We start from the raw sequence: 57,671 nt of genomic DNA, 5'->3' as shown, positions 1-57,671 counted from the left end.
ACCTGGATAACCATTCGCTGCCCCTCAAAAGGCAAATGGCCGTGGAACGAATTATCCGCGCGCTTAAAGGCAGCAAGGGTGCCGTAGACAGGAGAGACTTCAGGCGCAACAGTATCTTCGAAGTCATCTATGCGCTTAAGGAAACGTAGGCAGCCGTTGCCATCCACTGTCCACTCAGGGTTGAGGTAGAGCAGGGCGGTAGCGATTTTGGATTTACCGTCGGTATGAATCCTGCCGTGTCGCTTTTTCAAGGTGCGGCTGATGGAGACATAAGTTGGGTATTGGGAGAGCTGTTCAATGCCCAGGTTGTCACCGATGGCATTGGCAAATTCCGGATCGGTAAACTGGGTGATCAAGGTATTAATGGAAGTCCCGCATTCCTCCTTTTCATGGGGGAGGTAGCCAGCGCCTTTAAGGCGCGGAAAGTCTTCAATAAATGAAGACATCATGTTTTCGTTCAAAACTTTCTGGGCTACAAAGAATGGGAAGGGCTGGCGGTTAATCAGGATATCTTCGCCGGTCAAGTCACTGGCATTGAGCCAGCGGCTGGCTTCAGCAGCAGGGCTAGTCATTATTGTGCATCCTTACAAACTGGTCCGGTGTAGCCACCGGGTCACATCGAAGTTTTTGTTGATGTCGACCACAGAGTTTCAGCCCTGGTTCACCTGGGCATACGGCACTTGGCGCCGCCTCACGACAGTGCGAAAAGTATCAGAGCCAGGCTCTCGGGCCAATACCAGCGTACAAATACTGCCCCGATTTCTGGCTTTGCCTTGCTTGAAATCAAGGGCATGTGAGATAGGTTGCGTTGAATACCATGCATTTGGCGCAAGTGCCGGTATAATGCCGTTCAGATTTTCGTCAGAGCGGTTTTATCCAAGCAATGTCTGTGACTTCCAAGTCCCCAGTTGTATTGCAAGTACGCGACCTCGCCTGTGAAAGGGATGGTCGTCGCTTGTTTGAGGGCCTTGATTTCTCACTCCCAAGCGGGGCTGCGATCCAGGTTAAAGGTGCCAATGGGGCGGGTAAAACCACACTGTTGCGCACCTTAATTGGCAGTTCCAGTGATTTTAGCGGAGAGATCCTCTGGCGCGGCAATCCTTTCCCTGAGGCTTTGCGGGGAATGCGTGAGTCCCTACTATATATCGGCCATCGGGGTGGGGTACGGGCTGGATTAACTCCCTTGGAAAACCTCACCTGGTATGGGGCAGATAATGAGTCTGCTCTGCAGGCTCTTGATAGGGTGGATTTGTTCGGTTTTGAGCACAGTTTGTGCCATAGCCTGTCTGCCGGGCAAAACCGCCGAGTAGCCCTGGCCCGGATGTTCTTGCCGCAGGCGCCACGTTTGTGGGTCCTTGATGAGCCCTTGACTGCCCTGGATGTTGCCGGGGTGGCTGCGCTGGAAAAGCAGATGTCTGCGCATATGGATAAGGGTGGTTCCATACTCCTGACCTCTCATCAACCACTGGCCTTACCTGGGCTCGATTTTATCGATCTGTCTGACTTTGTAGTCGATGAGTCTTTTACAGATATCGGGGGAGAGCATGTCTTCAGTTGATGTCCAACCCCCGGTGAGTGAAGCCCGTACAAGCCCCGGTTTTGTTGCACTCTTCCGGATTGAAATGCTACTGGCCCTGCGTAAGCGGGCAGATATTGCTAACCCCTTGCTGTTTTTTGTCACAGTGCTCGCGCTTCTACCCCTTGGAGTAGGACCGGGGCCCGATCTATTGGCAAAAATGGCCCCCGGAATGATCTGGGTGATGGCTCTACTCGCCACCATGCTCTCCCAGGAGAGCCTGTTCCGCGGAGACTTTGAGGACGGAACCCTGGAGCAGTTAACCCTGTTGCCGCAACCTCTATATTTTGCCGTATTGGCAAAGTCATTGGTGCACTGGGTTGCTACCGGGTTGCCACTAGCGCTTTTATCGCCGTTGTTGGCATTGATGCTGAATCTCCCCGTCGAGGGATATCTCTGCTTATTTATTTCGCTGTTCCTAGGGACGGCAAGCCTCAGTTTGATAGGCGCAATAGGCGCGGCGCTCACAGTAGCTCTGCGTCGCCCCGGTCTGCTGCTGGCGCTAATTGTTATGCCCTTGTATGTGCCCGTGCTAATCTTCGGCACCGGCGCGGTGCAGGCGGCTATTGATGGCTATGCCTACAGCGCACAGCTGGCGATTTTGGCCGCTCTGCTGGCCGCCGCTGCAGCCCTTGCTCCGCTCGCTGCTGCCGGGGCGATACGTATCAGCCTGGATAATTGATTCGGAGGTCTTCTTGGCTTGGCAATGGTTTCACCGTTTAGGTTCGCCGCGTTGGTTTTATCAGAAGACCAATGTGTGGCTTCCCTGGCTGGCACTGGCAAGTGTAGTATTGTTGTCAGTGGGTACTGTTTGGGGACTTGGTTTTGCGCCGGAAGATGCCAAGCAGGGCAATAGCTATCGCATTATTTTTATTCATGTGCCAGCTGCTTTCCTGGCCCTGGCCGGCTACTACATTATGGCGATCAGTGGGGCTATCGGCCTTATCTGGAAGATGAAGCTTTCCTTTGCGGTGATGCGGGCCGCAGCGCCTATCGGTGCGGTGCTAACTTTTATTTCCCTTTTCACCGGTGCTGTTTGGGGCAAGCCTACCTGGGGCACTTACTGGGTATGGGATGCTCGTATAACCTCCATGTTGATTCTGTTATTCCTGTATATCGGTGTGATGGCCTTGTCGCAAGCTGTCGGCCGTGAGCAAGTGGCCGATAAAGCCAGCGCACTCCTTGCCCTGGTAGGCACGGTGAATATTCCGATTATCTACAAATCGGTAGACTGGTGGTTTACTCTGCATCAGCCTGCCACCATCCGCCTTACAGAATCCAGCAGCATCGATCCGAGTATGTTCTACCCATTGCTGACCATGATCATCGGCTTTTACTGTATGTACGCCTGGACCCTGCTGACCCATACTCGCGCTCTGTTATTGCGCCGGGAGGTTCGCACCCAGTGGGCACAACAGGAATTAGCGGGAGGAAAATAACGTGGAGTTCCAATTTTCCAGTTTTGCAGATTTCCTGGCGATGGACGGTCACGGTATCTTCGTGTGGATCTCTTACGCCGTTACTTTTGCAGCACTGGCTGCCATGGCTCTTTATCCCCGACTTGCCCGCCGCCGTCTGCAGCGGGAACTGCAACATCAGCAACGGATTAGCCAGCGGCGCCAAAAGGTGAAAGCAGCGAGGCAAGCTGTAAAGGAGCCCGCATAGGCTGTGCCGGCTCACAGGTTTAGATTTAGATGTTTGCCCGGTTGTGACCGCTGCCCAGCTAACAAGATCAAAACTTAAATATATGGAGTTTAACTAAGACAATGCATCCTGTACGCAAGCAACGTCTGATCCTGGTACTTGTCCTGGTCACCTTGTCTAGTGTCGCCGTGGGTTTTGTGACCTATGCGATGCGTGAAAATATGGATTATTTCTACGCGCCCAGTGCTTTTGCGGCTGGAGAGGTCCCTTTTGAAAAGCGTATTCGCGCAGGCGGTTGCGTAGTGCCAGGCAGTGTGCAACGCGCTGAAGATAGCCTGGATGTGCGGTTTGTTATCACTGACGGTGAAGCCGAACTGGCCGTGGTATTCGACAAGATACTGCCGGATTTGTTTGCTGAGGGTGAAGCTGCAGTAATTTCCGGGCGCCTGATGCAGGACGGCACCATGCGTGCAGACCAGGTCCTGGCCAAGCACGATGAAACCTATACGCCACCAGAGGTGGCTGAGTCTATGGTTTCTCACGAAAGCTGTGCTGATGGAGCAAAAATATGATCCCTGAGTTGGGCCATTTTGCACTGGTAGCGGGATTGCTGCTTGCTATTGCCTTATCTGTCCTGCCTATTGCCGGCAGCTATACCGCTCGGCCCTTATGGATGGAGGCCGGTAAACCCCTCGCCATGGGCGTATTCGTCTTTGTATTGATCTCTTTTGCTTGCTTGACGATTGCCTTTGTACAGAGTGATTTCACAGTTAATTACGTCGCAAAGAACTCCAATAGCATTCTGCCTGTTTACTACAAAGTGACGGCAGTTTGGGGAGGGCATGAGGGGTCCATACTTCTGTGGCTTTTGATTCAGGCTGGTTGGGCAGCTGCGGTTGCCATGTTCGGCCGGCAGTTGCCACCGGAGCTGTCGGCACGGGTGCTGTCTGTAATGGGCATGGTGCTGATCGGTTTCTTCCTCTTTATCCTTTTAACTTCGAATCCATTCGATAGAACCCTGCCTTTCCCGCCGATGGAAGGTTCAGATCTGAATCCACTGTTGCAAGACCCGGGAATGATTTTCCATCCGCCTCTACTGTATATGGGGTATGTGGGGTTCTCTGTGGCTTTTGCATTCGCTATTGCAGCCCTGCTCGGTGGCCAACTGGATGCAGTGTGGGCGCGCTGGGCCAGGCCCTGGACGGTCGTGGCCTGGGCTTTCCTCACCCTGGGTATCGCCCTGGGTAGTTGGTGGGCTTATTATGAACTCGGCTGGGGTGGCTGGTGGTTCTGGGACCCGGTGGAAAATGCTTCCTTGATGCCATGGCTTGTTGGCACTGCACTGATGCACTCACTGGCGGTAACAGAGAAACGTGGTCTGTTTAAGAGCTGGACTATTTTGTTGGCGATATTCGCCTTCAGCCTGAGCTTACTAGGTACCTTCCTGGTACGTTCCGGAGTGATTACCTCAGTACATGCTTTTGCTACCGATCCCCTGCGGGGCAGTTTTATCCTTGGCTTCCTGGCGCTGGTTGTCGGGTTTTCCCTGTTGCTGTTTGCTTTGCGCGCGCCTTCAGTCAGTGCTCGCAGTGTATTCTCCTTCCGCTCCCTGGAGACTTTCCTGCTCGGCAATAATATTTTGCTGATCCTCATTATGGCGGTGGTGCTGACTGGTACTTTGTATCCATTGGTTGCAGATGCCTTGAACCTCGGCAAGATCAGTGTGGGACCGCCGTTCTTCAATCTGTTCTTTGTGCCGATAATGGTTGTGTTGTGCCTGCTGCTGGGTATGGGAGTGCACGCCAACTGGAAAGACAGCCGTTGGGACAAGTTATTGAATATTTGGCGTTTGCCGTTTTTGGCAGCATTGGTTATCGCTCTGGTTTGGCCGTTGGCTTTCGACCATTACCATTGGGGGGCAGTGCTGGGTATCTTTATCGGTGCCTGGGTATTCTGTGCGAGCCTTGCCGATATCGTAACCAAGACCCGCAACGCCAAGTCTTTCTTTGCTGGATTAAAGCGCCAGCGTGCCAGCTATTATGGTATGCATCTCGCGCATATTGGCCTGGCTGTTGCAGTACTCGGGGTTGTATTAACTACGGTATACAGCGTGGAAGATGACCTGCGCATGGGGGCTGGGGACAGCCATCAAGTGGCTGGCTACGATTTCAAATTTGATGGGGTGCGCCTCGCTCAGGGTCCAAACTACCGTGCCTTTGAAGGGGTGTTGCACGTTAGTAAAAATGGTGAGCCTGTAGCAGAGCTGCTTCCGCAGAAGCGGAATTATTTCTCTGGCGGAAATACCATGACCGAGGCGGCGATCGACACTGGTCTGTTCCGCGATATATACGTAGCCCTGGGCGAACCCTTGGACCGCAGCAATCCCAGCGGCGATTGGGCGGTAAGGCTGCAATATAAGGCATTTGTAGTATGGATCTGGCTCGGTGCTTTATTAATGGCGATTGGCGGTGGTATTGCGGTTGCGGATAAACGTTATCGTAAAGCCAAAGTGGCACGTCAGGTGCCGATTGCTGGCAATGTAGCTACTGCGTAGATTTGGGGAAGATAGTATGTCCAGATTAAAACTTTTCTTGCCTCTGATTATTTTTATTGGATTGGCCGCACTTTTTGGCGCGGCCTATCCCTGAATCCGCAAGAAATGCCCTCCGCATTGCTTAACAAGCCGGTGCCGGAATTCTCCCTGGAGAATGTTGCCGATAGTAATCAACTGTTGCAGAAGAGTGACTTGCCAAAAGGGCCGCACTTGCTCAATGTGTGGGCGACCTGGTGTGTTGCTTGCCGGGTGGAACACCCCTACCTGAATGCCTTGGCGGAGCAGGGTGTCCCTATTGTTGGGGTCAACATGAAGGATGAGGACGAAGCTGCAATCAAGTGGCTGGAGAAATTCCACAACCCTTACATTTACAGCCTTGCAGACAGGGAAGGGCGCCTGGCCCTCGACTTGGGGGTTTTTGGAGCCCCGGAAACTTTCCTGGTGGATGCCGAGGGTACCATTCGCTGTAAGCATGTAGGCGTAGTGGATAACAAGGTGTGGCAAACCAAGCTACAGCCCCTTTACGAAAAGCTGAAAACCCAGCATTGGGACGAGTTTGCCGGTGACCTATCAGATTCCCTCGTCTCCCGTTGTCAGTGAGACCGAAGAAAAGAAAAGCCGCTTTATCTGTTGGTTGGGCCCGGTCGAAGATAAGGTGGAATTTCAGCAGCAACTTGACCTGGTTCGTGCAACATATCCGGATGCCAGTCACCACTGTACAGCATTGGTGATTGGCAACCCTTCCAATCCTGAAGTGATGCAAGCGGATGATGATGGTGAGCCTGGCGGCAGCGCCGGTCGTCCTATGCTGGAATTGCTGCTCAAACAGGGTATCGGTAATGTCGGAGCTATAGTTACCCGTTATTTTGGTGGTACCAAGCTGGGGGTTGGGGGTCTGATGCGGGCCTATAGAGGCTCAGTTGGCAGCGCCCTGCAAGAGGTCAGGCTCGACACTTTTGTACCTCTGGAAAGTATTGTCGTTGGCTGTAATTTTGCCCAGGAATCCCGCTTGCGTTTCCTGGTAGGGCGTCATCAGGGAAGCTGTGGGCCGGCAGAATATGCGAGCAAGGTTGTTATTCCCATCTCCCTGCCAAGTAGTGAATGGCCGTCTTTACGATTACAGCTTCTGGCTGAAAATTTTGAAGTACAGGATTAACTAAATAATCCCATTGTTCTTCAACTGCTTAATTTCTGTTTCTGAATATCCCAATTGGGAGAGAATGTCGAAGTTGTCCTGCCCCATTGTTGGGGCTTGCTTGAACTCTGGCATTTCTTTGTCACAGCGAATCGGCGGTGCGAGAATTTTAATTTGCTTTCCATTGTCATCATACATTGATTGTATTTTGCCATTCTCTGTGACAAATGGGTTGGTCAATGCTTGCTCCACGTCATAAATAGGAGCTGCAGGAACGCGACTCGAAAATAGTTTAAGCCACTGGTTAGTCGTCTTCTTACTGAGAATCATATCCAGTATTTCTGTGAGTTGATCTCGATTTTTTAGGCGTGTTTTGAAATCCAAAAATCTGGAGTCAGTGGTTAACTCAGGGTGCTCTATAGCCTTACATAGTTCTGTCCAGAATTTTTCCTTATTACACATTAGGTAAATCCAGTCGTCTTTGGTCCTATACAGTTGGCAAGGGGTAAGGGAAAAATGAGCCGAGCGGGGCTGTCGATGCTGGTTGTGCCCGGCATTCAACTGCCACATAGCTACATAGTTTAAATTATATAGTGCGTTATCAAATAAGCTGATATCGATATCTCTTCCCTTATCCGTTTCCCTGGCACTGAAAATACCTGATACCAATCCAAGTGCCATAGCTACCCCGGTAGATAGGTCCACTAGTGAGAGGCCGCAACGTGTGGGTGGTCCGTCGGGTTCTCCTGTCAACTTGAAGTAACCGGCCTCCGCTTGCATGGGATAATCGTAGCCTGGCCAAGATGCTCTTTCTCCACTCCTGCCAAAAGCGGTTAGGTGGGCGCAGACAATTTTAGGGTTGACCTTTTTAAGGGCATCAAAAGTGATTCCCAATTTTTCAGGTACGTCACCACGTAGATTACCGGTTACCCCATCAGCAGTTGCAACGAGCCTATGGAGTATTTCCTGCCCTTCTCTCGATGTGAGGTTAAGGGACAAGCTCCGTTTATTGTGGTTGAGTCCCTGGAAAAACAAGCTGCTGTTATCTGATTTTTCACCTTTTATAAAATAGGGTCCAACGGTGCGGGCCACATCCCCACCATGGGAAATATCCTCAATTTTTATGATTTCAGCGCCTAAATTGGCGAGAAATAATGTGCCAAAGGGGCCTGCGCCATATTGTTCTACGGCGATTACCCGCAAGCCGGAAAGAGGGAGCATTGAGAAGTTCACCAATCTTTGTTTATCGTCCAATTACGATTTTAGGACAGATAAATCTGGGAGTGCTTCCCAGCAGTGTTGATTAAGGAATGGGAGGCTGGCGCAAAAAAGAGTTTCAGCCCGATAAGCCATTTTAATTGACAGCGCTTAATGAGCTCATGATTTTTAGGGCTGCTAATATGCTGGGATAGATCTAAGTATGAAGATGTCATTAAGAGTTAAATTTTAAAGATTTGGGCGAAGAAACCTGGTAAGGCGAAAGTGCAAATGATGGACCGTGAGACAGTTTGTTTTTTTCGCAGTATTTTGTTTGTTCCCGCTACACGTCCCGACAGATATATAAAAGCGTTAATGAGCGAAGCCGATGTGGCATGTGTTGATCTGGAAGACGCTGTTGCACCAGGTGAGAAAGAAGCTGCCAGAGAGAAAGTCGTCGATTTCTTTAAAGCCGAAACCTCAAATTCTATTCAACGGGCATTGCGAATTAATCACCTGGCAAGTGAGCAGGGATTGAGAGACATGTTGTTGATATTGAAGATGGAGCCGTTGCCAGACATCGTTATGATACCGAAGGTGGAATCCTCCGAGGAGATCGCTTGGTTTAACGAAGTCATGACCTCTCTTGAACACCCTGTCAGATTAATACCCTTGGTTGAAACGACAAAAGGATTGGAAAATGCCATCAAAATTGCAATGGCGCCAAATGTAGTGGCTATCGGTTTTGGTTCAGCAGATTACTCATCCGAAGTAAGGGGAGATATGAGCTGGGATTCCCTGCTGTATGCTAGAGGGCGTATCGCGCAGGCAGCTGGACATGCCAATATAGCGGCAATTGATGGGCCCTGGTTGGATCTAGGCGATGACCGCGGCCTGCTTGAGGACACACAAAAAATAACGGCATTGGGTTTTACTGGAAAAATTGCACTACATCCGGGTCAATTGCGGGGAATACATCGGGGAGTCTCACCGTCGGAAGAAAGTCTACGTCAAGCGCAAAAAATTGTAGATGCTTACAGGGCAAACAGGGAGGGGTCTTGGTGGTCGATGGCCGGATGGTGGATATACCTGTGGTTGAGCGGGCGCAGCGGCTGATCAACCTGGCTAATAGGAAATAGCCATTCAGTTACGGCCAGGTAATTTGCTTTTCAGGACTTTATTTATATGGAACATCTTTGTTATCCCGGATATATAAGGGTAGGCGATAACCGATATAGGGAGAGATACGGTTTGGATTTTGAAGATTTTCAGGTGGGTCAGGTTTTTAAACACCGCCCCGGAGTCACTATAAGCCAGCAGGATAATGTCGAAGAATGTATTACTACATTTAACCAGGCAATGATACATTTTGATTCAAATTATGCAGCACAGACAGAGTTCAAGCAGCCACTAATTGTGACCACCTTGATTGTATCGCGCCTGATGGGAATGACCTGGAAAACGTTCAATCGGCGAAAAAGCATACTGGAGTGGAAAAGTATTGACATGCTCGCACCAGTATTTGGTGGGGATACTCTCTATGCCGAAAGTGAAATCTTATTTGTTGGTGCAACTTCTAAAGGCTCAGACTCAGACGCAGGCCTGATAGAAGTCGCTGTTCACGGCATTAACCAGGATAAAGTAAAGACGAATGAAATGCGTTGTAGTATGTTGATTTTCAAGCGGGATCATCTGCCGTTTTCCGCAAATAATTACTAATGATTAAATCAATAGATTCCGTTGGAGAGCCATTGTGAAGGATTCATTCAGTTTTCTCCGTGAGGTTGAGCCCAATGTATTTATTGAAACTTATGGGGTAGATTTTGAGGATTTTGAAGTAGGCCAGGTTTTTGAGCACCGGCCGGGCCACACCTTCTCAGAAGCCAGCTCACTGAGCTATGCACGCAATGTATTTGATCTCAGCCCCGGTTACGCTGATCAACGCTATGCCCGAAGGGTCTATGGTGACCGGATAAAGGTATCTGAGACTTTTGTTTTAAGTGCGATGGCTCTTACAACCAAAACATTTGGTAAAGTCGTGGCAAACTTGAGTGTGACGGATTGTAAGGTTGAACCAGTATATGTTGGTGATACTTTATATTTTGAATCAGCAATTCTCGGAAAACGCAAATCCAAATCACGCCCCGATCAGGGACTGCTACATGTTAGTTCACGTGCGCATAATCAAGATGGCGCTTACGTATTAAGTTTCGAACGGAAACTGCTAGTTTACAGACGCAATGTTGGTCCTTATACAGATGCCGGCTACTAACTAATAGGATCAAAGTGTTCTGGGAGCCGATTATATAATGTGGTTCTTTTACCAAAAGCTCATTAATTCTAATATTATCAAGGGTATCAATATTCAATAAGTGTGAGAATACCACCTTGATGGAAGCAGTATTTTCCATCATATACTTGACCCGACCTCACCTCAGGGGTTAGATTCCTTAGTAGTTTCAAAGATATTGTTTGCTGTACATGGTCAATGCTGAAAACTTCAGCGTCAAGGAAATCAAAATATTGTTTTACTTTTGGGTAGAGGGTTTTGAACAGGCTTTCCTTGATAGAAAATGTCAAAGTTAACCAATTGGCGTAAGGTAAGCCGGAATTGGAGAGTAATAGCTTTTCCTTTTCACTCACTATCAGATTACCAATTTCTTTGGCGGTCTTATCTGTCATGGGTAATTCATAATCAATACCAACCCCAACAGATTGTCTGCTGATTGCACAAACAGCTCTATTACCCGCATGTGTAATAGATCCAATCACACCTTTTGGCCATTGCGGGGACCGGTCCTGCCCAATCGGAATATCAATATTTTGATAACCATAATGATTTAAAGCTTGTTGGGCACAATATCTCCCTGCAAGAAACTCAGATTTACGTTTGTCTCGAGCTAAACGAACATCTTCAGATAAAGTAACATCCAGGGCCTTAAATAAAAGGTCGCTATACTCCTTGGGATTGAATTCACACTCGAATAGCTGACCCTGTAAAGGAAGCTTGGTAATTGGCCTTACTTCCGAAATAAATTCTTTAGTTCCCTGATTTTGAGGTGGAGTGCTTGTATGTATCATGGTGACATGAAGGTTGGTGTCTATATTCTTTGCTTCAATCTCGCTTCCCCCTTGTTATCCGAGGATAGAAGTAAGGATGTAAAATAGGATTTGCGAAGGTAGTAATTTCGGTATCATTGTCACAGATAGCTGGAGAACTGCAAGAGAAAAATAGGGATCTTTGAAAAAATACTATCTCTATTTACCCCTTCGCTATAATTCCCTAAATACCAAAGTTATCGCTGGTTAATTTCTGTGCGGCCCAGCGATTGATTGTAGTTGTTAGTATGGTTCTATGAGGTATCTCAGAGTAAATCAAGCCCCTTAAAAGCTACTTCTACTACAGGTTAGGGCACTAACGTGGAAAGTTAATTTGCATACTTATCCCAGGGAATTGAGAATATCCATAGCAGTTGTGTTTCGAGAATCGGTAGAGAAGCAGTACAAATCTATTTTTTTAGGATAGTTTCTCAGTTACTTTGAGTAGCTCAGCAATTTTTTTGCTAATTGATGACAAGATATTTGACGTCAAGAAATCCGACGTGATGATCAAATCTCACCAGGTCGGTATTCCTTTTAATCTCTCCCTAAAATAATCACTCAACTTAACGATGCTCTGCTCTAAACAAACTGATTTGCTCGATAATTAACCAGCGGGCTCCGGAAGTGTATGTGCATAAATTTGTGCCGTGACGAAAAGTGACGAGGCCTGGACTGTAAGTTCAATTACCGTGACTGCTATTTCTGAATAGTAACTTGATTAGCTTAAAATAAAATCATAGGGTTGTGTACTGATGGATATTTCGGGATAGTTGTCATGATCACTTTATAAATGTTAAGTTATCTATGAATTGGATAAGCGGCGTTTCAGTGGCGAAGTTATCCAAATGATCAATTAAAATGGGTAAATTTGAAGTAATTGAATATAGTGGCAATATTTCAGTAAAAGCTTCTGATATTGTTTCAAATTGATTCGAAATCTTTCAGAGCTTGATAGAAAGTTACCGTAGCTTAGCATACGTTGTGGTGGGAGCCTTATTCGTACTACCGTTTTAACTATTCCAGTAGCATTGGTTTAAGACTATCGAGGAAACTGGAACCAAGACCTGTGAGCTACTAGGAGAACCAGCCTGATGGTATGGCAATGTATATGATCCGCAAAATAATTCATTTAATTAGTGGATGTAGCTGGCTTCACGATGCATAGCCCTGAGGCCGAATAATTTTCATTGCACGAACTATTTATGACTCTACCTTAGTGTTATGGCTACCAAGATGACTAATCTATCACTTTTCAGTGAATTATAACCCCCTCAGAATTTACCAGATACTTAAGGAGGTGTGAATGAACATCGAAGTAACATCAACCCCACAAAAAGAAGATTTAAAATTTATTAGCGAGGGGATAAAAAATATAATCAGAAGTATATTCCGGATGATGTTGTATTTGAAGAAGATACTAAATTTGCAGTGTTTGCTAAAAGTGAAAATGGAGAAATTCAAGGTGGCATTCGGGCAACAGGGTTCTGGAACTATTGCATTATCGAGTTACTTTGGTTGTCGGAGGATACCCGCGGTCTAGGTGTTGGTAGTGAATTGGTGGCTGCTGCTGAAAAATATGCTCTTGAAAAGGGGTTTCAATATATTCGCACGGAAACATTAAGCTTCCAGGCTCGTCCTTTTTATGAAAAACTTGGCTTTAAAGTTTATGGTGAGTTGCCAGATTACCCCAAAGGACATACAACATACTGCCTAGTGAAAAAGTTATAACAATGTGTTCTAGGGGCGCCCTATCAAGTAGCCCCAAAAATCAATGCTAGGTGGTTGTTCAGCTAAGGTTCATAGTTTAATAGAGAGAATGTTAAATTTTGAATCGGAGGTTCAGCATGTACGAAGATTTAGCATTAAGAGCAACCATGACGGAGTTTCCTCAATCATTACGTACGAGATCGATATTAATTCCGGTTTGAAGGAAAGAGCTTAGCTTGACGAAGAGTGTTCTTAAGATTCCCTCATAGCACTCAACTATGTTGCTAAGCATTAGTTGTGAAGCTTAGTAGGTTATGAATCAGGGTTTTGGCACTTATGTAATGGCAGTAATTATCTAATTTTAAGTAATAGTGATGCTGTGGGGTGTATAGCATGGATTCCGTAAGAGCTTCTATCCTAGAAAGCCACTTGACAAATGGTTAAAGCTGGTTAAGGGTGCAAAACTCAGCCTGCTATTTTAGGTGTATTAGACAAAAAATATGAAACAGTTTTCAGAATTGACGATTAAGATTTTGGCGGCATATCTGGTTCTAAGTAATTTAGGAAATGCCCTACCGTTTATCATTGCACCTGCATCTTGGGGTATCAGTGAGCCAATACCCATTGCTCCCGTTCTTGGATCGATAGTAGTGCCAGCTGTTATTGGCATAATTCTTTGGGTATTGGCTCCAAAAATAGCGCCTAAAATCATCAGATCTAGCGATGGGGATGCTTCTGTTTCTGAGAAGGGACTGGTGGCGGCTGGCACTTTTCTTATAGGGGTCTACTGGGCTTTAAAGTCTGTGGGAGTTATTGTTGGCCAGCTTTTTACTCAGGGAACTATCAATTACGGTTATGTCACTGTTTTGGTAATTTCACTCGCAATGATTTTTGGTGGTAGGTTTGTTACTACCATGTACCATCGATTACGCACAGCAGGTACCGGTGTATAACCAGGTATAGTACTTGGTTATCCACCTTTTTACTGGTTGCTTTATGCATATTTCTGGACTAGATATATAGCATTGTCCTCTGATGAGAACGGCAATAAAAGAGAGTTGATATGAAGAAGATTGTTTGTTTTATTTCTTTGTTAATATTTGCTAACAACGCCTTTGCATTGAGATGCGGCAACGAGTTGATATCGGTAGGAGACATTAAGTATAAGGTGTTGAGCGCTTGCGGCCAGCCCGTAAGTGAAGAGGTTATTGGGTATATTGATCGGGAAGATGCTGCGGGGAACAGGGTTCGGGTAATGAAGATTGAGGAGTGGATCATTCAAGTTACTAATTATGGAAAAACTAATTACTACAGTTTGGTTTTTGAAGGGAATAAGCTTTTTAAGATAAATGCTGTTGACCAAAATTGATTGTGTCGTGTTTTCAACTTCCTGTGCTTCACAAGCTGTTGGTCAGGGGCTGGCACTACATGTTAGCCTCATCGCTATCTTATATGATTTTCAGGTAAGCAAGTACTTGTTTGGTGTGACTGGTATATACATACCTTTAGTCTATAGATATGGAGTTAGCATTTTATAATAGACTGTTTGGTGAAATCAAAAACTCTGAGTTAACAGTTTTGTTATCTACCTGGAAACATGATTGTTGTCCAAAACTTAGTGTATATCTGAAATATACCGTCAAATATATTGGTTTAGGATAAGATATGAATGTGAACTACAGGCTTGGAAAAAAGGATGATTGTCGCCGTATTGCAGAGCTAGACTATATTGCATCTGACGGAGCTGTAGAGTATCTATTTCATGATTTGATACCTAATGTGCCAGCTATTGAAGTGCTTTCCAATGGTTTGGAGCAAGATATTTATCCACATACTTTCCGTAGTTGTATTGTTGCTGAGTCTAATCAGGAAATTGTCGGGGTAGCTTTGTCTTATCCTGCAAAGTTCCACTGTATAACAAAAGAGTTGGTGAATTTCCTTCCCCCGGATCGTTTAAATAGGTTTCGAGAATTTTATTCAAGCAGGATTGAAGGGAGTTATTTTCTAGATGCTATGTGTGTTGATGAGGCATATCAGCAGAGAGGGATTGGAAAATCATTGCTGGAACAGACGAAAGAAAAATCAAGAAATGAAGGCTACAGTGAGCTAAGTCTTATCGTATTTTCTGACAATATCATAGCCATTAAGTTTTACGAAGAGCAAGGATTCAAAAGCATTAAGAATATTAAATTGGAATCACATCCACTTATTCCACATGTTGGTGGGTGTAAACTGATGAAATGCTCGTTGTAAGGAGTTTATGTTGTAAACAGATTAAACAATGGTTTATTTTAGTATGCTGCCTAATGAGGCAGCAGGTTAAGTTTTCAGTAACCCTGATGTTTAGTGATATGCGCTTGCGATAGCGGAAAAATCATAAGATGCATATAAATGATTTCATTCCAATATGGCGCCTTCTAACTTACTGATATTCACAAAATGTAAGCCCGTCAAGAGCTGGCGCAATCTGGGGCAGCCTTGAGTGCTAACCGGGCTAAACAGGATCTCTCTAGTACTAGTCCGCACAGATTACCTAAGACTTTCTTGGGTTATTCTTGTTGGTGACATTGCTTGCCGTGGGTGTTTGGCTGAGCGCTTATTTCTCTATTTAAAAGTGTATCAAAATTCAGTAGGAAAGACTGATAACTTCTTATTAAGTCTAGATTTACAGCTATGACAAATTACAAGAAAAATTTGCAAGTTCGAGCTGTCAATTGGAAGTCATTTGATTAGTGGCTAGCTTTATCTGCATGAAACATAACTTCTTGATGTCATCACAGAAAATCTTAATTTTTCTTTTTTTAATTTTCACGCGAGATTAATCCTGGCTGTAAGTTGATGTATTTTTGCGTGCTTGGCTAAAATGTGTTGATCGGTTAGGCTTTCTCGAAATTGTTAGGCTCACTTTGGTGGTTTCTTAGGCGAGATACCTGGGCTAACTCTTAGTGGCAACCAGTTAGTAAAAATGTAACAAATGATTGCATCACAATATGGCCGCTACATAGTTTTCACTTGATTCTCATCAGGTTACGTTACTAGTGGGGAGTGTCAGGCGGTAGGATGTAAGATTAATAATATATTTTTAAGGGCTTCGTGATTCTAGTTAATAAGTTAACACTATTCTTTCTTATATTTCGGTTTGCAACTTGGTTACAGAAATAGGCTGTATTTCAGTAGAATTTATTTGGCTGGAGTTCCTGAGGTGAATTTTCCAGTCACAACAGTTTTATAGTTGTAAGGTTTGACCATTATATACCAAGTGTCAGAGCCAATATGGATATTCTCTATACAGGAGGGGGTTCACTGACCCCGCAACGTAGAGTAGGTTAATCAAAAAACTATTGAAATCAAATGGATAATTTTTAAGTTTTTGGAGCATAGGTGGCGGAGACTAAATTTTTTTGGTGCAAGTTGGTATGTTGATTGTAAAGCTTCAGCAAATGAACATTTCAACAGCATTAATCTTCAGTTTGGGTTTTCCGAGTGTGAACGTTGTGGTCACTTCTGGTTTAAAAAAGGGGGCAAGAGTATAGGGAGTTTAATGAATCTTTAAAGTGTGTATGTCTGATTTTAATAATACGTGTTTGGTTGCCTAAAGGGGACTTTCAAACACGCTAATCAAGTAAAAATGGATAGATCGATGCTTAAAAATAAGATTTATAAAAAGGCTTTAAAAGGGATTGTCGGGGTATTATTTATTTCTGTGAGCTGGCAGGCGCAGGCGTTAACCTGCCCGCAACTGGAAGACGTTCAATTGCCACCCAAGTGTAACTCTACAGATCTGGAAAGCTGCAACGTCGCAGTGCAGAATATTATTCCTGCAGCGGCGTGTGCAATTTTTGAAGTGTCTCCCGCTGCTAATGACGCTACTTTAGTGCTCCGTTTTACGACGCTAATTACCAACTCTTGGTTTGATGCCACAGCCCCTTATCATCCGACTGCCAAAGGAGTTTACTCAGATATTGCTCGGATGGCTGAGCCGACAGATAACAGTGAGTTAAATATTGCACTTTCCTATGCGTCTCATAAGGTATTGAGTGGGTTGTTCCCACACTTGGTATCTGAATGGGATAATCTGTTACTTGAGTTAGGGTTGGATCCTGATAACTTTTCAGAAGATACTACTACCCCGATTGGTATAGGGAACTATGCCGGTAGAAAAGTATTGGAAGGGCGTGTTAATGACGGTATGAATCAGCTGGGTAATGAGGGTAATCAGTTGTATCACCGCTTACCTTATGCCGATTATACCAATTTCAAACCAGCTAACACTGCCTATAAATTACGTTTTCCTTCGAAGTGGCAGCCAGCAGTTTTAATGGAGCGCCCTGGCGTATATCGGGTTCAACAATTTGTCACGCCCCAGATAGCGCTGACGACGCCATACAGTTATGAGTCTCCGGATGAATTCACTTCGCCGGTACCTCTAAAATCGAAAATATGGAACTATCCAAGTTACGTGGCGCAAGTAAATGATGTTTTGACTACGTCAGCTAACTTAACTGATGAGCAGAAAATGAAGGCAGAGCTGTTTGATATGAAGATCTTCAGCTTAGGCTTTGCTGCTGTGTTTGCATCGGAGGCTCAGGGTTTATCGCTGATGGATTTCATTCATTACGATTTCCTGACTAATATGGCTGCCTTTGATACTGCTATTGCGATTTGGAAGGAGAAGCGTCGTCACAATTCCGTACGCCCCTTCTCCGCAGTTCGGTATATTTATAAAGACGAGCCTGTTACTGCCTGGGGAGGAGTGGGAAAAGGAACGGTAAATGATTTGCCTGCTAGTCAGTGGACCAGCTATTTGCCTGTTGCTGATCACCCAGAGTATCCGTCTGCTTCTGCCAGCTTTTGTGCCGCGCATGCTGAAACAAGCCGTCTCTTTTTACCCCAAGGTGATACATTGGGCTACACCGTGTCAGCGTTTGCAGGAAGCTCGCAGATTGAGCCAGGCATAACACCACAAACCGATTTGTCTTTGCACTTCCCAACCTGGACTTCATTTGAAGAAGACTGTGGTAATAGTCGTGTTTGGGGAGGTGTGCACTTTGAGCCCTCAGTTCCGGCGGGCCAGGCGATAGGTCACCAGGTTGCAAACCGTGCTTATCAATTTTATCTTTCTAAAGTGGCGGGTGAATAACAGGTAGAAGTTGGGATGGAGGATATATTTATCAATCAATATGATAAATGTTTATACCCTCCATTCCGTTTTAGTTGTAAGGGTAGCGTAAAAAAATTCTGGCTTGTTATTCTATTAGGTACACGAAACATTACATTTGGAAAATGAACAATTGCTCTGTTGGGGTAAGCAGCATGGATACTTCGGCTGATTTCTATAGCTATCTTTTTAATGAGATTCTCGTTACGAATAGAGCTGCTTCAAGACTGGCAATTTGCCGCAGAATACAACCGGTGAGGGCCATATTCTCAACGGTTTCTATTGCTTGCCTCCTGTTTCTTTTGGATACGGATATAAACTTCTTCTCGGTGAACAGATAAGGATTTAGGGGCATGTATTCCTATCTTTACCTGATTACCGTTAACCTCCAATACGGTGAGAGAGACATTCGCCCCAATTCTTAGGTTTTCGCCAGTCCGGCGTTTCAAGATCAACATTTTTATTTCCTGTTAATACTTAAGTCATGGGTGGGCGCTTTTGGGTGAAAAGCTTAGAAGTCGACATTTGGAGGGCTTGAGGGGTGGGGTGCGGGAGCGGTGGGCACAAAATAGGAAAAGGCGGACGCTAGGCTCCCGGAGCTTGGGAAGTCGCTCCAAGCTGCTGAATATTCTCGACTTTATTGAAGGCGAGCGGGTTTCTAGCGTACTATGCATATAGCCAACTTGATAGGATCGATATCAATTTGGTTAGCTGGCCCCTGGTGTTGGTAGCACCTTGGGTCAGCGCCTTTTCTCTATTCTTAGGTCACGTTACCGCTCTCCTATTGAAGGGTGGATCATTGTGAAAGTTTTAGGCTCCTTTAAGGTATGAGCCTTACACAGCTTGCTTGATAACCAGCCGCAATACTGATAAATATCTATTGATTTTACGCGGCTTTGACACAGATAAAAACCAAATAAAATCCAATAAGATTATTCGTGCGCCTAAATTTTTACAGGCACTATTATTTTTTCGGATTTTTAGGTGGTTAAAGGAATCTCATGTTTTCACAAGGTGAGCATATTTATAGTTTCTAACTTAACCAGTTCCGTGGCTCACCTTACTGATATCAGGGCTCTTTTTTGTATGGGATTTTGGGTGGCGGTTGATAGGGCTTCTTTGTAGGTGTTAGTTGATTTTGGCTTCCTTTGTACTAAGGGACCAGGTTTGCCATTGCTGTTCTACAGATGCGCCCAGCTGCTTATAGAAATCTTGCGCATTGATATTCGAGCAAAGTACTTCCCACTTTATTTTTGTACTACCCTGCTTGCGGGCTTCATGGATCAGTTGTTGCATTAAAGATTTGCCTATTCCTTTTCGGCGGTATTTCATACTGTCATTTACATATAGTTCCTTAATCCAGAACCAGGGAGTTAAGTCATAAGTAAATGGCAGGGGGTAAAAGGCCAAGTAGCCAATAATTACTCCATTATCTTCAGCGACTAGACACTTGAAATCTGCTTGATCGAATAGCCGGCTTTTCAGTTCACGCTCGTTGACTTTGAACTCAGTTAGGTAACCTTCAAATTTGGCGAGGGCACGCATCATTTTTAATAATTGGGCACCATCGCAAGGCATTGCGTAACGTATTTGCATTGGTCTCTTTTTTCTTTATTGGAATTCAGCTTGGGAGACGATTTTGGGCGCAGTCCTGCGCCCTCTTGATTTCTGAATTGGTGAGACAAGATCCAATTTGCTTACTCGGCGTTGGTAGTTTCGCTATCTGTAACAAGATGAAATCCTTCATCTATCCAACCAGTAACACCACCAATCATCTTTTTTACCGGGCGACCCAACTTGGCAAGCTTGATAGCGGCTTTCTCTGTGGCATTGCAGTGGGGGCCTGCACAGTAGACAACAAACAGTGTGCTGGCTGGATAGTTGGATAACGATTTTTCATTGATACGTTGGTGGGGCAGGGAGTGAGCGTCCTGGATGTGGCCTTGCCGGAATGATTCTTCGCCACGGACATCCAGCAGAACAAAATCCCGTCGCCCATTGGTAATGGCATGGTGGACATCCCAGCAGTCGGTCTCGTAGGCCAGCAATTCCTGAAAATGAAGTAGGGCTTGTTGGCTGCTGGCTGGGGCGAAGCGGCTTACAGCTGAGCTCATAAGTATCTCCTTGGTTCTTACTCTCATAAAAGCTTGTGCATAGTTTGTTCCTTGGCTGACAATTAGGCGATTGGCTTGAACGCCAAATAGCGTCAAGTTTGAGCCAAGTGTTGTATGGTGGTGACTGATAAAGGGGCTGGGCCAATGGGGCGTAGTGATCCAAAGCGAGTAGCGATTCTGGTGCACCGGCAAGTTGCCTTGTTTGAACTTGGCTGTGCGACTGAGCTGTTCTGTTTGTCTCGCCCGGGTATGGATGAGCTCTATCAGGGTGAGGTGGTCTCCTTTGCCCCAGAAGCCCCGGTAGGCGTGGGCGGGGTGTCTCTGCAATGTAAGCAGATCAGCAGTTTGTTGGATTACGATCTGCTAGTGGTTCCCTGCTGGTCTACTACGTCACTGGCCAAAGATCGTTATTTGGACTCTTTGTACGGTGCTCTGGAGGGGTTCGTTGCGGAGGGTCGGCAAATCCTGACTTTCTGCTCGGGTTCATTTCTGCCTGCTGAAGTTGGCTTGCTCGATGGGAAGCAAGCTACTACCCACTGGCGCTATGGGGATGTCTTCAAACAGCGTTTTGCCAATGTGGAGTACGTGAGGGATGTGCTTTATGTTTGGCAGGGTGCGCTGGCCTGTTCGGCTGGCAGCTCGGCGGCAATAGATCTGGGGATAGAGTATTTGCGTCGCAACCATGGCCATGAGTTTGCCAACTCTGTGGCTAAGCGCTTGGTGATGGCTCCCCACCGACAGGGAGGGCAGGCCCAGTTTGTGGAGACTCCAGTTCCCAAGCGGCCAGACCATTTCGCTGGGGCGCTGGATTGGGCCCTTGCCAACCTGCATAAACCCATCATGGTGGGGGACCTGGCAGAGCAGGCTCATCTTTCACGCCGCAGTTTTGATAGGAAATTCCGCCAGTCTATGGGAGTCGCTCCGAAGGCGTGGTTGATTCAGCAGCGTTTAATGGTGGCGCAGAAGGCGCTGGAGTCCGGCAAGGAGAGTGTCGATCTTGTAGCGCAAATTGCAGGCTTTGAGTGTAGCGCAACCCTTCGCCACCATTTTCGCAAAGCCTTCGGTATATCCCCCGGGCAATACCAAAGGCAATTTGCCTGTCCGGAAAGGCTTGGGGTTATAAAAGAGGAGTGAGTCTTTGGCGATGAGAGCAGGGGGCTTACTGGCTGGAAGCCGATTCCTTCCGTTGATACAACCCTAGCCGCGAACAGGTTATGATTCGCCCTTTATTGCCTGAATTCAGTACAGGAAACAAAGGATTTATGACCAAGCAGCGCGTATTGACCGGTATTACAACTACCGGCACTCCTCACCTGGGTAACTATGTTGGCGCCATTCGCCCGGCTATCGCCGCCAGCCAGGACGAGAATAACCAATCTTTTTACTTCCTGGCCGATTATCACGCGCTGATCAAGTGTCAGGACCCGGAACAGGTACATCAATCCACCCTGGAGATTGCCGCCACCTGGCTGGCTTTGGGCCTCAATACAGACAATGTCGTATTCTATCGGCAGTCCGATATTCATGAAATCCCGGAGTTGACCTGGCTGCTGACCTGTATGACTGGCAAGGGCCTGATGAACCGCGCCCACGCATACAAGGCTGCCGTGGATGCTAACCGTGTGGATGGCGAAGATTCTGACTTCGGTGTGACCATGGGATTGTATAGCTATCCGATCCTGATGGCTGCAGACATCCTGATGTTCAATGCCAATAAAGTGCCGGTGGGCAAGGACCAGGTCCAGCATATAGAAATGGCTCGCGATATTGCCCAACGCTTTAATCACCATTATGGCGAACACTTCGCGCTGCCAGAGGCGGTAGTGGACGACCATGTTGCCGTATTGCAAGGGCTTGATGGTCGAAAAATGAGCAAGAGTTACGGCAATACTATTCCGTTATTCCTGCCTGAGAAGAAACTGAAGAAGCACATCAATAAGATCAAGACCAATCTTCTGGAGCCAGGAGAACCTAAAGATCCTGATACTTCAACGGTCTTCCAGATCTGGCAGGCATTCGCTACTGAAGAGCAAACCGCAGAAATGCGTAAGGCGTTTGAAGAGGGTATTGCATGGGGGAGGCCAAGAAGCAGCTATTCGAGCTGGTTAATGGTCAGATCGGTGAAGCCCGTGAACGGTATAACACGCTGCTTGAAAACCCATCTCAGATTGAAGCAGAGCTTGAAAAAGGGGCGGCTAAGGCGAGCGCTTACTCTGCTCCGTTTATTGAGAAATTGCGCCATGCGGTAGGTATCCGCAAGATCGGTAAGTAATGTTTTGAATTAAAGTTGGGAGGCTATGGCTTCCGTAGCCGTCCTATAGATAAAAGAGCATTAATAAAAATATAACGATACAACAGGGATTCATTATGGAAAATGTTCAAGCTAACCCTGCAGAGGATGGCGACGCGAACAAGAACGGCTGGATCAACCGGGCGCTCAACTTTATTGAAGTGGTAGGGAACAAGCTTCCCGACCCGGCAGTACTCTTCCTCGTATTAATGGTTGCTATCTGGGTGCTGTCCTGGATGTTGTCTGGAGTAAGTTTCGATACCTTGCATCCAGCCACCGGTGAGGCAATCCAGGTGACCAACCTGCTCTCCAGTGGGGAGCTGGCTCGCTTCCTCTCCAGTATGGTGACCACCTTTACGAGCTTTGCTCCACTTGGTGTGGTGCTGGTGGCCATGCTGGGCGTTGGCGTTGCGGAGCAGAGTGGCTTTATTAATGCCGTTCTGAAAAAGCTACTGGCGGTGACCCCGCAGATGCTGCTCACCCCGATGCTGATTCTGGTGGCGATTGTCAGCCATACCGCTGTAGATGCCGGTTATGTATTGGTGATCCCCTTGGGCGGTGTAATCTTCTATGCGGCTGGCCGTCATCCTTTAGCAGGTATCGCTGCGGCGTTTGCCGGAGTATCCGGAGGCTTCTCAGCAAACTTTGTTCCTTCGGCCATTGATCCCTTGCTGCAGGGCTTTACCCAAACCGCGGCACAGATTGTTGATCCCGAGATTCAAGTAAACCCTCTCAATAACTGGTTCTTCACTTCGGCTTCCTGTCTCGTAGTAACTATCTTGGGCTGGTGGCTCACCGATAAGGTGATTGAGCCCCGCCTGAAGAATGTCGCCATTGATGGGGACAAAGAAGATATGCCAGTAATGCAGGAGCTGGGTGCTCGCGAGAAAAAGGCGATGTACCTGGCAGTGACTGTCATGGTGGCTGGAGTTGTGGGCCTTATCGCCTGGATGTTGCCAGAGACTTCTGCATTGCGCGACTCCCAGGGGCAATTGGCCTCCTTTAGCGCGCCGGTTATGAAGTCTATTGTGCCGCTGATCTTCTTACTGTTTGTTATCCCTGGAGTTGTATTTGGATATGCCGCTGGGACCTTCCGTAAAAGTAAGGATGTGATCGATGCGATGTCCAAGACCATGGGCTCCATGGCTTACTACATCGTGATGGCATTTTTCTGTGCCCTGTTTATTTCTGAATTTGCCCGCTCCGGTTTAGGCACCCTGTTGTCAGTAGAGGGAGGCAGCTTGCTGGCTGCCATGAATCTGCCGGGCCCAATTACCCTGATGGGTATTATTGTGCTGGTGGCATTTATTAACCTGTTTGTGGGCTCGGCCTCTGCTAAATGGGCGCTGCTCTCGCCCATTTTTGTACCCATGTTGATGCAGATTGGTTTCTCTCCGGACCTGACCCAGGCGGCATACCGTGTAGGTGATTCTTCCACCAACATTATTACGCCGTTAATGCCTTACTTCCCACTAGTAGTTGTCTATTGCCAGCGCTACGTGAAGGGAACAGGCATTGGTACACTGGTATCTATCATGTTGCCCTACTCGGTGGTGTTCCTGATCTGCTGGTCCATATTCCTGGTGATTTACTGGAATCTGGGTATGCCTTTGGGGCTGCAAGCCAGCTATACCTATCCAACGCCATAATGAGTAGCACCGGTGTGGTTTTACCCACCCCGGGATGCATCATTTCAGTTTCCACTCAGAGGTGCCCGGGTTCTTGGGCGCCTCTTTCCCAAGCTCTCTCCAACTAAAAATCAACCTGATGTTTGCCAGGTAGTCCCTTCTATTCATCTTTTTAAATATAAAAATATTGATTAATTCATGGCTTGTGCTGGGTATGAGCGAGGCTGAATTTCGATGGTCCCATGTGCCTACACCTCGCTCCTCCAGAGTATCTATTTCAGGCGCAGGTTTGCTCCCTTGCCTGCAATAAGGACACGGGCCAGACCGCATTAGTAAAAAAATGTTCTAATAATGTTGTAAGTGATAACGATTCCTATTAAGATCTGCGTCAACTTATTTCGGTAGCAGCTGCTGCGGCAGATAATATTTCCACTGAATTTTGAGGGATATCCATGGGCACCGCTCGAATCCAAGGTTTACGCCAAAACTCTTCTCCCATTCTTTCTGGGCTGAGCCACTCCCTGTTGGCATTGGCTATTGCAGCAGGCGGCTCTACTGCAGCTTTTGCAGCAGAGGATAAGAATGAGGGTATTGAAGAAGTTCATGTAACCGGCGAGCTGAACCTGTCCCGCCAGACTTCTATTGGCAAGCAAGATATTCCGGTTGATGAGACGCCGTTCTCTATTTCTCTGCGCGATAAAGATTTCTTCGATGTAACTGGCTCTAAAACTGTGCAGGATATCCTGCAGTACTCTGCCGGTGTGAATGGTGGCTTGTTTGGCGTTGATGCTCGCGGTGACTGGTCTACCGTTCGTGCTGTTGAGCCAATCATGTTTGTCGACGGACTAAAAACTACTTTCGGCAGTTATACCGGTTCACGTGCAAACCTGTATGCCTTTGAGCGTGTAGAAATCCTCAAGGGGCCTTCTTCTGTACTTTATGGACAGGGTTCTACAGGCGGTATAGTTAACTTGGTATCCAAACGCCCCAAAGAGGAGTTTGGCGGTGAGCTGATGGTACAGGGCGGTGACTATGATCGAAAAGTTATAGCTGGTGACGTAACAGGTGCTTTCGATAGCGATGGCGAGTGGCTCTATAGGGTAGTGGGTTACGCTCGCGATGCCGATGCTCAAGTTGATCATGTTGATGATGACAGCACCCTGTTAATGCCTTCCGTTTCCTGGCGCCCCAGTGCGGATACTGAGATTACTTTCCTGGTGAATCACCAGGAAGAAAAGACCGGTACCACTGCAGCTTTCCTACCTTGGGGCGGTACCATTGTCGATAATGTAAACGGTCAAATCCCGACTGACACATTTATTAGTGAGCCGGGTTGGGATAAATACAATACTGAGCAAACCGCTTATAGTTTGTGGGTTGATCATCGCTTGAATGATAGCTGGGGTATCAATGCGGGCCTCCGTTATTCAAAAGGGGATGTCGACTACAACTCGATGTATGCTGACTACACACTTGCATTGCGCCTGCAAAAAGACCTCCGTGAAGTATCGCGGACTGTCTATATGAAAGATGCGAAAAGCGACCTTTTGATTTTTGACCTGCGCTTGTCAGGCGAGCTGACTACAGGCTCTCTTGAACATCAGATTTCAGCGGGTGTTGATAGCCAGAATGCAGAAATCGATAACAGTATTTTAAGAGCCCGTGGCTACGGTGGTGATATCGATATTTTTGACCCGGTTTATGGTTATGTGCCAGAGGGACTGGAAGGGCTGGATAGAGAAATTACCGATGTCAATGCTGAGCAAGTAGGTATTTACTTCCAGGACCAAGTTAGCCTTGGGAACTTTATTTTTAATTTGGGCTTGCGTGAAGATAGGTTGTCTTCTAGGACCCATAGCAATGTTTCTACGAAGGCTAGCGACAAGCAGAGAGAGACGGAACTCACAAAAAGATTTGGCGTGATGTATGCCTTCGACAGCGGTGTATCTCCCTATGTTAGTTATTCAGAATCTTTTGAGGCTGTTTTAGCAGATCCGAATAGCCAGGGCGGTACCTACGAGCCTGTGAAAGGGGAGCAGATTGAAGCCGGTATTAAATACCAGCCAGAAGGCACTAATATCCTGATGACTGCCTCTGCCTTTGAGATTAAGCAGAAAAATCGCTTAACTTTCGGTCCTGACAGGTCCTATCGACAAATCGGTGAGGCGCAGATCGATGGATTTGAGCTTGAGGCCAGTGGGCAGTGGGGTAATCTGACACTGGTGGCTAATTACAGCCAGATGGATACTGAAATAGTAGAGAGTAGCGATCCATTTGAGGTTGGCACTGAAATTGAGACTGTGCCTGAGGAGCAATTCTCTCTTTGGGGAAACTATGACTTTAGTGAGTGGGTACCTGGTCTAAGCGTTGGAGTAGGGGCTCGTCATGTTGGTGACAGTTACACCGGTATTGATAAAGTTCATGCGCAGTTGGTAACTGCTTATGCCGAGCAGGCTGCTTATTACGATTATGTTTTTGCAGATTTCCCTACCGAAAATCCTTCTTACACCCTGTATGACGCTACTATCGGCTATACCCTGGAAAGCTGGAAGTTCCAACTGAATGTGAAGAACCTGACTGATGAAATTCACACGACTTCTTGCCTGAGCCGCGGTGATTGCTTTTACGGTGAGCGCCGTTATGTAACTGCTGAGGCACGTTACACTTTCTAAGTTAGAGTAGGCTGGGAGTTTGTCCACAGGGGGAGTCTGTGGGCAGACTCCCTTTTTTACGTTTTAACAATCAGCCGGGAAGCGAAATTTCCCAGTGTGGTGGTTATGCAAGATTCCTTTTACTTCGTTGCTGGGTCAGCCAGTGTTTTTGCCTTTGCAGGTATTTTTTCCTTGTACTCGGCTTGGTCCAGTAAGGGGGCTCAGCCATTACGTAGTTGGCTTGGTTGGGCAATGCTGGTTTTGTCGGCCGTTGGCTGGAGCCTGGCAGTCGGTACAGAATTTGGGATCAGTATTGCCGCCTTAATAGTAATGCTCGGCGTATTTGCATTACTTGTCGTTAGGGGTGAATGGCCCAGCGGCCCCCGGCCTATTGAAAAGCAACGATCGGGTGGTGTTTCAGAGCCCGGAGCCCTGCGCCAATTGTGGTTGCGGGGCATTTTGCGTTTTTTAAGTGCCACATTTTTACCCTTGGTGAGCGGGATCGTTGCCGGGTTGCTTTTCTTTGGTTTTACCGGCCTCTCTGATAGTTGGCGACTAGTTGGTGGTGCTTTTGTTTCGGTGACCATTTGGACCCTGGCGATGGTGTGGGTTTGTGCCGACAAAAAATTGTTGCGTCCTTCGGCAGGCCTGCTGGCATTTTCAGTGCTCAGTGGCCTGATGTTGAAACTTGCCATTCCCGCTGTGGCAGCTTAGTAAAACGGACCTGAGTAGGGATCTAACGTGAAATTATCCTTTAAGCCGACGCCTGCTTTTGTAAGAAATATGACCGATGGGCATTCGGTTCTCGGACTGGCGGTATCGACACTTTTATACATTGTCTGTGTCAGCGGAACACTCGCAGTTTTTTACAATGAATTTGAACGCTGGGAGCAGGCCTCCGAACTGGAAAATCTCAGTGTGGCTGCGTCTGTGTATCAGACTGCTGCTGAGCAGGCGATTGCGCTGGCAAAAGAGCAAAATGAAGAGTTTGACTCAGTAAAATTCACTATTCCAAATACAGATATGCCCCGGCTGGTTGTCGAGGTTGGTGATATTGAGCGCTATGTTGCCGAGGACGGCGCTCTTCTGGGGGAGGTAAAACATGAGTGGACACACTTTCTAGCCTATTTGCATTTCGCCCTGAACCTGCCTTTGGGTTTGGGGGTGCCGCTAGTGGGGCTGATAGGTGTTTTAATGGCGGCCCTGATAGTCTCTGGATTGCTCGCGCACCCCAAAATTATCAAAGATGCATTCTCTTTCCGGCTATCCGGGTCAAAGCGCTTGCAGCAGGTGGATCTGCATAACCGCCTTGGTGTCTGGGCTTCTCCTTTCCATCTGGCCATCGCGATTACCGGTGCCTTTATCGGTCTTTCCCAGGTTGCAGCCTTTGCAATTGCGGGCCTATTCTACGATGGGGATACAGAGAAAGTTGAGCACATCCTGTATCGTGAGCATCCGGTTATGCAAGAAAATGCTCCCGAAACCTCACTGCCAGACTTTGCCGCTGTACTCGCAGAAATGGAGCGTATTGCCCCCGAAGAGGAGCGAACCAGGTTGGAGGTGGCTTTCCCTGGTCGCGAGGGGCAGGTGGTAGAAATATGGACTCGTGTTCCCGAGCGACTGGTTTGGGGAGAGCGCTATCACTTTAATCCAGACGGAAGCCTGATTGAGAAGGAGGGATGGTCTGAAGGGGACAGCGCTAAGCAGGTCTATCTTTCCACCTTCCGTTTGCACTTCGGCCATTTCTCCGGATTCCCTGTGAAAATTGCCTACTTCCTGTTGGGTATTGGCATGTGTGTGCTTGTGGTTTCGGGTATCAATATTTGGTTGGTGCGCAAGCGCCAGAGAGGTGCTCCGGCTGTGCGGCTTGAGCGTGTATGGATGGCCCAGGTTTGGGGGATACCCTTTGCTATAGCCTTGAGCGCGGTGACTTATTTGGCCTTTACTGCGTCGGCAGTAAAAGTGTTCTGGCTAACCACGTTAAGTTTAAGCGTGGTCGCCGCTTTTGCGGGCACTGTAGCAGGCTGGTCTATATTATTGAGAGTGGCGACCATCATCGCATGTCTAATGGCGGTCATTGTGCATGCTTCTATTTTCGGTGCAGACTCTTTTGTGCGTGCCTCATTGGTGGCCAATGCAGTATGGTTGCTAACTGCTGCCGGTATCGCTGCTTCTTGTCTGTATACCTGGGTGCGTCGCCGCGATAGCAATTTTGCTACTGCGGTGAGCGGCGCTGTGGGCAGTAACTAACGAGGAGAATTGCCCGGTATTCGTCACGATGCCGGGCGCAGCATTTCTATATGGGGTATGCCGTCTTCGTCGTAGGGGTCGGATACCCTCTCGAAACCATATTCCCCATAGAACCGGGCCAGGTGTTCCTGTGCAGAAATACGAATTCCTCTATTGGGGTATTCATTCTGTGTCTGTCTTACAGCGCGATAAATAAGTTCTTTGCCTAGTCCTGTTCCGCGGCTGGACTCCGCGGTAAGTACTCGTCCAATGGAGGGTTCACTATATTTCTCACCGGGAAATACAACGCGTAGGTAAGCCTTTATTTGTGGGTTTTCATTGTTCCCGTCCCAGCAGATCAGGTGCCAGGCATGCTGGTCTTTGCCATCGGCATCTTGATAGGGGCAGTCCTGCTCTACGGTGAAAACCTCCTGACGCACTCGCAGAATTTCATAGAGCTGGTTGATGGAAAGTTCATTAAAGCTGCACCATTGCCATTGCATCTTGGTTATTCCCTCATAAATAGAGTTTTTATTTTTCGCCCTCATAGTCTGGGCTGTTAACGATAACCTTTGGCAAAAAAATATTGCCAATTTTTAAGTTTTGCCGAGCCGGTTAGTTCCCGGTTGTATTGCCTGGACTGGCAGGGGTTGGGTTTTGTTTGCTTTTGGCAAAAGCACCATGCTCCAGATAGTGGAGGACTTGGGAAATTACCTTTTTATCTTTCATCATAAATACATGGGTAACAGGCATTTCCAAGTGATCATTCATGCCCTCTAGCTTGGTGCTGGAGACAGAAACTTTGCCATCGTCGGTTTCGGGTATCATTTGCGATAGTAGGAGGTTAATGCTGCGTGTCCCGGCGATAATACCAACATCAAAATCTGCCTTTCCCAGTTTGTTGGGAACACTCATTGCGCCGGTGCCCAGCTGTAATCCGGCATCGCCAAAAGCAAACTGAAAGCCCGGAAAATTACCGAGCTTATCTACCACTTCGCTGCCTTTGTTGGGAGGCCCCAGCATAACCACGCGGTTCAAATTTTCAATTTTCACTTTGCTCAAATACTGGCGAACCAGAATGCCGCCCATAGAGTGGGTGACGAAGTTAATTTCATTTTCACCGGTGCAAGCATCCAATGCTGGTGCGATTGCTTTGCCGGCCAGCTTCTCTATGGGAAACTTTGTGGAAGGATAGTCCACATTGACCGTTTTATATCCTGCATTGCTGATTGCACGCTCCATCTTGGCCATAGAGCTATCAGATTTGGCGAGGCCGTGAAGTAAAATAACGCAGGCGGAGTGGGCATTTACCGACAGGGCGCCGAAGGCGAGTGCCAGCGCAACAACAACTTTTCTCATTTACTTCCTTACCCGTATTACGTTTTGCAGGAGTATGCTGCTCGTCCTGAAAAAAGCCAAGTATGCCGCAGGAGCTGAGCTTTCCCGCTGGCCGGGTGTGTGGCGGGGCTAGGAAGTATGCCGGTTAAGTATTTCAGCCATACGTTCGGGCCTGTCTGGGGTGATAACCAGTGTTTTGGTAGGGAAGTTTAGTACTACGGCCTGGTCGTGATCGGTCGCAAAAGCGCGGTAGCGCCCCAACTTCTTGTTCTGGAAGAGGCCTGTGTAGCCAAATAGTCCAGAGTTTCCAAATATACGGATCGATCCTTGCATAGCTGAAGGGTCGGCTGAGGCATTTCTGAGGTCCTGTAAGGGGATTCGTGTCCTCCAGCCCAGGCGGAGAACAAACAGGTTGTTATTCTGAATGACATAGCCTCTGACCATGAACAGGGCGCCCAGCAGCAGTATGGCTGGCGGTAGTGCAAGAGCGATACTAAAGAGTAGGGACGGCGTGGGTGGGGCCTTAGTCATCAGGAATAGTGGAATGGCCAGTAAGAGAGCGGCACTTATGGTGCTGATTATTTTTAACTGACGGCTCCACGGGGCTTGAAAAACGGCAGATGGCATAAATTACTCAATTAAGGACAAATAGCCTGAATTCTCCAATCATAGTGCTGGTGGAATCAAGTTGGCAAAGACCTTGTCCAAAGTCAGCGGTGATATTGAGGCAGGTCTGGAGAATTTTATGACCCATAAGCCATATTTTCGGGTGTGGTATTGAGATTTTGTGTTTTTATGGCGGTTTACCTATGGCAAGTGAACTAACAAAGAAAGAATCTTTATCTGCCCTTGTAGTGGAGGGTGGCGCTATGCGCGGCATATTCGCCGCGGGCGTGTTGGATGCTTTTATCGAAGCGAATTACTGTCCCTTCGACTTCGCAATTGGAGTCTCTGCAGGCTCGACAAACCTGATTGGATACCTGGCGGGGGATTACGGGCGAAGTCGCCGGATATTGCTTGATCATGCGCGCCGTACGGACTTTATAGATTGGCGGCGTTATCTAAAAGGGGGCATTTTTGCGATATTAGTTGGCTTTGGCATGCCTCTTACAAGGACGTGCCATTAAATATTCAAAGCTATATCGATAATGCAGTGCCTCTCTACGCGGTAACTACCAGCATCAATAGCGGTGAAGCTCATTATGTTCGAGTGACGGAAGAGAATATGCATGAAGTGTTCCCTGCGTCCTGCGCTATTCCGATGGCGTATCGTGAATTTCCCATTGTTGAAGGCGAGCCAATGACAGACGGAGGGCTTGCCGACTCCATTCCGGTTATTCGTGCTTATGAGCAGGGCGCAAGGGATATTACTGTTGTGCTGTCACGCCCATTGGGGTACCGCAAACCGGTTGGGGCGGCGCCAAAGTTTATTAAGCAGTTCTTCCACGATCACGCGCGGCTATTTGAAGCTGTCCTGGAGAGGGGAGAGCGCTACAACCGCGCTTTGGACTTTATTCAATCTCCCCCAAAAGATTGCCGCGTTTCGGTCATTGCGCCGCCGGAAGACTTCCCGGTAAAGCGCTTTACACAGGAGGCTGAGTTGCTTGAGCAGGGCTATCAAGATGGGAGGTCGCTAGGGTGGCATTTTTTGCGGGGTGAGGCGAGCGCCGCCTTTTCTGCATCGGCAGCAGACTGAGGTCGATTTGTTTTCGCAGTTTTTTAAGGTTCAGTGATGAAGCCTTGTCGTTGCTTTTTTAATTGGGGAAGAAATGGAAATTAGGCCGGTGAGGATAGAGGATGCTGAGGGACTCTCCGATTTTTATTCTAGTAACGCGGATCATTTGCGCCAATGGGAGCCAGCCAGGGGGAGTGGTTACCATAGTCTTGGAGCGTGGCAGCAGAGATTACAGGGTTGGCATATGGAGCAACAGGAGGGGAGAGGAGCATACTTCCTGATTACTTTTCCGGAATCCTCCGGGGTTGTGGCTACTTGTTCTCTTACCAACATTGTTCGCGGGCCTTTTCAGGCATGTAATATGGGGTACGCGGTGGACAAAAATTTTGAAGGGAAGGGGATAATGTACTTATTGTGCGAATATGCAATTGCTTTCGCCTTCAAGGAGTTGGGGCTAAATCGGGTGATGGCAAATTACATGCCTGAAAATTATCGATCGGCAGCTCTTTTACGTCGGCTTGGTTTTGTGGTTGAAGGCAATGCTAAGCGTTATTTGTTGATTAATGGGCGCTGGGAGGACCATGTACTGACGGCGCTAGTTAAAGAATAAGAAGCCCTTTTAGTTTCCATAAGGTCGGATGGAGTACCAATTGGCATTTACTTCCTCGTGCCGTTATAGGAGTCTAAGGTAGGGATGGGATATTGTTGCTACCCTATTTCGATTTCAGATAAGACTCTGAATTTCAGCTTATGGTAAGGAGGAAGGAATGAATGGAAAGTGCCTCTGTGGCGCAGTCGAGTTTCAGCTGGATGAGCCACTACCAAGCCTTTATCAGTGTCATTGTTCGCTCTGCCGCAAACTGAGTGGCTCCGCATCAGATACTGCAATGTTTGTGGCGCGTGATCAGTTTCGCTGGGTGCGAGGGTTGGACAAGGTTTCTTCTTACCGCACTCCAACAGGATATCGCTCAGACTTTTGTAGCGGCTGCGGTAGTACAGTCCCCCACCTGATGAGCAACACCACGCACTTCTGGGTTCCCGCAGGATTGATAGAGGGGAGCTTGGAGAGTCAGGTAGTTGCCCATTTGCACGTGGATTCCAAGGCAACCTGGGATCTTATCGCCGGAAATGGCGAGCACTTTGCGGAGATGCCAGATCTGGAAGAGTTAACCCGCCTGTTACATGCCGATTTCGAAAAGGCAGAAACTGAATTGGCCGAAAGTTAATATTTGAAATACTGGATAAGCTAATTATTGTTCGGTGTTTTCACAAAACACAAACAAAAAAGCCCCGCTCTTTCGAGCAGGGCTTTTTTGTATATGGCGGACCGGACGGGACTCGAACCCGCGACCTCCGGCGTGACAGGCCGGCATTCTAACCAACTGAACTACCGGTCCGCATTCCTGTTTCTCTTTATTGCTCCTGCCTGGCAAGAGTAAGAGAAGTGGTGGGTGGTACAGGGGTCGAACCTGTGACCTACGGCTTGTAAGGCCGTCGCTCTCCCAACTGAGCTAACCACCCCGTGTCAGGAGCTGCGTATCTTAATGATATTTTTTTCACGGTCAACAGGTTTTTACGAAAAAGGTTTAAAAATAATTAATGGAATAAAAAAGCACCAACTTCTGCTTAAAGAATATTTGCTGTGAAATTATTTGGTTATTTTTTGGCAGAAAGTAAATGATTGCTGTCTTTTTGTTGGGGGCTTGCCCTGGTACTAATGGGTGGAATTAAATTGGTGTTGGCGGGGAGAATAATTTTTTTGTAGCGGCCGGTTTATCTGTGCGCGGCAAGTTTTTTAAGTGCGGAAAATGATCGTAAAAATTTGCCGGTCCTTTTTTTGGTTGGGTTGTGCTTTGTTGAGGGGAAGCTTCCATTAACTTGGAGTTAGGTTTGCTCGATCTGCCGGGGTCTGTTTTTAGTGGGTGTGGTTCTAATAATGGAAGATGAAAATTAAAGGAAAGAAAAAATAATCACAAACAAAAAAGCCCCGCTCTTTCGAGCAGGGCTTTTTGTATATGGCGGACCGGACGGGACTCGAACCCGCGACCTCCGGCGTGACAGGCCGGCATTCTAACCAACTGAACTACCGGTCCGCATTCCTGTTTCTCCTTATTGCTCCTGCCTGGCAAGAGTAAGAGAAGTGGTGGGTGGTACAGGGGTCGAACCTGTGACCTACGGCTTGTAAGGCCGTCGCTCTCCCAACTGAGCTAACCACCCCGTGTCAGGAGCTGCGTATCTTAATGATATTCTCCGCGGCGTCAACGCCTTTCTTGAATTTTTTTTGACTTTCAATGAGTTAAGGCAGTTAAGTGTGAAGTCGCGGGCGTGTCCGATGGCAGGTGTCGCTGTTATAATCAGCCAAATTTCCCATGGATAAAGCGTGAGAGAAGCTGTGAGACAAAAGAATTGGCTGGGCCAAATCCTTTTAGCGATGGCCGCTCTGAGTCTGTCCGTTATGGTGCAGGCGGTGGTAGAGACCGAAAAGTTATCCTCCCCGGAACTGGAAGCACGCTATCGGGTGCTGATTGAAGAGATGCGCTGTCCAAAGTGCCAGAACCAAAACCTGGCAGATTCTGATGCATCGATATCAACAGACTTGCGCCGTGAGATTCGCCGGCTGTTGGAAGAGGGTTTCACAGATAGAGAAATTATTGACTACATGGTAGCGCGATATGGGGATTTCGTTCTATACCGGCCACCGGTACAGAAAAACACTCTGGCCCTGTGGTTGGCTCCGGGTGTATTCGCCTTGATAGGCCTGTTAGCGCTGATCATTATTGTGACGCGCTCCCGAAGTGGAACCGGTGCGAGCCAGGATGATAACAGCGGGGCCTTGAGCGAAGACGAGCGGCGCAAATTGAAGAAACTGCTGGGTGAAGATCCCAGTGATTTGACTGATGGTGGGAAGAAGAGCAAATGACTGATATCTGGTTTGGTTTGGCGATCCTTTTGCTGGCGTTGGCCTTTGTCTTCTTATTGCCAGGGTTGCGCGCTGCAGGGACAAAACGCTCGGGCAGCAACAAGCAAGAGGCTTTAGCGGAGCTTTACCGCGAGCGCTCCCGTGAGTTACGTGCAGCTGTGCAGAGCGGGGCTATGGATGAAAAGCAGTTTGCCCAACTTGAGGCGGAAATGGCCCGTGAGCTTCTCAGTGCTCAGGAAGAGGTTCAGGCCTCCGCACCTACTAGGCGTGGTGCGGGCGCTTTGCTCGGCTTGGCGGTGGTAGTGCCGGTGGTGACAGTTGGAGCTTATATGATATCCGATCGGCCCGGTGAGGTGGCGCTCTATCGGGAGATTCTGGCTAGCCAGCAGGGGCAGACAGACGCAGAAGCTGAGAAGAGAATCACCAGTCAGCTCAAGGCGCGTATTGAAAGTCACCCTGAAGACTTGAGCACTCGTTATGTGTTGGCGCAAAGGTTGCTGGTAAGCGGAGATATTGTCGGTGCCGTTGAGGCCTATCGATATGTGGTGGAGCGGGAGCCTGAGGCGGCCTCTGTAAAAGCAGAGTTAGCCCAGGCGCTATTTTTCGCTGGCGGTTCAAAAATAACCGAGGAAATCCGCCTGTTGGTCGGGCAGGTCCTTGAATCCCAGCCCGGCAATGGCACGGCGTTGGGGTTGGCCGGGATAGCCGCGTACGAGGATAAGGAATACCGTAAAGCACAGGAGTACTGGCAGGCAGCCCTGCAACAGTTGGCACCAGGGTCGGCCGCTGCTGAAGCCCTTGCTGCGGGTGTTGCCCGGGCGGAAAAGGCGTTGGTGGATGCTGGTGAGCCGGTGGTTGTTGCCCGGGACCCTGGTGAAAAGGCAGGCCCCGAGATTCGCGTCCAGGTTAGTTTGGACAGCAGTGTCGAGGCCGAGGCTTCAACGCCTGTGTTTATCTATGCCCGCAGTGCTGAAAGCCCAATGCCGCTGGCGATAGTGCGGCTGACCGCGGGCCAGCTGCCTGCGGAGGTGGTTCTGGATGAATCTCGTGCGATGATGCCGGGCCGCTCTATTTCTACGGTCGAGTCGGTTCAGTTGGTTGCACGCCTGGCACTGCACGGTGACGCGCGTCCGGCAGCTGGGGATTGGCAGGGCACTATTAAAACCCTGCCAAAGGCCAGTTGGGATAAAGCGCAGTCCATTACCATCGACCAAAAATTGTAAGAGGTGGCGATGCGGGGCCTAATGGCCCCATCTTCTCCGTCGCTTAGAGCCGGCGCTGGGACTGTAATTTCTCGCCTTGTATTAAAGTGTATTGCGGCCAGAGAACTTGTTCGCGTCTAAATGGTCACAGGCGCACGAGGCAACGTCGTGAGTGGTTTGAGGTTGTTAATGCAAACTTACCGGGCTATTGAGTTGGCCTTGGGTACCAGTTGCAGCTTTAGAGCGATCTTGACTTGACCACAGGCCATTCCGGCCGATAATCCGCTTGAAAAGTAACTGTGAAGAATTGCGCTGAAAGCCCAGGCAGCGCCATGTACAATTGAGTGTTTGGTGATCGGGCCGGCAAAGATAAAAAATACCGAGTTTAAGAATACATGCGTCTGAAGTGCATCAAACTTGCGGGCTTCAAGTCCTTTGTTGACCCCACCACTGTCTACTTTCCTACAAACCTTAACTCGGTGGTAGGTCCCAATGGGTGTGGCAAATCAAATACCATTGATGCCGTGCGCTGGGTAATGGGGGAGTCGTCAGCGAAGAACCTGCGCGGTGATTCCATGACGGACGTCATCTTCAACGGTTCCAGTGGGCGTAAACCCGTGGGCCAGGCTTCTATCGAACTGGTTTTTGATAACTCTGCCGGCAAGCTCTCCGGTGCCTATGCCTCTTTTACAGAGATTTCCGTAAAACGAAAAGTGACGCGTGAAGGGCAGAATAACTATTACCTCAACGGTGAGAAATGTCGCCGCCGGGATGTGACAGACCTGTTCCTGGGAACCGGTCTTGGCCCACGCAGTTATGCGATTATCGAACAGGGCATGATCTCCAAGCTAATCGAGGCCAAGCCGGAAGAGCTGCGCGTTTATATTGAAGAAGCCGCCGGCATTTCCAAGTACAAGGAGCGGCGCCGAGATACTGAAAATCGTATGCGCCGCACCAATGAGAATCTGGAGCGTCTTACCGATATTCGAGACGAACTGGATCGACAACTGTCCCGGCTGGAACGGCAGTCCGCAGCAGCGGAAAAATATAGTCGCTTTAAAGAGGAAGAGCGCAGCTACAAAGCGAATTTACAAGCCCTTAAATACCGCGAACTCAACGATCAAAATACCGCTAAGCAGCAACAAATCGGTGAGCTGGAGCTGACGGTTGAGGAGTTGGTTACCCGACAGGTGAGCTGTGACACCGGCATTGAACAAAAGCGTGTTGGCTACCATGAGTTGTCCGACAGCTTCAATGAGGTGCAGGGCCGCTTTTATGCGGTTGGAGGTGATATTGCGCGCCTCGAGCAGAGTATTGCCCATGCCCGTGAACGTTCCACTCGCCTGCACTCCGACTTGGCGCAGACTGAACAGGAGTTCCGCGAAGCGGAGACCAACCTGGAAGTGGATCGAGAAAAGGCTGCCCAGTTCGAGGAGGAGCTCGAAGTAATTGTGCCGGATCTTGAAATGGTTCTCGCCGCCGAAGAGGAGTCCGCTAGTGGCTTACTTGAGGCCGAGGAGCAAATGCGCAACTGGCAAAATGAGTGGGACCAATTTAATCAGGGGGCTTCAGGTTCCCGCCAAAAGGCCGAGGTGCAACAGTCGCGCATCCAACACCTGGAGACTTCCGGGCAGCGATTGCTTGAGCGCATTAACAAGCTGATCGCAGAGCAATCCGGTCTTCAGGTCTCTGAGGATGACGAAGAGACCCTGCAGCTGAATGAAGAGCTCGCCGAGATGGAAATGCAGGCTCAGGAGCGCCGTGAAGAGACGGCTGAGCGACGCGAATCCCTGGACGGATTGCGCTCCCGCGAACAGGAGATGGCAGCTGACCTTGACCAATTGCGCTTACAACTACAGACCAGCCGCGGTCGCCAAGCCTCCTTGGAAGCGCTGCAGCAGGCGGCACTGGGGCAGGGTAAAGCTGTTGAGAGCTGGCTGCAGCAACAATCCCTTTGTGAAAGGCCGCGTCTTGCCGACCAGATCCAGGCTCAAGCCGGTTGGGAAACCGCAGTAGAAACGATAATGGGTTCACAGCTGCAGGCGGTCTGCGTGGATCAGCTAGAGAGCCTTGTTGAGGGGCTGGGTCAACTGCAGAGCGGCCAGGCAATCTTTATTGATGAGGCCAGTGTAGCGGCCCCCCCGATTCTTCATTACCCACGCTGGCCAATGTAGTACAGGGGCCGGCCTCTCTCACCGGGCTGCTTTCAGGCATTTACACTGCTGAAAACCTTACTGACGCACTGGCGAAGCGTTCTGAGCTGCGGGCTCATGAATCGATCGTAACCCGGGATGGTCTCTGGTTGGGGCCAAACTGGTTGCGTGTAAGCCGGGCCAGCGATGCGGAGGCCGGGGTGTTAGCCCGCAAGCAGGAACTGGAGGCATTGGCACAGGAGATTGCCCTGTGTGAAGAGCAGATAGAAAGTCTCAGTGAGCAGCGCGAATCCATGCGAGGTGATGCCGTAGACTTGGAGCGCGCAATTGAGCAGTCCCGACTGGATTCCGAACAACTCGGTCGCCGTGAGGCGGAGCTTCGCAGCCAGTTGTCTGCCCGTCGTGCTCGTGCAGAGCAGATGAGCGAGCGTCGCACTCGCATTGAGCAGGAAATTGCTGAAGTGCGTGAGCAGCAGGAGCTTGAAGGTGAATCCCTGTCTGAAGCGCGGTTGTTGCTGCAGGAAGCCGTGGAGGCGATGAGCGATGATACCGATCGTCGTGAAACGCTAATGGCGCGTCGCGAGGAATTGCGCGAAGCTTTGGATGCTGCGCGCCAGCGCGCCCGAGAGGACAAGGATCGCGCTCACGAACTGGCTATGCGCGAACAATCTGTGCGTACACAGATGGTCTCTTTGGAGCGCACCCTGCAGGTGATGAATGAACAGCTCGAGCGCCTGCGATTACGTCGCAACCAGTTGCAGGAGCAAATGGCTGAAACCGAAGACCCTTCCCAGGATTTCCAGGCTGAGCTGGAGGGGAAGCTGGGCGAGCGTATTGAGGTGGAAACCGAGCTGGCAGAAGCGCGTAAAAAGCTTGAGGAAGTGGAAAGCGGCCTGCGTGAGCAGGAGCAGGAGCGCCACAAGATTGAAGCGGCCTTACAAGGGGTACGTGCACAGCTTGAGCAAGAGCGTCTCGCCGCGCAAACCCTGGAGGTGCAGCGCAATGGTCTGGTTGAGCAGCTGCAAGAGAGTGATCACGATGTAGAGCAGCTTTTAGAACAGTTGCCCGGTGATCTCACCATCGCCCAGGTGCAGGAAGATTTGGAACTCGTGGCCGCGCGTATTTCGCGCCTGGGGCCGATTAACCTCGCGGCCATTGATGAATATAAGCAGGAGTCTGAGCGCAAGCATTACCTGGATCGCCAGTATGGCGACCTGATGGATGCGCTGGAGACTCTGGAAAATGCAATTAAGAAAATCGACAAGGAGACGAGAACCCGCTTCAAGGAGACCTTTGACCAGGTCAATGCGGGGCTGCAGGAACTCTTTCCGAAAGTATTCGGGGGCGGTAATGCCTATCTGGAGCTTACAGGTGAGGATCTGCTCGATACTGGAATCGCAATTATGGCGCGCCCACCGGGCAAGCGTAATAGTACCATTCACCTGCTATCTGGCGGGGAGAAGGCACTTACTGCGATCGCTCTGGTTTTCTCTATTTTCCGTCTGAATCCAGCACCTTTCTGTATGTTGGACGAGGTGGATGCTCCTCTCGATGACGCTAACGTAGGTCGCTACGCTCGAATGGTTAAAGAAATGTCAGAACATGTTCAGTTCATCTATATTACCCACAACAAGATCGCAATGGAGATGGCAGATCAGCTGCTGGGGGTAACCATGCATGAGCCGGGTGTATCTCGCCTGGTATCGGTGAATGTGGAAGAAGCCGCTGAGCTGGCTTCCGCATAAGAGCGTAAAAGGAGAGGCGCTTAAAATGGATAACTGGCTGGTTACAATCCTGGTAGTAGTGCTGCTTATCGCGGTATTGGATGGTGTGCGCCGCGCAATCATGCGGCAGCGGGCGGCTGTAAAAGTCTCCCGAAATTTATCCAAGGCGATGCAATCTGAGGTGGACAGTGAAGCTGACCCCGTCTCAAAATCGGCCCCCAAACCTACCGCTGATGATACACCGAGCAAACCCCGTGATGAACGTGCTGAGGAGAGGCAGGCGAACAGTGAACTGCCTGGCCAAGTGCGCGTAGTTCAGCGCCGCGCAATGGAAGATGCCCTGCACGTCAACCGCCAGGTGCAAGAGAGTTTTATTTCCTCGCGTAAGCCCCTCGCAGGGAGTACACCCCAGCGCAAACTGGAAGAGCAGGGTGTGCTTGATCTGGAAGAGCAGGTACCTACCTTAATGGAGTCCATTAGTGAAGAGCAGCGTTTTGAGCCGGAACTGAATGAATCCGAGAGCCTGCATGCGATCAGTGAGGACAGGGCAGAAACCACAACTTCCCCGAAAATGAGCCTCCTGCACACCGGGATCCAGGCCCGCAAGTGCCTTTGGCTGATGAGTACCCCCAGGAAAAAGTACCGGTGCGCGACGAAGTTCTTGTCATTAATGTGATGGCTCCGGAAGGGGATTACTTTGAGGGCAATGATCTCCTGCGGGTGATGGTGGCTTCGGGTATGCGTTTTGGCGAAATGAATATTTTCCATTACCACGAGGGTGGTGGAGCCGATGGAGCGGTTATTTTCAGCCTGGCAAATATCGTTGTGCCGGGCGTTTTTGATCTCGCCCAGATGGAGGAGTTTGCCACTCCCGGGGTTAGCCTGTTCCTGGCGTTGCCGGTAGAGGGGGAAGCGATCAAGGCATTTGATCAGCTGTTGTCCACCGCTTACACCATCGCCAAGTTGCTCGGTGGGGAGCTGAAAGATGAAAATCGCAGTGTTTTCACTGCCCAGACCGCTGAGCACTATCGCCAGCGTGTCATGGAATACCAGCGCCGCCGCGCATTGGCTATGGCACAGAACTGATAGCGAAAACTTTTATTTGTCAGTAACAGCGGCCCCAGGCCGCGGTGGAATCCCCTGGGTTTTGACCGCGGCCTGGGGCCGCTGCTGTATACCAAATTCAAATTTCTTTTTTACCTGTTTTTCAATTGAATTGTTGATGACCATACAAACTATTCCCAAGCAGACCCGCGATCGGGTGCAGGAGTTGCACGAACTGCTCCAGCGAGCGAATTACCAGTATTACGTATTGGATGATCCGGAGCTGCCGGATGCGGAATATGATCGACGTTTGCGGGAATTGCAGGATATTGAACAGCAGTTTCCTGAACTGCAGACTGCAGATTCGCCTACCCAGCGGGTTGGTGCTGAGCCCCTGTCCTCCTTTGCCGAGGTACGCCATGAAGTGCCGATGCTTTCGCTCGACAATGCATTTAATGATGAAGAGTTGGTGGAATTTGATCGCCGGGTATGCGAGCGATTGAATAGCCGGGGGCCAATTGAATATGCCTGTGAGCCAAAGCTCGATGGTATTGCTATCAGCCTTTTGTACCGAGATGGTGTTCTCCAGCGCGCGGCTACCCGTGGTGATGGCACCACCGGCGAGGATATTACACAAAATGTGCGAACGGTGGGTTCGGTGCCATTGCGCTTGCGTCAGGCAAAAGGGGTTGCCAAGTTTCCCGCTGTTCTGGAAGTGCGCGGTGAGATTTATATGCCCAAGGCGGGATTTACCGAGCTGAATCGCAAGGCTGCCGCAGCGGGTGAAAAGTTGTTCGTCAATCCGCGCAATGCCGCAGCCGGTAGTTTGCGTCAACTTGACTCCCGTATCACTGCCCTGCGCCCATTAGAACTTTGCGCCTATGGTACCGGGCTGGTAGAGGGGGCGCGCCTGCCGGAGGAGCATATAGCAACTCTGGAATTGTTGGGGCAATGGGGGTTTCGCATTAATAGCGAGATGCGTGTGGCAGAAGATATCCAGGCTTGTATCGATTATCACAAAGAGCTGGGGGAGAAGCGCGAGAGCCTGCCTTACGATATCGACGGTATTGTATTTAAGGTTAATAGCATACCCCTTCAACGGCGATTGGGCTTCGTGGCTCGGGCACCTCGCTGGGCTATGGCTTATAAATTTCCCGCCCAGGAAGAAATGACCGAGCTTCTCGATGTGGAATTCCAGGTGGGGCGCACAGGTGCGGTAACACCGGTAGCTCGGTTAAAACCGGTATTTGTCGGTGGGGTTACCGTCTCCAACGCAACTCTGCATAACCGCGATGAAATTCAGCGCCTCGGAGTTATGATTGGCGATACTGTCGTTATTCGCCGTGCTGGTGATGTAATTCCGCAGGTAGTTTCGGTGGTGGAGACGAAGCGGCCGAAGGATGCCAAGGCAATTGAATTTCCCACGCACTGTCCGGTATGTGATTCGCCTGTTGAGTCGACACCCGGTGAAGCCGTAGCCCGCTGTAGCGGTGGTTTGATTTGCAGCGCCCAGCGCAAGCAGGCCATCAGACATTTCGCCTCGCGCAAGGCCATGGATATTGACGGTCTCGGAGACAAATTGGTGGAGCAACTGGTGGATGAGGGGCTGCTGCATTCTGTTTCCGGGCTCTATCACCTTGAACTCGAACAGTTGGCGGGTCTTGAGCGTATGGGGCAAAAGTCCGCGCAAAATCTGTTGGATGCGCTGGAGCGCAGTAAAGATACCACTCTGCCGAAGTTCCTCTATGCATTGGGGATACGCGAAGTCGGTGAGGCGACTGCGCGAAATCTGGCGCGGTATTTTGGCACCCTGGAAGCATTGATGGCTGCTGATGAAGAGGCTTTACAGGAAGTAGATGATGTCGGCCCGACAGTAGCTCACTTCGTTGCTGAGTTTTTCCAGCAGACCCATGCTCAAGAGGAAATCGAAGCTCTACGCCAGGCTGGAGTACATTGGCCAGCGGAGGAAACGGGTGGTGAGGAGCAACCTCTATCAGGGCAGACCTGGGTGCTCACCGGAAAACTCGAAACCCTTTCCCGAAGTGAAGCCAAAGACTACTTGCAGCGTCTTGGAGCCAAGGTGGCTGGTAGTGTGTCAGCAAAAACTCATCATGTTGTGGCGGGCCCGGGAGCGGGCTCAAAGCTGAACAAAGCGCGGGAGCTTAACATTCCGGTAATGGATGAGGAGGGTTTAATGGAAATGCTGCGCCAGAGGGGCTTTGAAATATAACTTCCGCCTCGTGGGTGCTGTGAAACAGTACCCGCGGTTTCCGTTAATTCCCGCTCAACATAAATGATCGCCCGCGGAGTTATGGCTTTCTTGCCGCTTCGCCGTTAAAGTGCATCTCCAAGATCTTTTTTGCCCTGGGTACCTGATGTCCGGTGGCGCTGCGGTAAGGAATGGAATTAATGCTTCAGGGCGATCAGGAATCCATAGTTTACGGTTGTATCAAAGACAGCAATAGTCTTAGCGGCGGCAGTGAACGTCGCCGGGTTAACCGCAATGCGGTCCTGGCCTTACCTAGTGCCGATGAGTGGCCTTTTCTTTGTCGCGATATGTTTTCCATCCCTACCATCAAGGTAAAGCAGTCCCAGTACCAAACTGACGTAATTCATTTCGGTGCCTCATACCGGGCTGTGGAGTATGAGTGGGATATGTGGATTCAGAAGTTTGAAGAGCTGCTGAAGAGCATGTACTGGGTGTCGGCAACTGTACATTTGGAAACTGAGTTGTCGGGAGTCCACTCTTTTAGCTGGGAGGCAGCCGGCCTCTATCATGAGCCGGGTAGTGGCGATATGCAGGTGCGCTGCGAGTGGACACAGGAAGGGCGTGTCAGTGTCTAAGAATTTACAGCCGAGGCTCTCAGGCAATAATCCCGTCAGCTAATATTTTCTCTATCGCCAGCTATCCAGCTGGCACAGTCGCTGTTGCACTACTAGAGTCACAGATTTTGATGTACTGGTTCGATTCGGCAACTATATTCCCAGTGAATGCCTTTCAGTGAAACGATGGTCTGGTAAAGTGCCTCTGTCATTTGGCAAAAACAAAGCCAATGATTGGCAATAAAGCCGGATTATAAGAAATGGCGCCTGGGGCGCCTTATCAGGAAGGAATGATCATGATCAAAGCAAGCTCTCTACTCTTTGCCAGCGCCCTGATGCTGTCGCCGTTGTTACACGCGGCGGAGCATGAATCCAAAACCGATATGGCCAGCAAGGCGCCGGAGAATGCCAAACTCTATATTATTTCCCCCAAGGATGGCGAGAAGGTTCCTCGGACATTTACTGTGAAGTTTGGTTTGTCTGGTATGGGGGTGGCTCCGGCTGGAGTGGATAGTGAAAATACCGGGCACCACCACCTGCTGATCGACGTGGATGAAATGCCGGATATGAGTAAGCCGCTACCTGCGAGTGAGAACATTATCCACTTCGGCGGTGGCCAGACAGAGACCCAGGTCACTTTGCCGCCAGGTAAACATACTTTGCAGCTGGTACTGGGTAATTACATGCATGTACCCCATGAAAAGCCGGTGATGTCCAAGAAGATCACTATCGAAGTAGAGTGATCCACGGCATAAAACGATAGTCACCGGTGTGCCTTGGTACACCTTGAGGAAGAGCAATGAGCGACAAATTCCGCACTGAAAAGGACAGCCTCGGTGAAATCCAGGTGCCGCAGGCAGCGCTCTACGGGGCCCAAACACAGCGTGCGGTGGAAAATTTCCCAGTCAGTGGCAAGGGTCTACCGACAGAGTTTATTCAGGCTGTAGTGCTGATTAAGAAGTCGGCGGCCGAGGCAAATCGAGACTTGGGGCTGCTGGATAAAGCGCGAGCAGCGGCGATCATCGCTGCCTGCGACAGTCTTGGCGATCCGGAGTTTGCCGCTCACTTCCCAGTGGATATTTACCAGACTGGCTCGGGCACCAGCTCGAATATGAACGTTAACGAGGTGTTGGCACACCTGGCCGGTAAGGGTAATGGGCTCGCTATCAGTCCTAATGATCACGTCAATATGAGCCAGAGCAGTAATGACGTAATCCCCACGGCAATTCATGTCTCTGCGCTGCTTGCGGTGCGCGATAAATTGTTGCCCGCCTTGCGCCACTTACATACCCGCTTGTGTGATAAGGCGGAGGAAGTGCAAAGTGTGGTCAAAACCGGCCGTACTCACCTGATGGATGCGGTGCCTATGACCATGGCACAGGAAGTGGGAGCCTGGGCAGCGCAGGTAGAGGACTGCCGCGAGCGGATCCGTGGGACCATGCCGCGCCTGGCGCAGCTGGCCCAGGGGGGACTGCAATCGGCACAGGGCTAAATGCCCACCCGGATTTTTCCGAGCTGTTTGCACAAAAGCTCAGCGCTCACACCTCACAACAGTTTCGCCCCGCAGACAACCTGTTTGCCGCTATCTCAAGTCAGGATACGTCAGTAGAGCTGTCTGGACAGCTCAAGGTACTGGCGGTGGCGATGATGAAGATCGCCAACGATCTACGCTGGATGAATAGTGGTCCCCTGGCCGGAGTAACTGAGATAGCACTTAAGGCCCTGCAACCGGGTAGCAGTATTATGCCGGGTAAGGTTAATCCGGTAATTGCCGAGTCGGCGGCCATGGTAGCTGCGCGGGTGATGGGTAATGACACCACGATTACCGTGGCCGGGCAGAGCGGTAACTTCCAGTTAAATGTTATGTTGCCACTAGTGGCCAGTACCTTGCTCGAAAGCATTCATCTGCTTGCCAATGCATCACTTCTGCTGGCGGACCGTGCTATCGCTGGCTTTACGATAAACCGGGCGCACATAGAGGAGACGTTGGGACGCAACCCTATATTGGTGACGGCGCTAAATCCTGTAATTGGTTATCTTAAGGCAGCGGAGATTGCCAAGGCCGCCTACAGCAGCGGCAGGCCAGTATTGGATGTAGCTTTGGAAATGACTGATCTTGACCGCAAGACCCTTGAAGATCTTTTGGATCCTGCGCACCTGGCGAAGGGCGGTTTGGTCGGTGAGTAACTGGGTTTCAGGCAAATATGGCGATGCCCAGCATGATTAGGGTGATAATCGCTGTCATGCACATCATCCAGCGAAATAGGCGCAACAGGGTGGCCTGATCCTCGGGTTCCAGCATTCTTCTGGGCATCCTCGCCTCCTGCGGCGTTGACAGATACCTGCCAATCCCTCACGATTCGACGCCGCGTCGGTACCTGAGACCGACAATACAATGGTAGCGCCACAGAAAGTGGTAATCTCACCGGTTTTACAATCAATTTATTCAGATCACCATGGCCAATAAAAGTCGCCGCTCCTTTATTACCAGCGTACTTGCCTGTGTCGCATTTGTCGTGGCAGCGATTTATAGCTGGGACCTGCCTGTCAGAGACGTTGTGTACTACTTCCTACTTCTTCTGGTAGTGCTGTTTGTCATTATTGTAGTTGCGATGGGGTTTGGGGCTTTGTTGAACTGGCTGCGCAGGCGAAAGTAGATAGATGGCGTCAGAAGAGGATATCCGCATACCGATTGCCTACCTGGAGCGTTTGCTGGAGGAGGCGATTCGCCATGGTTGCGATCGCAAAGAGTTACTCAACTCAGTCGGCATTGATGAAGCCGAGCTTGAGGGCGTTGCCGCTTTCTCCGCGATCAGGTACGGCCGGCTGTACCAGAGGGTAATGTGGCTGGCCCAAAATGAGTGGTTTGGCATGCTCAGTGGCGGGCGTGTGCGCTCAGGCTCTTTCCGCTTACTGTGTCTGGCAGTGGTAAATTGCGCGACTTTGCGTCAAGCGATCACACTGTGTGCCGAGTTTATGGAGATCTGTAGGGGCTTTAAGGTGAAGCCCGTGCTTGAGGGAGACCCCTCCGGGCGTGTGAGGGTAGAGATTCATGGCATTTCTTCTTTGGAGGAAGGCGAGTTTGATCAGCTGTTAGCCTCCACCAGTCCCAGTGTGGTGCGCACAACTTTGGCGGTTTGGCACCGCTTCTATTGCTGGCTTGCCGGGCGCGAGGTGCCCTTAGCGCGTCTGCACTTTTCATTCCCGTGCCCGGAAGAATTCCGCAGCCTGGCCCAGAGCGAGGCTGATGAGTTACTGTTCGAGCAGCCATTTAATGCCCTCGAATACGATACGCGCTATCTCGAGTATCCTGTTGTGCAGAGCCCGCAGATGGTCGAGGATTTTATCCGTACCGCGCCCTACCACCTGGTGATCAGCGACGGCAGCGCGAACAGTATCAAAACAAAAGTGAAAACCATCCTGAATCGGGATGTGAGTGAATCCATGCCTGCAGCGGAGGCGGTGGCAGATCGCCTCAATATGTCTGTGACAACCCTGCGCCGTCGATTGCAGCAGGAGGGGACTTCCTATCAGAAACTGAAGGATGAGTGTCGCATGGAGGCTGCTTTTCACTATTTAAGCTGCCCAGACCTGTCTAATGGACAGATTGCCGAGATGCTTGGCTTCGACGAATCCAGTGCATTTTTTCGCGCGTTTAAGAAGTGGACAGGTATCACGCCAGGTGAGTATCGGCGGGGCGGTCGCGCCGCTGCCGGCCTGGATATTTGACCGGGTTGGTCACATTTTTTCGAATTCCCGCCTCGATTTGTCACCGCTTTGGACGGATTTAGCCATAGAGAGGGCTGCCGGCTTACTACTATGATGAACAAATCCTAGTAATTAGTCACAACTATGACCGGCCAGTTTTGCGCTTGGTCCTAAACATAAACAAATTGAGGGTATCAGGATGACCGATATCAAAGTGCCACTGCGTGATATGCGTTTCGTCATGCGCGAGATGCTGGACTCAGACAAGCATTACGAGTCACTTGGATTTGAGGAGGCGACTCCTGATGTCGTGGATGCCATCCTGGAAGAGGGTGCGAAGTTCTGTGAAAACGTACTGGCACCGCTGAATCAGGTTGGCGACCAGCAGGGTTGTACCTGGAAAGACGGTGAGGTCACCACCCCGGAAGGTTTTAAAGAAGCCTATCAACAGTTCGTAGAAGCTGGCTGGCCGGCATTGCCCCACGATCCCGAGTATGGCGGTCAGGGCCTGCCGCCCTCTCTGGGCACCATCATGAGCGAAATGGTGGGTATCGCTAACTGGTCTTGGGGCATGTACCCGGGCCTGTCCCACGGCGCCATGAATACCCTGGAAGAGCATGGTACCGATCAGCAGAAGGCCGTTTACCTGACCAAGCTGGTTGAGGGTAGCTGGACTGGCACCATGTGCCTGACCGAGCCTCACTGCGGTACTGATCTGGGTATCTTGCGTACCAAAGCTGAGCCCACCGGAGACGGCTCCTACGCAATTACCGGTACCAAAATCTTTATTTCTGCCGGTGAGCACGACATGACTGAAAACATCGTGCATATCGTACTGGCGCGCCTTCCGGATGCGCCGGCTGGCACCAAGGGTATCTCCCTGTTTATCGTGCCCAAGTTTGTACCTAATGCTGATGGTTCTGTCGGTGAGCGCAACGGCGTTGTGTGTGGTTCCCTGGAACACAAAATGGGTATTCACGGTAATGCCACTGCAGTTTTGAACTTTGACGGTGCAAAAGGCTTTTTGATTGGCGAGCCCAACAAAGGCCTGAACTATATGTTCACCTTTATGAATACCGCGCGCCTGGGTACGGCTCTGCAGGGTCTTGCTCACTCAGAAATCGGCTTCCAGAAGTCCCTGGCTTACGCCAAGGACCGTCTGCAAATGCGCTCCCTGTCCGGCGCCAAGAACCCTGAAGGCCCGGCTGATCCGATCATCGTACACCCCGATGTTCGCCGTATGCTGTTGACCCAAAAGGCTATCGCTGAAGGCAGCCGCATGCTGGTTGCCAACTGTGCGCTGCTGGTAGACATTACCCACAAGGGTGACGAGGCTGCTAAGAAAGAAGCTGAAGACCAGCTGGCTTTCCTGACGCCGATTGCCAAAGCATTTATCACTGAAGCCGGCCTTGAGTCTGCCAACCTGGGCCTGCAGTGCTTTGGTGGCCACGGTTACATTGCCGAGTGGGGTATGGAGCAAAATGTACGTGATGCACGTATCTCTACTATCTATGAGGGCACTACCGGTGTTCAGGCTCTCGACTTGTTGGGCCGCAAGGTGCTGATGACTCAGGGCGAACTGCTGCGCGGTTTCACCAAGAAGGTACACAAGTTCTGCCAGGCGGAAATTGATAATGAAGCGCTTGCACCTTTCGTGACCAAGCTGCAGGAGCTGAACAAGCAGTGGGGCGATTTGACCCTGCATGTTGGTGGTAAAGCAATGGAAAACCCGGATGAAGTTGGTGCGGCTTCTGTCGACTACCTGATGTTCTCCGGTTATACCGTACTCGGTTACTTGTGGGCCCGTGCCGCCAAACTGGCCAATGAGAAACTTGCAGAAGGTACCGCTGAAGCAGATTTCTACCAGGCCAAGCTGAAGACTGCGCGTTTCTACTTCGAGCGTATTCTGCCACGTACCGCCAGCCACGCAGCGACCATGCTTAGTGGTGCGGCCAACCTAATGGATCTGGACGCTGAGCATTTTGCGTTCTAATTCCACTCCCAGTAAAAAAACCGCCGGTTCTTACCGGCGGTTTTTTTACCGGCGCCGTAGTGGTTAATAACGGAGAGATTCCGATGCAATTGCCGGATTCAGTGCAGCAGCGCCTTCGGCGTCTAGCTTGTTTGCACCCACTTGCTCGGGTACAGTTTCGGCTGCCGGACGCCTGTGATTTTTTTGTTTATATCACTGGTAGTGCCAATGACCTTGAGGTGGTATCCGAATTCGGACAAGCAGAACAGCCGGCACTAATATTAGAAATGGCTAACCAAACGCTCAAAGCAATATTGGATGGTCATTTAAACGCGCGCCATGCCTTTCTCTTGGGGGACGTTCAGTACACGGGGGATAGAGAGCTGGCGGCGGCCTTGGCAGGTTTATTTCCTGCGCGGAGTAAAAAGGAGATATGTTTGGAGAGGCATGAAAGCACCTCTTTTTCACTATCTCGCAAGATACTACAAACAATAAATAAATTCTCGCTGGCGCCTTTAGATGGCAGGTTTCGTCTATAAGGACGGAAGATGAGAGCAAGCGACAACAACAATCAGGAATGGGAGAAGAGAGTTGGACATTGAACGCAGCATACTCGATGTTTTTAAGGGCGCTTGCGCCAAATTTGGTGACCGACCGGCTTTTACCTGCCTGGGACGAACTCTGACGATTGGCGATATTGACACTCTGAGCGCGAAGTTTGCGTCCTATCTGCAAAATCATACAAATTTAAAGCCGGGTGATCGCATCGCCGTCCAGCTGCCCAATGTACTGCAGTATCCTGTAGTGGTTTTTGGTGCCCTGCGTGCGGGCCTCGTGGTGGTTAATACTAACCCGTTGTATACCCAGCGTGAGTTAAAGCACCAGCTAAATGATTCCGGAGCCAAGGCGTTAATCGTCCTGGCCAATATTGCCGATACTGCTTCTGCAGTAGTTGCGGAAACCGGCGTGGAAGAAGTAATTGTTACTGAGATTGCGGACCTGCACAGTCCGCTCAAGCGCACGTTGATAAATAGCGTTGCCAAGTACATTAAGAAAATGGTGCCGGAGTTTTCCTTCGCCAACCAGGTGTCCTTCCGTGAGGTTATGACTCTCGGTGCCCAGCAACCGCAGCAGGATGCTGAGCGCACACCGGATGATATTGCCGTGTTGCAATACACAGGCGGTACTACTGGCGTGGCTAAGGGCGCTATGCTCACCAACCGCAACCTGGTTGCGAATATGGAGCAGGTGCGCGAAGCGTTTGGCAGTGGCATGAAAGAGGGTGAGGAATACTATATCGCGCCTTTGCCCCTTTACCATATTTACGCTTTTACCATTCACTGCATGTGTCTCTTCTCGACTGGCAATCACTCGCTGCTGATTCCGAACCCGCGCGATATTCCCGGTTTTGTAAAAATGCTAAAAGGTCAGCGTTTCACTGGTTTTGTCGGCCTCAATACCCTGTTTAATGGTTTGATGCGTAACAAGGAGTTTGCTGAGCTGGACTTCAGTAAACTGCATTCCACAGCTTCCGGCGGTATGGCTCTGACCCGAGATACGGCCAAGCGTTGGGAAGAGATGACCGGCTGTGTGGTAATGGAAGGCTATGGTATGACCGAGACTTCCCCTGTTGTGTCCTTCAACCCTACCGATGGTGTTCAGTTAGGTACTGTTGGTATCCCGGTGCCGGGTACTGAAGTCAAAGTGGTTGATGAAAATGGTAATGACCTGCCGAATAATTCTCCCGGTGAGCTTTGCGTGCGCGGTCCTCAGGTAATGAAAGGTTACTGGCAGCGTCCGGAGGCAACTGCGGATACTATCGATAGTGAGGGCTGGTTGAATACCGGGGATATGGCGGTTATACAGGATGATGGTTACATCAAAATTGTAGATCGCAAAAAGGACATGATTATTGTGTCCGGCTTTAATGTGTACCCCAACGAAATTGAAGATGTAGTGAGTGCCCACCCGAAAGTCACTGAAGCTGCAGCGATTGGTGTGCCCGATGAAAAGAGCGGTGAGCAGGTAAAACTGTTTGTGGTGAAAGCCGACTCGTCTCTGACTGAAGATGAAGTTATTGCTTTCTGTCGTGAAAATATGACTGCCTACAAGGTGCCCAAGCAAGTGGAATTCCGCGAAGACTTGCCCAAAACGAATGTGGGTAAAATCCTGCGCCGTGAACTGCGCGATGAGGAATTGAAAAAGCTGGAAGCCGTTAGCGCATAGTGCTTAGCCGGGTGAAGTCCCGGTTAGCTATTTTCTTTAAGCCTCACTGGAAACGGTGGGGCTTTTTTATTTTTAACTGTGCCGGGTTAGTAGATGGTTTTGCAGGAGGAGACCAAGACTGCGAGAGAGGGTTGTGTAAATAAAAGGGGAGAGAAGGTCGCGGCAGCCCTGGGGTGCCGCCGCGAATAAAGGAAGGTTACCAGTTATTTGCGTGACTCTGCACTTGCATCGCGAATCGCGCGGAACTCGTTACCCTCATACCAGTTGGGCCAGTCTCGGCTGTTGGCCAGTTCTAAGCCGAGTTTCAGACCCAGCTGCAGATCCATAGCAGAACCTTTTAGGTTCCAGGAGGGGTCGTACTCGTCGCCAGGCTTGTGATAGTGCTGGCTAACGTACTCATTGCCTTTCGCCTGGGCCCATTCGCGGCCATGCTCAAAGTTGTCTGTTCCGGAATCGAAATACAGCATGGGCACGCCTTTCTTCGCCAGGCTGAAGTGATCTGAGCGATAGAAGTAGCCGCGCTCTGGGTGCTCTTCCGGAGCCAGGTAGCGACCTTGGCCTTTGGCAGAAACTTCCAGCAGCTGTTCAAGCTCGCTGCTACCGTAACCAATCACGGTGATGTCACGGGCTGGGCCCAGAACATTCATTGCATCAAAATTGATACCGGCAACCGTTTTCTCCAGGGGGGCTACAGGCTTTTCAGCGTAGTATTTGGAGCCGAGCAGGCCGGACTCTTCAGCAGTTACAGCTACGAACAGTAGTGAGCGTTCCGGGCGATCCAGTTTTACAGCTTCGGCTGCCATAGCGAGCAGGCCGGCAGTACCTGTTGCATTATCCACGGCACCGTTAAAGATCCGGTCCTCACCTTCCGCGTTCTTGTTGACACCCAGGTGATCCCAGTGTGCGGTGTAAACAACCACTTCGTCCGGGTGCTTTGTGCCGGGTAGTTTGGCCACTACGTTGCGGGAGTTGGATTTCTGCAGGCGGTTTTTCAACTGAACACTGGCAGTTACCCCAAGGGCCTTAGGTTTGAAGCCCTGGGCTTTGGCTGCATCCATTTCCTTTTGTAAATCCAGACCAGCGGCGCTGAATAGCTCGTTAGCGGCTTGGTTAGTCATCCAGGCCTCTACAGCGACACGGTCAGCATTCTTGTTTTCAGCTTCGAGACTGACTTGCGCACCGGACCAGGAGCCGCTAACCACTTCCCATGGGTAACCCGCAGCCCCGGTCTCGTGGATGATGATTGCACCGTCAGCACCCTGGCGGGCCGCTTCCTCGAATTTGTAGCTCCAGCGACCGTAGTAGGTCATAGCATTGCCATTGAACAGAGCTTTGTCCTTGGTCGCGTAACCAGGATCGTTGACCAGAATGACTGCTGTCTTGCCCTTCATATCCAGGCCGGCGTAATCGTTCCAGTTGTTTTCAGGAGCGACAATGCCGTAGCCGACAAATACCAGCTCGCTGTTATCCAGGGCGGAGGCTGCAGTTTGCCTTTGGGTGAAGGTCACCATGTCTTCAATAGGTTGCAGCTGCTGCTCGAAACCATTTCCTGAGAATTTAAGGGGAGAGGCTTCTATCTCCATCTCCACGATGGGCACCTGCTGGAACCAGCTTGGCTTGCCGGCGGCATCTACGGCGCCGGGTACCAGGCCCAGGGCCTTGAACTGTTCTGCCAGGTAAGTAACGGTCAGCTCCTCACCCTTGGTGGCAGGAGCGCGCCCTTCGAACTCGTCGGAAGCTAGGATTGCAATATGCTTGTGCAGATCAGCAGCTATGGCATCAACTTGCGCCTGCTCAGCTTTGCTGAGGGACAGCTTGGATTCAGCGGCCTGATGCTCAGCATGGGCTGCACTGTGATCTGCTTCCGGTTTGGTGGCTTCGGGGTTGCCTTTACCACAGGCGGTAAGTGCACTGCCAACGGCTATGGTTAAGCCAAGGCGGCGCCAGAGGGTAGGGATTCGCATAATTATGTCCTGAGAGTCTTGCTCAGGCATAGATTATGCCCCATTTCAACTAAACTAACGACAGCTCTGAGTGGGCGGTATAAATGGGGTCCGCATAAAAAGAGCCCGCTGCATAGGCAAGCGGGCCCAGAATAGGGATATGAACTCAGTTTTTTTACCAAATATTTATTTACCTAAGGCTCACTCGCTGCGGAGCCATTGTCCCTCATTGGCTTGGTCCTGGTAGTTGACCCAGACCTTGTCGTAACCAGTAGCTTCTTTAGCTGCTTTTAAAGCCTGGTTGTCCTGGCTGTTAGTGGGAACCTCAAATACATACTCGCTACCAAGTGACTGGCAAATATTGGCTCCGTGGGACCAGGGGCCGATGGAGGCGCTGACCAGCCAGCTGCCATTGTTCATATTCTTACAGGCAAAGCTGTACTGGCTGCTGCAATTGGCATCATTCCAGCGGCCATTACCCCACTGCATCGCGCAATCTTCATTGTTAAGATTGTTGGGTTCGCTTTGGTCCCATGACCAGATGGCAGCTGCGATGCGTCCATCGGTAGTATTCATATTGTCTAGATTGATGATGTTGCGGCCAAGGGCAAAGCCTTCGCGAACATCATTGGCAGTAATTCTCTTGATACCGCCGTTAAAAATTTCCCCAATGGTGCCAATGGTGGTGCTGTCTTCCCATACTCGACCAATTTCACCGAGACCAGTGAATGCCATATTTTGCATATCACTGTTTCCAGAGCAGCCGCCATCTTTCCACAAAATTACCTGTTTGCCCTCTGCCAGTACTTGATTTTTAGTTAGGGTGCTTGGAATGCTTTTGCAGCCGCCACTGTAATAAATTCTATCGCCGAAACGGCTGTTAATCTGATTGTAAAGATCCTGATGGCGACCGTCGGAGTGATCTTCGATGTACAGAATAATGACTTCATCCTGATTTGCGCTGTCTTCGAGCCAGGCTCTTACCTCATTGAAGCCTTCGGTCGCATACTTGTCATTGAGGCTGCATAGTCCATGACAGAGCAGCAGGCGTTTGGGGTAGGAGAAAAGGCTCTCCATCTTCGCTGTCCAATGAACATCGAGTTCTATAAAGCGGGCACCCATCCGCAGTTGATCCTTGATGGAATATTCCTGCTGGGGGTCAAGGTAGCGGCAACCAACAGAGAAGTTACAAGCCCGGTACACTTCCGAATTGTAGGTATTGTGCGTACCGAGAATATTGTTCTCGCTCATAGGCGTGTGGTTGTCAATTTTCCGTTGTAGATCCAGAGCTTTACCAGCCCAGCTATTTTGAAAATCAGTAACGGTATCTGCCCAAAGGGGGAGCAAACAAACAGCGAGATAATAGCTGTTGCCTGGATTAGCTGCATGATAGTGCGTTTCATTATTATTCTCCGGGGGAGTTGGGGGTTGAGTAGCAGTTTCATTTACTTCGTATTTTGAATAAATGAACAGCCTTGTTGATTTTTATTGGTTTATTTTTTTGAGAGTGTGAAGTAGAGATTTATTTATTATTTTTGGGGTTTTTACTATGGATAAATTTCCCTGTCTAGAAAAAGTGAAATGCACTATTGGCTTTTGGGATGTTGGTTTGGTTGCCGGGCGGTTGCGTGAATAGAAAGTTCCAATATTGAGTTGATAATGTTTTGTGGTGACTGGTTATTCTATTTTTGGTTTTTTTGGGTTAACTCAAATTTCTCTTGTTGATTGGTCAGTATTTGTATTGACTAAGCGTTCACTTTTTAGTGTATGAGAAGGGATTGTCTGGGGACTTTTATTGCTATTTGTGAAGGCTCCCGTGTCGTGATATGCCCTTTATGCTTATTGGTAGAAAGTCCACTGTGTGGGGAAAGTGGGATGAGTCTTATCTCAATAAATACCCCCTACAATTATTATTGGCTTAGAAGATGCTTGATTCTTTGGTGGTTGTTATCGCCAGTCAGGTATTTGGGAATAACGAAGTGGAGCATTGAGCGGTGCAGCGACTCAACAAATGGACTATTTTACTGGGTTCCTTTCCCGCTACTTTTATCTTGGGCCTGGACTACACCATAGTCAGTATTGCCCTCCCTACTATTCAGCAAAGCCTCGGCGCTACATTTGTCCAGACCCAATGGATAATCAATATCTTTATGTTAATGCTCTGTATCCTGATGGCGAGCATGGGGCGTCTCGGGGATATTGTTGATTCGTTAAAAATGCTAAATGTTGGATGGATACTGCTAGCAGTTGCTTCTCTATTGGCTGGGTTGGCAAATGATCCACTGTGGTTGATTGTCTGGCGTGGTTTACAAGGTGTTGCTATCGCCATCATTGTGCCAAATAACATAGCGTTACTGTCCCATAGCTTTGTGGAGAAAGAAGCGGGTTTTGCGATGGGCTGGTGGATGTCAATTTTGGCGATAGGTTTTGCACTTGGGCCTGTATTGGGCGGAATAATGTGCCATCTTTTTTCTTGGCGCTCTATTTTCTTTATTAATATTCCCTTTGTCTTGGTCAGTGTTGTTGTAGGGCTCTTTATGATGAAGAGTCCACAGTGCCTGGATGCAGAAAAGAGCTATATAGATTGGCGCGGTATGATTTTGCTCGCGCTAAGTGTTGGATCGTTGGTATTGCTGGTGGTGGAGGGGCCTCAAATCGGGTGGATGAGTTGGCCTGCTCTGGTTCTATTGGGGGTTTCTATTATTGGTTTTTGGCTTCTGTATAGGGTTGAGAACAAATTAGAGCAACCGCTAATTCATTTTTCCTACTTTAAAAACGCTCTATTTTCTGCCTGTGTGCTGACTAATTTTAGTTTGTTGGTGTTTTTGATTTCTGCATTTTTCCTGTTGCCGTTTTACTTGCACGTTGTTCGCCAGGACACAACAGTGATGTCCGGATTGATACTGCTACCAATTACTTTGGTGATGGCATTAGTCTCCCCGCTTGCAGGGCGAATGGCTACAAACTCACGTCCCGCTGCCCCGATACTAATCGGTGTAATATGTATTTTGATTGCGGCCATAGTAATGACGCAATTTTCTACCCAAACAAACTTTACTACTTTATTGTTGGCTTTTGTTCCTTTTGGTATTGCCTGGGGCTTTGTCTTTAGTGCTACCGCGCCTATCGCAATAGGTGCCCTGCCTGCGAATAGTGCCGGTATTGCCACAGGTATGCTGTGGGGTATTCAGAATATTGGTGCTGCACTTGGTCTGGCTGTTACTGGTACTGTTTTCCGGTTGTTGGAAAAGCACAACTTGTTACAGTTGATAAAGGAAGATGGGATTGCTATGTCACATAGCTTTGAAAAGTATATTCAAGCTCTATTAATGAATCCTGAGCGAGTTGACCACAGTGCCGCAGGAGTTTCCAGTCAGCTTCATAGCCAAGTTGTTACAATGTTTGACCAGTCTTTCGCGAGTGCTTTTCAATCTGTAATGTGGGGGTTGGTGGCATTTACCTTTTTACTTTTGTTGATGGTTATATTTCTACTGAAAAAATCGCTGTAAGTTTTCAATATTTTTTCTGTTTTCGATTTGGGGTGATTTAAAAATTTTATGTTGCAGTCAGTCAACGAAAAGGGTTGATAAATCTTCTCATTGGAGATTACTGTACAAAAGTTTGTGCATCGTAGTGAATGCTATTGAAGTTAATTGTAAATGTGTTTTGATATTTGTTCTAAGTGAATAATCGTAGAGGTTGCCTTCACTATTACGCCAACATGAGTAAGCTGGATCCAGTACGTAAAGCCTACCTGGAGCGGGTAGATTTGTTTGTATTCATTGAATAATTAATATAATAAGAAATGTCTTTTATTAAGCCGAAAACTATAGCGCCCACTCTTCTCCATGTCTCTAAACTAATATCCAGGCAGTGAGTTTTGCTTCCTTGAAAGTGGGTTCCCGGCCGTATCGGCCGGGGCCATTTGTGACCTGGTTTTACTTCAGGGTTTTTAGTA

General features: G+C 49.3%; 50 protein-coding genes, 4 tRNA genes and 4 pseudogenes (2 of these 58 only partly in view). 41 read left to right on the top strand and 17 right to left on the bottom strand.

Annotated features, from left to right (window positions below; all coding sequences use genetic code 11):
• Positions 1-572: the 5' portion of a 2OG-Fe(II) oxygenase gene (locus tag P3339_RS15580; RefSeq protein WP_020414743.1), read on the bottom strand. The gene continues 136 nt to the left of window position 1, outside the view; the window shows 572 of its 708 coding nt (coding positions 1-572); the start codon lies at positions 570-572; its stop codon lies beyond the left edge, outside the window.
• A 317-nt stretch (positions 573-889) separates the two neighbouring features.
• Between P3339_RS15580 and ccmA the strand changes: the two genes are divergently transcribed.
• The 8 genes and pseudogenes from ccmA (at position 890) to P3339_RS15540 (ending at position 6,930) form a co-directional block, all read left to right on the top strand.
• Positions 890-1,558, top strand: a complete 669-nt coding sequence (gene ccmA, locus P3339_RS15575; protein WP_020414744.1) for a cytochrome c biogenesis heme-transporting ATPase CcmA — start codon at positions 890-892, stop codon at positions 1,556-1,558.
• Positions 1,545-2,258: a heme exporter protein CcmB gene (gene ccmB, locus P3339_RS15570; protein ID WP_282951097.1), complete on the top strand. Its 714-nt coding sequence runs from the start codon at positions 1,545-1,547 to the stop codon at positions 2,256-2,258. Before ccmA ends, ccmB begins: the two co-directional genes overlap by 14 nt.
• Positions 2,259-2,271: 13 nt before the next feature.
• On the top strand, positions 2,272-3,015 hold the full coding sequence (locus P3339_RS15565) for a heme ABC transporter permease (protein ID WP_282951096.1): 744 nt from the start codon (positions 2,272-2,274) through the stop codon (positions 3,013-3,015).
• A gap of 1 nt (position 3,016) precedes the next feature.
• Positions 3,017-3,241, top strand: a complete 225-nt coding sequence (gene ccmD, locus P3339_RS15560; protein ID WP_020414747.1) for a heme exporter protein CcmD — start codon at positions 3,017-3,019, stop codon at positions 3,239-3,241.
• A 101-nt stretch (positions 3,242-3,342) separates the two neighbouring features.
• Positions 3,343-3,792, top strand: a complete 450-nt coding sequence (ccmE, locus tag P3339_RS15555) for a cytochrome c maturation protein CcmE (RefSeq protein ID WP_020414748.1) — start codon at positions 3,343-3,345, stop codon at positions 3,790-3,792.
• A complete protein-coding gene (locus P3339_RS15550) occupies positions 3,789-5,774 on the top strand; it encodes a heme lyase CcmF/NrfE family subunit (RefSeq protein WP_020414749.1) in 1,986 nt (661 codons plus the stop codon). Before ccmE ends, P3339_RS15550 begins: the two co-directional genes overlap by 4 nt.
• A 16-nt stretch (positions 5,775-5,790) precedes the next feature.
• A pseudogene (locus P3339_RS15545) lies at positions 5,791-6,374 on the top strand (DsbE family thiol:disulfide interchange protein).
• The gene (locus P3339_RS15540; RefSeq protein ID WP_026305260.1) at positions 6,337-6,930 is read left to right on the top strand and encodes an IMPACT family protein; all 594 of its coding nucleotides are present in this window, start codon (positions 6,337-6,339) and stop codon (positions 6,928-6,930) included. The pseudogene P3339_RS15545 and the gene P3339_RS15540 overlap by 38 nt, the downstream one beginning before the upstream one ends.
• Here the strand turns inward: P3339_RS15540 and P3339_RS15535 are convergent, their stop codons facing one another.
• Positions 6,931-8,130, bottom strand: a complete 1,200-nt coding sequence (locus P3339_RS15535; RefSeq protein WP_282951095.1) for a CaiB/BaiF CoA transferase family protein — start codon at positions 8,128-8,130, stop codon at positions 6,931-6,933.
• 267 nt (positions 8,131-8,397) lie between these two features.
• On the opposite strand from P3339_RS15535, the gene P3339_RS15530 reads away from it, so the two are divergent.
• From P3339_RS15530 to P3339_RS15520, 3 genes are all read left to right on the top strand, one after another.
• On the top strand, positions 8,398-9,222 hold the full coding sequence (locus P3339_RS15530; RefSeq protein ID WP_282951094.1) for an HpcH/HpaI aldolase/citrate lyase family protein: 825 nt from the start codon (positions 8,398-8,400) through the stop codon (positions 9,220-9,222).
• Between the two features lie 135 nt (positions 9,223-9,357).
• The gene (locus P3339_RS15525) at positions 9,358-9,825 is read left to right on the top strand and encodes a MaoC family dehydratase (RefSeq protein ID WP_282951093.1); all 468 of its coding nucleotides are present in this window, start codon (positions 9,358-9,360) and stop codon (positions 9,823-9,825) included.
• A gap of 34 nt (positions 9,826-9,859) precedes the next feature.
• The gene (locus P3339_RS15520; RefSeq protein ID WP_282951092.1) at positions 9,860-10,378 is read left to right on the top strand and encodes a MaoC family dehydratase; all 519 of its coding nucleotides are present in this window, start codon (positions 9,860-9,862) and stop codon (positions 10,376-10,378) included.
• An 86-nt stretch (positions 10,379-10,464) separates the two neighbouring features.
• On the opposite strand, the gene P3339_RS15515 is transcribed toward P3339_RS15520, so the two are convergent.
• Complete coding sequence (locus P3339_RS15515; RefSeq protein WP_282951091.1) at positions 10,465-11,187, bottom strand: 4'-phosphopantetheinyl transferase family protein; 723 nt, start codon at positions 11,185-11,187, stop codon at positions 10,465-10,467.
• A 1,449-nt stretch (positions 11,188-12,636) separates the two neighbouring features.
• Between P3339_RS15515 and P3339_RS15510 the strand changes: the two genes are divergently transcribed.
• The 5 genes from P3339_RS15510 to P3339_RS15490 all read left to right on the top strand — a co-directional run bounded on the left by P3339_RS15510 (position 12,637) and on the right by P3339_RS15490 (position 18,055).
• A complete protein-coding gene (locus P3339_RS15510; RefSeq protein ID WP_282951090.1) occupies positions 12,637-12,936 on the top strand; it encodes a GNAT family N-acetyltransferase in 300 nt (99 codons plus the stop codon).
• Between the two features lie 479 nt (positions 12,937-13,415).
• Complete coding sequence (locus P3339_RS15505; RefSeq protein ID WP_282951089.1) at positions 13,416-13,868, top strand: hypothetical protein; 453 nt, start codon at positions 13,416-13,418, stop codon at positions 13,866-13,868.
• A 110-nt stretch (positions 13,869-13,978) separates the two neighbouring features.
• Entirely contained in the window at positions 13,979-14,284 is a 306-nt protein-coding gene (locus P3339_RS15500; protein WP_020414759.1) for a DUF2845 domain-containing protein, read from the top strand.
• A 296-nt stretch (positions 14,285-14,580) separates the two neighbouring features.
• Positions 14,581-15,168, top strand: coding sequence for a GNAT family N-acetyltransferase (locus tag P3339_RS15495; RefSeq protein ID WP_282951088.1), 588 nt, complete (start codon positions 14,581-14,583; stop codon positions 15,166-15,168).
• A 1,387-nt stretch (positions 15,169-16,555) separates the two neighbouring features.
• A complete protein-coding gene (locus tag P3339_RS15490) occupies positions 16,556-18,055 on the top strand; it encodes a vanadium-dependent haloperoxidase (protein ID WP_282951087.1) in 1,500 nt (499 codons plus the stop codon).
• Between the two features lie 287 nt (positions 18,056-18,342).
• Here P3339_RS15490 and csrA read toward each other — a convergent pair whose 3' ends face one another.
• From csrA to P3339_RS15475, 3 genes are all read right to left on the bottom strand, one after another.
• Positions 18,343-18,531 carry a carbon storage regulator CsrA gene (gene csrA / locus P3339_RS15485; RefSeq protein ID WP_020414762.1) on the bottom strand — a complete coding sequence of 63 codons (189 nt, stop codon included), beginning with the start codon at positions 18,529-18,531 and terminating at the stop codon, positions 18,343-18,345.
• A 670-nt stretch (positions 18,532-19,201) separates the two neighbouring features.
• Entirely contained in the window at positions 19,202-19,669 is a 468-nt protein-coding gene (locus P3339_RS15480; protein ID WP_282951086.1) for a GNAT family N-acetyltransferase, read from the bottom strand.
• A 101-nt stretch (positions 19,670-19,770) separates the two neighbouring features.
• Positions 19,771-20,187, bottom strand: coding sequence for a rhodanese-like domain-containing protein (locus P3339_RS15475; RefSeq protein ID WP_282951085.1), 417 nt, complete (start codon positions 20,185-20,187; stop codon positions 19,771-19,773).
• Between the two features lie 144 nt (positions 20,188-20,331).
• On the opposite strand from P3339_RS15475, the gene P3339_RS15470 reads away from it, so the two are divergent.
• From P3339_RS15470 to P3339_RS15445, 6 genes and pseudogenes are all read left to right on the top strand, one after another.
• Positions 20,332-21,321, top strand: a complete 990-nt coding sequence (locus P3339_RS15470) for a helix-turn-helix domain-containing protein (protein ID WP_282951084.1) — start codon at positions 20,332-20,334, stop codon at positions 21,319-21,321.
• 128 nt (positions 21,322-21,449) lie between these two features.
• Positions 21,450-22,459 (top strand): annotated as a pseudogene (locus P3339_RS15465) (tryptophan--tRNA ligase).
• A gap of 95 nt (positions 22,460-22,554) precedes the next feature.
• Entirely contained in the window at positions 22,555-24,126 is a 1,572-nt protein-coding gene (locus P3339_RS15460; protein WP_282951083.1) for an AbgT family transporter, read from the top strand.
• A gap of 431 nt (positions 24,127-24,557) precedes the next feature.
• Positions 24,558-26,777, top strand: coding sequence for a TonB-dependent siderophore receptor (locus P3339_RS15455; protein WP_282951082.1), 2,220 nt, complete (start codon positions 24,558-24,560; stop codon positions 26,775-26,777).
• Between the two features lie 105 nt (positions 26,778-26,882).
• The gene (locus tag P3339_RS15450; protein WP_282951081.1) at positions 26,883-27,470 is read left to right on the top strand and encodes a hypothetical protein; all 588 of its coding nucleotides are present in this window, start codon (positions 26,883-26,885) and stop codon (positions 27,468-27,470) included.
• Between the two features lie 27 nt (positions 27,471-27,497).
• Positions 27,498-29,006 carry a PepSY-associated TM helix domain-containing protein gene (locus tag P3339_RS15445; protein WP_282951080.1) on the top strand — a complete coding sequence of 503 codons (1,509 nt, stop codon included), beginning with the start codon at positions 27,498-27,500 and terminating at the stop codon, positions 29,004-29,006.
• Between the two features lie 23 nt (positions 29,007-29,029).
• Here P3339_RS15445 and P3339_RS15440 read toward each other — a convergent pair whose 3' ends face one another.
• From P3339_RS15440 to P3339_RS15430, 3 genes are all read right to left on the bottom strand, one after another.
• A complete protein-coding gene (locus P3339_RS15440; protein WP_282951079.1) occupies positions 29,030-29,488 on the bottom strand; it encodes a GNAT family N-acetyltransferase in 459 nt (152 codons plus the stop codon).
• Between the two features lie 112 nt (positions 29,489-29,600).
• The gene (locus P3339_RS15435) at positions 29,601-30,344 is read right to left on the bottom strand and encodes an esterase/lipase family protein (protein ID WP_282951078.1); all 744 of its coding nucleotides are present in this window, start codon (positions 30,342-30,344) and stop codon (positions 29,601-29,603) included.
• A 108-nt stretch (positions 30,345-30,452) separates the two neighbouring features.
• Positions 30,453-30,950 carry a PH domain-containing protein gene (locus tag P3339_RS15430; protein ID WP_282951077.1) on the bottom strand — a complete coding sequence of 166 codons (498 nt, stop codon included), beginning with the start codon at positions 30,948-30,950 and terminating at the stop codon, positions 30,453-30,455.
• Between the two features lie 182 nt (positions 30,951-31,132).
• On the opposite strand from P3339_RS15430, the gene P3339_RS15425 reads away from it, so the two are divergent.
• From P3339_RS15425 to P3339_RS15410, 4 genes are all read left to right on the top strand, one after another.
• Entirely contained in the window at positions 31,133-31,450 is a 318-nt protein-coding gene (locus tag P3339_RS15425; RefSeq protein ID WP_282951076.1) for a patatin-like phospholipase family protein, read from the top strand.
• Positions 31,441-32,019, top strand: coding sequence for a DUF6363 domain-containing protein (locus P3339_RS15420; RefSeq protein ID WP_282951075.1), 579 nt, complete (start codon positions 31,441-31,443; stop codon positions 32,017-32,019). The genes P3339_RS15425 and P3339_RS15420 overlap by 10 nt, the downstream gene beginning before the upstream one ends.
• Before the next feature lie 73 nt (positions 32,020-32,092).
• On the top strand, positions 32,093-32,608 hold the full coding sequence (locus P3339_RS15415; RefSeq protein ID WP_282951074.1) for a GNAT family N-acetyltransferase: 516 nt from the start codon (positions 32,093-32,095) through the stop codon (positions 32,606-32,608).
• 157 nt (positions 32,609-32,765) lie between these two features.
• The gene (locus P3339_RS15410) at positions 32,766-33,224 is read left to right on the top strand and encodes a GFA family protein (protein WP_020414777.1); all 459 of its coding nucleotides are present in this window, start codon (positions 32,766-32,768) and stop codon (positions 33,222-33,224) included.
• A 94-nt stretch (positions 33,225-33,318) separates the two neighbouring features.
• Here P3339_RS15410 and P3339_RS15405 read toward each other — a convergent pair.
• From P3339_RS15405 to P3339_RS15390, 4 genes are all read right to left on the bottom strand, one after another.
• Positions 33,319-33,395 (bottom strand) — tRNA-Asp (locus P3339_RS15405).
• 48 nt (positions 33,396-33,443) lie between these two features.
• A tRNA-Val gene (locus P3339_RS15400) sits at positions 33,444-33,519 on the bottom strand.
• A 495-nt stretch (positions 33,520-34,014) separates the two neighbouring features.
• Positions 34,015-34,091: transfer RNA gene (locus P3339_RS15395), tRNA-Asp, on the bottom strand.
• A 48-nt stretch (positions 34,092-34,139) separates the two neighbouring features.
• Positions 34,140-34,215, bottom strand: a tRNA-Val gene (locus P3339_RS15390).
• A gap of 175 nt (positions 34,216-34,390) precedes the next feature.
• Here P3339_RS15390 and P3339_RS15385 point away from each other — a divergent pair.
• The 14 genes and pseudogenes from P3339_RS15385 to P3339_RS15320 all read left to right on the top strand — a co-directional run bounded on the left by P3339_RS15385 (position 34,391) and on the right by P3339_RS15320 (position 51,770).
• Positions 34,391-34,918, top strand: a complete 528-nt coding sequence (locus P3339_RS15385) for a cytochrome c-type biogenesis protein (protein ID WP_245556722.1) — start codon at positions 34,391-34,393, stop codon at positions 34,916-34,918.
• Positions 34,915-36,141: a c-type cytochrome biogenesis protein CcmI gene (ccmI, locus tag P3339_RS15380; protein WP_020414779.1), complete on the top strand. Its 1,227-nt coding sequence runs from the start codon at positions 34,915-34,917 to the stop codon at positions 36,139-36,141. Before P3339_RS15385 ends, ccmI begins: the two co-directional genes overlap by 4 nt.
• Before the next feature lie 374 nt (positions 36,142-36,515).
• Positions 36,516-40,018: pseudogene (gene smc / locus P3339_RS15375) on the top strand (chromosome segregation protein SMC).
• Positions 40,019-40,043: 25 nt separating this feature from the next.
• Complete coding sequence (locus tag P3339_RS15370; protein WP_282951073.1) at positions 40,044-40,673, top strand: hypothetical protein; 630 nt, start codon at positions 40,044-40,046, stop codon at positions 40,671-40,673.
• Positions 40,643-41,083 carry a cell division protein ZipA gene (gene zipA / locus P3339_RS15365; RefSeq protein ID WP_282951072.1) on the top strand — a complete coding sequence of 147 codons (441 nt, stop codon included), beginning with the start codon at positions 40,643-40,645 and terminating at the stop codon, positions 41,081-41,083. Before P3339_RS15370 ends, zipA begins: the two co-directional genes overlap by 31 nt.
• A 136-nt stretch (positions 41,084-41,219) precedes the next feature.
• On the top strand, positions 41,220-43,271 hold the full coding sequence (gene ligA, locus P3339_RS15360) for an NAD-dependent DNA ligase LigA (RefSeq protein ID WP_282951071.1): 2,052 nt from the start codon (positions 41,220-41,222) through the stop codon (positions 43,269-43,271).
• A gap of 179 nt (positions 43,272-43,450) precedes the next feature.
• A complete protein-coding gene (locus P3339_RS15355; RefSeq protein WP_020414783.1) occupies positions 43,451-43,885 on the top strand; it encodes a hypothetical protein in 435 nt (144 codons plus the stop codon).
• 275 nt (positions 43,886-44,160) lie between these two features.
• The gene (locus tag P3339_RS15350) at positions 44,161-44,607 is read left to right on the top strand and encodes a DUF4399 domain-containing protein (protein ID WP_020414784.1); all 447 of its coding nucleotides are present in this window, start codon (positions 44,161-44,163) and stop codon (positions 44,605-44,607) included.
• A 56-nt stretch (positions 44,608-44,663) separates the two neighbouring features.
• Positions 44,664-46,051, top strand: a pseudogene (locus P3339_RS15345) (class II fumarate hydratase).
• A gap of 269 nt (positions 46,052-46,320) precedes the next feature.
• The gene (locus P3339_RS15340) at positions 46,321-46,521 is read left to right on the top strand and encodes a hypothetical protein (RefSeq protein ID WP_020414787.1); all 201 of its coding nucleotides are present in this window, start codon (positions 46,321-46,323) and stop codon (positions 46,519-46,521) included.
• Positions 46,522-46,525: 4 nt separating this feature from the next.
• Complete coding sequence (locus P3339_RS15335; protein ID WP_020414788.1) at positions 46,526-47,593, top strand: AraC family transcriptional regulator; 1,068 nt, start codon at positions 46,526-46,528, stop codon at positions 47,591-47,593.
• Positions 47,594-47,771: 178 nt separating this feature from the next.
• Positions 47,772-49,565 carry an acyl-CoA dehydrogenase C-terminal domain-containing protein gene (locus P3339_RS15330; protein WP_020414789.1) on the top strand — a complete coding sequence of 598 codons (1,794 nt, stop codon included), beginning with the start codon at positions 47,772-47,774 and terminating at the stop codon, positions 49,563-49,565.
• An 83-nt stretch (positions 49,566-49,648) separates the two neighbouring features.
• A complete protein-coding gene (locus P3339_RS15325) occupies positions 49,649-50,083 on the top strand; it encodes an SCP2 sterol-binding domain-containing protein (protein WP_282951070.1) in 435 nt (144 codons plus the stop codon).
• A gap of 52 nt (positions 50,084-50,135) precedes the next feature.
• On the top strand, positions 50,136-51,770 hold the full coding sequence (locus P3339_RS15320) for an AMP-binding protein (protein WP_020414791.1): 1,635 nt from the start codon (positions 50,136-50,138) through the stop codon (positions 51,768-51,770).
• Between the two features lie 203 nt (positions 51,771-51,973).
• On the opposite strand, the gene P3339_RS15315 is transcribed toward P3339_RS15320, so the two are convergent.
• The 3 genes from P3339_RS15315 to P3339_RS15305 form a co-directional block, all read right to left on the bottom strand.
• Entirely contained in the window at positions 51,974-53,734 is a 1,761-nt protein-coding gene (locus P3339_RS15315) for a M28 family metallopeptidase (RefSeq protein ID WP_282951069.1), read from the bottom strand.
• 180 nt (positions 53,735-53,914) lie between these two features.
• Positions 53,915-54,982, bottom strand: coding sequence for a phosphatidylinositol-specific phospholipase C domain-containing protein (locus P3339_RS15310; RefSeq protein ID WP_502867334.1), 1,068 nt, complete (start codon positions 54,980-54,982; stop codon positions 53,915-53,917).
• Positions 54,961-55,116, bottom strand: coding sequence for a hypothetical protein (locus tag P3339_RS15305; RefSeq protein WP_282951067.1), 156 nt, complete (start codon positions 55,114-55,116; stop codon positions 54,961-54,963). The genes P3339_RS15310 and P3339_RS15305 overlap by 22 nt, the downstream gene beginning before the upstream one ends.
• Before the next feature lie 591 nt (positions 55,117-55,707).
• Between P3339_RS15305 and P3339_RS15300 the strand changes: the two genes are divergently transcribed.
• A complete protein-coding gene (locus tag P3339_RS15300; protein WP_282951066.1) occupies positions 55,708-57,222 on the top strand; it encodes an MFS transporter in 1,515 nt (504 codons plus the stop codon).
• A gap of 429 nt (positions 57,223-57,651) precedes the next feature.
• Here the strand turns inward: P3339_RS15300 and P3339_RS15295 are convergent, their stop codons facing one another.
• Positions 57,652-57,671, bottom strand: partial view of a M14 family metallopeptidase gene (locus P3339_RS15295; protein ID WP_282951065.1) — the 3' portion only. Its footprint extends 1,105 nt past the window's final position; 20 of the gene's 1,125 nt are visible here — the last part of the coding sequence; its start codon lies off the right edge, out of view; the stop codon is at positions 57,652-57,654.

The organism is Microbulbifer sp. MLAF003 (assembly GCF_030012965.1).
Classification (GTDB): domain Bacteria; phylum Pseudomonadota; class Gammaproteobacteria; order Pseudomonadales; family Cellvibrionaceae; genus Microbulbifer; species Microbulbifer variabilis.
Note: the sequence above shows the minus strand (reverse complement) of the source record. Positions and strands in the feature narration are given on the sequence as shown.

What these genes read in the sequence shown, in the direction of transcription:
- ccmB (WP_282951097.1), top strand. Translation starts at nt 1,545, where the DNA reads ATGTCTTCAGTTGATGTCCAACCCCCGGTGAGTGAAGCCCGTACAAGC.
- ccmE (WP_020414748.1), top strand. Translation starts at nt 3,343, where the DNA reads ATGCATCCTGTACGCAAGCAACGTCTGATCCTGGTACTTGTCCTGGTC.
- P3339_RS15550 (WP_020414749.1), top strand. Translation starts at nt 3,789, where the DNA reads ATGATCCCTGAGTTGGGCCATTTTGCACTGGTAGCGGGATTGCTGCTT.
- P3339_RS15535 (WP_282951095.1), bottom strand. Translation starts at nt 8,130, where the DNA reads ATGCTCCCTCTTTCCGGCTTGCGGGTAATCGCCGTAGAACAATATGGC.
- P3339_RS15530 (WP_282951094.1), top strand. Translation starts at nt 8,398, where the DNA reads ATGATGGACCGTGAGACAGTTTGTTTTTTTCGCAGTATTTTGTTTGTT.
- P3339_RS15515 (WP_282951091.1), bottom strand. Translation starts at nt 11,187, where the DNA reads ATGATACATACAAGCACTCCACCTCAAAATCAGGGAACTAAAGAATTT.
- P3339_RS15505 (WP_282951089.1), top strand. Translation starts at nt 13,416, where the DNA reads ATGAAACAGTTTTCAGAATTGACGATTAAGATTTTGGCGGCATATCTG.
- P3339_RS15500 (WP_020414759.1), top strand. Translation starts at nt 13,979, where the DNA reads ATGAAGAAGATTGTTTGTTTTATTTCTTTGTTAATATTTGCTAACAAC.
- P3339_RS15495 (WP_282951088.1), top strand. Translation starts at nt 14,581, where the DNA reads ATGAATGTGAACTACAGGCTTGGAAAAAAGGATGATTGTCGCCGTATT.
- P3339_RS15490 (WP_282951087.1), top strand. Translation starts at nt 16,556, where the DNA reads ATGCTTAAAAATAAGATTTATAAAAAGGCTTTAAAAGGGATTGTCGGG.
- csrA (WP_020414762.1), bottom strand. Translation starts at nt 18,531, where the DNA reads ATGTTGATCTTGAAACGCCGGACTGGCGAAAACCTAAGAATTGGGGCG.
- P3339_RS15480 (WP_282951086.1), bottom strand. Translation starts at nt 19,669, where the DNA reads ATGCAAATACGTTACGCAATGCCTTGCGATGGTGCCCAATTATTAAAA.
- P3339_RS15475 (WP_282951085.1), bottom strand. Translation starts at nt 20,187, where the DNA reads ATGAGCTCAGCTGTAAGCCGCTTCGCCCCAGCCAGCAGCCAACAAGCC.
- P3339_RS15470 (WP_282951084.1), top strand. Translation starts at nt 20,332, where the DNA reads ATGGGGCGTAGTGATCCAAAGCGAGTAGCGATTCTGGTGCACCGGCAA.
- P3339_RS15460 (WP_282951083.1), top strand. Translation starts at nt 22,555, where the DNA reads ATGGAAAATGTTCAAGCTAACCCTGCAGAGGATGGCGACGCGAACAAG.
- P3339_RS15455 (WP_282951082.1), top strand. Translation starts at nt 24,558, where the DNA reads ATGGGCACCGCTCGAATCCAAGGTTTACGCCAAAACTCTTCTCCCATT.
- P3339_RS15450 (WP_282951081.1), top strand. Translation starts at nt 26,883, where the DNA reads ATGCAAGATTCCTTTTACTTCGTTGCTGGGTCAGCCAGTGTTTTTGCC.
- P3339_RS15440 (WP_282951079.1), bottom strand. Translation starts at nt 29,488, where the DNA reads ATGCAATGGCAATGGTGCAGCTTTAATGAACTTTCCATCAACCAGCTC.
- P3339_RS15435 (WP_282951078.1), bottom strand. Translation starts at nt 30,344, where the DNA reads ATGAGAAAAGTTGTTGTTGCGCTGGCACTCGCCTTCGGCGCCCTGTCG.
- P3339_RS15430 (WP_282951077.1), bottom strand. Translation starts at nt 30,950, where the DNA reads ATGCCATCTGCCGTTTTTCAAGCCCCGTGGAGCCGTCAGTTAAAAATA.
- P3339_RS15425 (WP_282951076.1), top strand. Translation starts at nt 31,133, where the DNA reads ATGGCAAGTGAACTAACAAAGAAAGAATCTTTATCTGCCCTTGTAGTG.
- P3339_RS15415 (WP_282951074.1), top strand. Translation starts at nt 32,093, where the DNA reads ATGGAAATTAGGCCGGTGAGGATAGAGGATGCTGAGGGACTCTCCGAT.
- P3339_RS15410 (WP_020414777.1), top strand. Translation starts at nt 32,766, where the DNA reads ATGAATGGAAAGTGCCTCTGTGGCGCAGTCGAGTTTCAGCTGGATGAG.
- ccmI (WP_020414779.1), top strand. Translation starts at nt 34,915, where the DNA reads ATGACTGATATCTGGTTTGGTTTGGCGATCCTTTTGCTGGCGTTGGCC.
- P3339_RS15370 (WP_282951073.1), top strand. Translation starts at nt 40,044, where the DNA reads ATGGATAACTGGCTGGTTACAATCCTGGTAGTAGTGCTGCTTATCGCG.
- ligA (WP_282951071.1), top strand. Translation starts at nt 41,220, where the DNA reads ATGACCATACAAACTATTCCCAAGCAGACCCGCGATCGGGTGCAGGAG.
- P3339_RS15355 (WP_020414783.1), top strand. Translation starts at nt 43,451, where the DNA reads ATGCTTCAGGGCGATCAGGAATCCATAGTTTACGGTTGTATCAAAGAC.
- P3339_RS15350 (WP_020414784.1), top strand. Translation starts at nt 44,161, where the DNA reads ATGATCAAAGCAAGCTCTCTACTCTTTGCCAGCGCCCTGATGCTGTCG.
- P3339_RS15340 (WP_020414787.1), top strand. Translation starts at nt 46,321, where the DNA reads ATGGCCAATAAAAGTCGCCGCTCCTTTATTACCAGCGTACTTGCCTGT.
- P3339_RS15335 (WP_020414788.1), top strand. Translation starts at nt 46,526, where the DNA reads ATGGCGTCAGAAGAGGATATCCGCATACCGATTGCCTACCTGGAGCGT.
- P3339_RS15330 (WP_020414789.1), top strand. Translation starts at nt 47,772, where the DNA reads ATGACCGATATCAAAGTGCCACTGCGTGATATGCGTTTCGTCATGCGC.
- P3339_RS15325 (WP_282951070.1), top strand. Translation starts at nt 49,649, where the DNA reads ATGCAATTGCCGGATTCAGTGCAGCAGCGCCTTCGGCGTCTAGCTTGT.
- P3339_RS15315 (WP_282951069.1), bottom strand. Translation starts at nt 53,734, where the DNA reads ATGCGAATCCCTACCCTCTGGCGCCGCCTTGGCTTAACCATAGCCGTT.
- P3339_RS15305 (WP_282951067.1), bottom strand. Translation starts at nt 55,116, where the DNA reads ATGAAACGCACTATCATGCAGCTAATCCAGGCAACAGCTATTATCTCG.